43 protein-coding genes, 1 tRNA gene, 20 pseudogenes and 1 riboswitch (1 of these 65 running past the window's edge) are annotated in these 57,671 nt (G+C 39.4%); of the genes and pseudogenes, 30 read left to right on the top strand and 34 right to left on the bottom strand.

The window, feature by feature from the left end; translation table 11 throughout:
* Both BTN49_RS00875 and BTN49_RS00870 read left to right on the top strand, forming a co-directional pair.
* Nucleotides 1–318, top strand: partial view of a peptidoglycan binding protein CsiV gene (locus BTN49_RS00875; RefSeq protein WP_097355638.1) — the end only. 489 nt of this gene lie to the left of the window's left edge; only the last 318 of its 807 coding nucleotides appear in the window; its start codon lies beyond the left edge, outside the window; it ends in the stop codon at nt 316–318.
* Between the two features lie 82 nt (nt 319–400).
* Nucleotides 401–946: a GNAT family N-acetyltransferase gene (locus BTN49_RS00870; protein WP_097355637.1), complete on the top strand. Its 546-nt coding sequence runs from the start codon at nt 401–403 to the stop codon at nt 944–946.
* A gap of 142 nt (nt 947–1,088) precedes the next feature.
* Here BTN49_RS00870 and BTN49_RS21575 read toward each other — a convergent pair.
* A pseudogene (locus tag BTN49_RS21575) lies at nt 1,089–1,184 on the bottom strand (IS5/IS1182 family transposase); the annotation flags it as partial.
* 91 nt (nt 1,185–1,275) lie between these two features.
* On the opposite strand from BTN49_RS21575, the pseudogene BTN49_RS00865 reads away from it, so the two are divergent.
* Nucleotides 1,276–2,074, top strand: a pseudogene (locus tag BTN49_RS00865) (IS982 family transposase).
* A 5-nt stretch (nt 2,075–2,079) separates the two neighbouring features.
* Here the strand turns inward: BTN49_RS00865 and BTN49_RS16895 are convergent.
* A pseudogene (locus BTN49_RS16895) lies at nt 2,080–2,878 on the bottom strand (IS5 family transposase); the annotation flags it as partial.
* 827 nt (nt 2,879–3,705) lie between these two features.
* Between BTN49_RS16895 and BTN49_RS19815 the strand changes: the two are divergent.
* Nucleotides 3,706–3,822, top strand: a complete 117-nt coding sequence (locus BTN49_RS19815) for a transposase (protein ID WP_146678969.1) — start codon at nt 3,706–3,708, stop codon at nt 3,820–3,822.
* Between the two features lie 115 nt (nt 3,823–3,937).
* On the opposite strand, the gene BTN49_RS00850 is transcribed toward BTN49_RS19815, so the two are convergent.
* Entirely contained in the window at nt 3,938–5,230 is a 1,293-nt protein-coding gene (locus BTN49_RS00850; protein WP_097355634.1) for an NAD(P)/FAD-dependent oxidoreductase, read from the bottom strand.
* A 1,135-nt stretch (nt 5,231–6,365) separates the two neighbouring features.
* Nucleotides 6,366–6,491, bottom strand: a complete 126-nt coding sequence (locus BTN49_RS18760) for a hypothetical protein (RefSeq protein ID WP_263364215.1) — start codon at nt 6,489–6,491, stop codon at nt 6,366–6,368.
* 52 nt (nt 6,492–6,543) lie between these two features.
* Between BTN49_RS18760 and BTN49_RS12535 the strand changes: the two are divergent.
* Both BTN49_RS12535 and BTN49_RS16705 read left to right on the top strand, forming a co-directional pair.
* Nucleotides 6,544–6,828 (top strand): annotated as a pseudogene (locus BTN49_RS12535) (hypothetical protein); the annotation flags it as partial.
* Between the two features lie 91 nt (nt 6,829–6,919).
* Nucleotides 6,920–7,057, top strand: a complete 138-nt coding sequence (locus BTN49_RS16705; RefSeq protein WP_190319262.1) for a hypothetical protein — start codon at nt 6,920–6,922, stop codon at nt 7,055–7,057.
* A gap of 480 nt (nt 7,058–7,537) precedes the next feature.
* On the opposite strand, the gene BTN49_RS18755 is transcribed toward BTN49_RS16705, so the two are convergent.
* A complete protein-coding gene (locus BTN49_RS18755) occupies nt 7,538–7,663 on the bottom strand; it encodes a hypothetical protein (RefSeq protein ID WP_263363591.1) in 126 nt (41 codons plus the stop codon).
* Between the two features lie 364 nt (nt 7,664–8,027).
* Here BTN49_RS18755 and BTN49_RS14440 point away from each other — a divergent pair, with 364 nt between their 5' ends.
* From BTN49_RS14440 to BTN49_RS19810, 3 genes and pseudogenes are all read left to right on the top strand, one after another.
* The gene (locus BTN49_RS14440) at nt 8,028–8,204 is read left to right on the top strand and encodes a hypothetical protein (RefSeq protein WP_190319263.1); all 177 of its coding nucleotides are present in this window, start codon (nt 8,028–8,030) and stop codon (nt 8,202–8,204) included.
* Nucleotides 8,205–8,739: 535 nt separating this feature from the next.
* Nucleotides 8,740–8,974, top strand: a pseudogene (locus tag BTN49_RS12530) (IS982 family transposase); the annotation flags it as partial.
* A gap of 15 nt (nt 8,975–8,989) precedes the next feature.
* Nucleotides 8,990–9,342 (top strand): annotated as a pseudogene (locus BTN49_RS19810) (IS5/IS1182 family transposase); the annotation flags it as partial.
* Nucleotides 9,343–9,389: 47 nt separating this feature from the next.
* On the opposite strand, the gene BTN49_RS00845 reads toward BTN49_RS19810, so the two are convergent.
* Nucleotides 9,390–9,824 (bottom strand): transposase, encoded by a 435-nt coding sequence (locus tag BTN49_RS00845; RefSeq protein WP_223823858.1) that lies wholly within the window; start codon nt 9,822–9,824, stop codon nt 9,390–9,392.
* 722 nt (nt 9,825–10,546) lie between these two features.
* Here BTN49_RS00845 and BTN49_RS19805 point away from each other — a divergent pair.
* Nucleotides 10,547–10,723, top strand: a complete 177-nt coding sequence (locus tag BTN49_RS19805; RefSeq protein ID WP_097355632.1) for a transposase — start codon at nt 10,547–10,549, stop codon at nt 10,721–10,723.
* A gap of 347 nt (nt 10,724–11,070) precedes the next feature.
* On the opposite strand, the gene fabV is transcribed toward BTN49_RS19805, so the two are convergent.
* The gene (gene fabV, locus BTN49_RS00835; RefSeq protein ID WP_097355631.1) at nt 11,071–12,273 is read right to left on the bottom strand and encodes an enoyl-ACP reductase FabV; all 1,203 of its coding nucleotides are present in this window, start codon (nt 12,271–12,273) and stop codon (nt 11,071–11,073) included.
* A gap of 1,206 nt (nt 12,274–13,479) precedes the next feature.
* On the opposite strand from fabV, the gene BTN49_RS00830 reads away from it, so the two are divergent.
* Nucleotides 13,480–13,567 (top strand) — tRNA-Ser (locus BTN49_RS00830).
* Between the two features lie 497 nt (nt 13,568–14,064).
* On the opposite strand, the pseudogene BTN49_RS21570 reads toward BTN49_RS00830, so the two are convergent.
* The 3 genes and pseudogenes from BTN49_RS21570 to BTN49_RS21565 form a co-directional block, all read right to left on the bottom strand.
* A pseudogene (locus BTN49_RS21570) lies at nt 14,065–14,938 on the bottom strand (IS982 family transposase).
* 554 nt (nt 14,939–15,492) lie between these two features.
* A complete protein-coding gene (msrB, locus tag BTN49_RS00820; protein ID WP_097355630.1) occupies nt 15,493–15,879 on the bottom strand; it encodes a peptide-methionine (R)-S-oxide reductase MsrB in 387 nt (128 codons plus the stop codon).
* Nucleotides 15,880–16,391: 512 nt separating this feature from the next.
* A pseudogene (locus BTN49_RS21565) lies at nt 16,392–17,273 on the bottom strand (IS982 family transposase).
* Between the two features lie 779 nt (nt 17,274–18,052).
* On the opposite strand from BTN49_RS21565, the gene BTN49_RS00810 reads away from it, so the two are divergent.
* A complete protein-coding gene (locus BTN49_RS00810) occupies nt 18,053–18,724 on the top strand; it encodes a Bax inhibitor-1/YccA family protein (RefSeq protein WP_097355629.1) in 672 nt (223 codons plus the stop codon).
* Between the two features lie 123 nt (nt 18,725–18,847).
* The gene (locus tag BTN49_RS00805) at nt 18,848–19,177 is read left to right on the top strand and encodes a TusE/DsrC/DsvC family sulfur relay protein (RefSeq protein WP_097355628.1); all 330 of its coding nucleotides are present in this window, start codon (nt 18,848–18,850) and stop codon (nt 19,175–19,177) included.
* A gap of 306 nt (nt 19,178–19,483) precedes the next feature.
* Here BTN49_RS00805 and BTN49_RS16885 read toward each other — a convergent pair.
* Nucleotides 19,484–19,861, bottom strand: a pseudogene (locus BTN49_RS16885) (hypothetical protein); the annotation flags it as partial.
* Nucleotides 19,862–20,258: 397 nt separating this feature from the next.
* Here BTN49_RS16885 and BTN49_RS00795 point away from each other — a divergent pair.
* Entirely contained in the window at nt 20,259–20,645 is a 387-nt protein-coding gene (locus tag BTN49_RS00795; protein ID WP_097355626.1) for a transposase, read from the top strand.
* A gap of 71 nt (nt 20,646–20,716) precedes the next feature.
* Nucleotides 20,717–21,601, top strand: a pseudogene (locus BTN49_RS00790) (IS982 family transposase).
* A 348-nt stretch (nt 21,602–21,949) separates the two neighbouring features.
* Here the strand turns inward: BTN49_RS00790 and BTN49_RS00785 are convergent.
* The 3 genes from BTN49_RS00785 to BTN49_RS12525 all read right to left on the bottom strand — a co-directional run bounded on the left by BTN49_RS00785 (nt 21,950) and on the right by BTN49_RS12525 (nt 23,283).
* Nucleotides 21,950–22,234: a 2Fe-2S iron-sulfur cluster-binding protein gene (locus tag BTN49_RS00785; RefSeq protein WP_097355625.1), complete on the bottom strand. Its 285-nt coding sequence runs from the start codon at nt 22,232–22,234 to the stop codon at nt 21,950–21,952.
* A 417-nt stretch (nt 22,235–22,651) separates the two neighbouring features.
* Nucleotides 22,652–22,825, bottom strand: coding sequence for a hypothetical protein (locus BTN49_RS13655; protein ID WP_158523543.1), 174 nt, complete (start codon nt 22,823–22,825; stop codon nt 22,652–22,654).
* A 197-nt stretch (nt 22,826–23,022) separates the two neighbouring features.
* Nucleotides 23,023–23,283, bottom strand: coding sequence for a hypothetical protein (locus tag BTN49_RS12525; RefSeq protein ID WP_146678959.1), 261 nt, complete (start codon nt 23,281–23,283; stop codon nt 23,023–23,025).
* A gap of 558 nt (nt 23,284–23,841) precedes the next feature.
* On the opposite strand from BTN49_RS12525, the pseudogene BTN49_RS21560 reads away from it, so the two are divergent.
* The 7 genes and pseudogenes from BTN49_RS21560 to BTN49_RS00750 all read left to right on the top strand — a co-directional run.
* Nucleotides 23,842–24,593, top strand: a pseudogene (locus BTN49_RS21560) (IS982 family transposase); the annotation flags it as partial.
* A gap of 618 nt (nt 24,594–25,211) precedes the next feature.
* Nucleotides 25,212–25,349 carry a transposase gene (locus BTN49_RS19790; RefSeq protein ID WP_199399238.1) on the top strand — a complete coding sequence of 46 codons (138 nt, stop codon included), beginning with the start codon at nt 25,212–25,214 and terminating at the stop codon, nt 25,347–25,349.
* Between the two features lie 353 nt (nt 25,350–25,702).
* Nucleotides 25,703–27,322 (top strand): ABC transporter substrate-binding protein SapA, encoded by a 1,620-nt coding sequence (sapA, locus tag BTN49_RS00770; RefSeq protein WP_097355623.1) that lies wholly within the window; start codon nt 25,703–25,705, stop codon nt 27,320–27,322.
* Nucleotides 27,323–27,325: 3 nt separating this feature from the next.
* Entirely contained in the window at nt 27,326–28,288 is a 963-nt protein-coding gene (locus BTN49_RS00765; RefSeq protein ID WP_097355622.1) for an ABC transporter permease, read from the top strand.
* On the top strand, nt 28,275–29,162 hold the full coding sequence (gene sapC / locus BTN49_RS00760) for a putrescine export ABC transporter permease SapC (RefSeq protein WP_097355621.1): 888 nt from the start codon (nt 28,275–28,277) through the stop codon (nt 29,160–29,162). The genes BTN49_RS00765 and sapC overlap by 14 nt, the downstream gene beginning before the upstream one ends.
* A complete protein-coding gene (locus BTN49_RS00755; protein ID WP_097355620.1) occupies nt 29,162–30,172 on the top strand; it encodes a peptide ABC transporter ATP-binding protein in 1,011 nt (336 codons plus the stop codon). The genes sapC and BTN49_RS00755 overlap by 1 nt, the downstream gene beginning before the upstream one ends.
* Entirely contained in the window at nt 30,156–30,962 is an 807-nt protein-coding gene (locus BTN49_RS00750) for a peptide ABC transporter ATP-binding protein (RefSeq protein ID WP_097355619.1), read from the top strand. The genes BTN49_RS00755 and BTN49_RS00750 overlap by 17 nt, the downstream gene beginning before the upstream one ends.
* 285 nt (nt 30,963–31,247) lie before the next feature.
* Here the strand turns inward: BTN49_RS00750 and BTN49_RS19785 are convergent, their stop codons facing one another.
* From BTN49_RS19785 to BTN49_RS00710, 10 genes are all read right to left on the bottom strand, one after another.
* The gene (locus tag BTN49_RS19785) at nt 31,248–31,325 is read right to left on the bottom strand and encodes a hypothetical protein (protein ID WP_423248257.1); all 78 of its coding nucleotides are present in this window, start codon (nt 31,323–31,325) and stop codon (nt 31,248–31,250) included.
* Between the two features lie 126 nt (nt 31,326–31,451).
* Nucleotides 31,452–31,550, bottom strand: a complete 99-nt coding sequence (locus tag BTN49_RS19780; RefSeq protein WP_394336619.1) for a transposase — start codon at nt 31,548–31,550, stop codon at nt 31,452–31,454.
* Nucleotides 31,520–31,705 (bottom strand): hypothetical protein, encoded by a 186-nt coding sequence (locus tag BTN49_RS13645; RefSeq protein ID WP_158523541.1) that lies wholly within the window; start codon nt 31,703–31,705, stop codon nt 31,520–31,522. Before BTN49_RS13645 ends, BTN49_RS19780 begins: the two co-directional genes overlap by 31 nt.
* Nucleotides 31,706–31,931: 226 nt before the next feature.
* The gene (gene lapB, locus BTN49_RS00740; protein WP_097355617.1) at nt 31,932–33,101 is read right to left on the bottom strand and encodes a lipopolysaccharide assembly protein LapB; all 1,170 of its coding nucleotides are present in this window, start codon (nt 33,099–33,101) and stop codon (nt 31,932–31,934) included.
* Nucleotides 33,102–33,107: 6 nt separating this feature from the next.
* A complete protein-coding gene (locus tag BTN49_RS00735) occupies nt 33,108–33,392 on the bottom strand; it encodes a LapA family protein (protein WP_097355616.1) in 285 nt (94 codons plus the stop codon).
* 171 nt (nt 33,393–33,563) lie between these two features.
* Nucleotides 33,564–33,845 carry an integration host factor subunit beta gene (gene ihfB / locus BTN49_RS00730; protein WP_097355615.1) on the bottom strand — a complete coding sequence of 94 codons (282 nt, stop codon included), beginning with the start codon at nt 33,843–33,845 and terminating at the stop codon, nt 33,564–33,566.
* Between the two features lie 72 nt (nt 33,846–33,917).
* Complete coding sequence (rpsA, locus tag BTN49_RS00725) at nt 33,918–35,594, bottom strand: 30S ribosomal protein S1 (RefSeq protein WP_097355614.1); 1,677 nt, start codon at nt 35,592–35,594, stop codon at nt 33,918–33,920.
* Between the two features lie 100 nt (nt 35,595–35,694).
* Entirely contained in the window at nt 35,695–36,381 is a 687-nt protein-coding gene (gene cmk, locus BTN49_RS00720) for a (d)CMP kinase (protein ID WP_097355649.1), read from the bottom strand.
* Nucleotides 36,382–36,546: 165 nt separating this feature from the next.
* The gene (gene aroA, locus BTN49_RS00715) at nt 36,547–37,830 is read right to left on the bottom strand and encodes a 3-phosphoshikimate 1-carboxyvinyltransferase (protein ID WP_097355613.1); all 1,284 of its coding nucleotides are present in this window, start codon (nt 37,828–37,830) and stop codon (nt 36,547–36,549) included.
* 522 nt (nt 37,831–38,352) lie between these two features.
* Nucleotides 38,353–39,447 (bottom strand): ion channel, encoded by a 1,095-nt coding sequence (locus BTN49_RS00710; protein WP_097355648.1) that lies wholly within the window; start codon nt 39,445–39,447, stop codon nt 38,353–38,355.
* Between the two features lie 649 nt (nt 39,448–40,096).
* On the opposite strand from BTN49_RS00710, the pseudogene BTN49_RS16870 reads away from it, so the two are divergent.
* Nucleotides 40,097–40,624, top strand: a pseudogene (locus BTN49_RS16870) (transposase); the annotation flags it as partial.
* Nucleotides 40,625–40,931: 307 nt separating this feature from the next.
* A riboswitch (Lysine riboswitch) is annotated at nt 40,932–41,113 on the top strand.
* A gap of 87 nt (nt 41,114–41,200) precedes the next feature.
* The gene (locus BTN49_RS00695) at nt 41,201–42,781 is read left to right on the top strand and encodes a Na+/H+ antiporter NhaC family protein (protein WP_097355610.1); all 1,581 of its coding nucleotides are present in this window, start codon (nt 41,201–41,203) and stop codon (nt 42,779–42,781) included.
* Nucleotides 42,782–43,119: 338 nt separating this feature from the next.
* Here the strand turns inward: BTN49_RS00695 and BTN49_RS13640 are convergent.
* Nucleotides 43,120–43,317 (bottom strand): annotated as a pseudogene (locus tag BTN49_RS13640) (IS5/IS1182 family transposase); the annotation flags it as partial.
* Between the two features lie 381 nt (nt 43,318–43,698).
* Between BTN49_RS13640 and BTN49_RS00690 the strand changes: the two are divergent.
* Both BTN49_RS00690 and BTN49_RS12510 read left to right on the top strand, forming a co-directional pair.
* Complete coding sequence (locus BTN49_RS00690) at nt 43,699–43,863, top strand: hypothetical protein (RefSeq protein ID WP_097355609.1); 165 nt, start codon at nt 43,699–43,701, stop codon at nt 43,861–43,863.
* A complete protein-coding gene (locus BTN49_RS12510) occupies nt 43,864–43,992 on the top strand; it encodes a transposase (RefSeq protein WP_146678956.1) in 129 nt (42 codons plus the stop codon).
* A gap of 305 nt (nt 43,993–44,297) precedes the next feature.
* Here the strand turns inward: BTN49_RS12510 and BTN49_RS16865 are convergent.
* The 4 genes and pseudogenes from BTN49_RS16865 to BTN49_RS00665 all read right to left on the bottom strand — a co-directional run.
* Nucleotides 44,298–44,669, bottom strand: a pseudogene (locus tag BTN49_RS16865) (transposase); the annotation flags it as partial.
* Between the two features lie 52 nt (nt 44,670–44,721).
* Entirely contained in the window at nt 44,722–44,907 is a 186-nt protein-coding gene (locus BTN49_RS19775) for a transposase (RefSeq protein WP_146678954.1), read from the bottom strand.
* A 13-nt stretch (nt 44,908–44,920) separates the two neighbouring features.
* A pseudogene (locus tag BTN49_RS19770) lies at nt 44,921–45,067 on the bottom strand (transposase); the annotation flags it as partial.
* Nucleotides 45,068–45,247: 180 nt separating this feature from the next.
* Nucleotides 45,248–45,553, bottom strand: coding sequence for a ParB N-terminal domain-containing protein (locus tag BTN49_RS00665; RefSeq protein WP_097355645.1), 306 nt, complete (start codon nt 45,551–45,553; stop codon nt 45,248–45,250).
* A gap of 552 nt (nt 45,554–46,105) precedes the next feature.
* On the opposite strand from BTN49_RS00665, the pseudogene BTN49_RS16855 reads away from it, so the two are divergent.
* Nucleotides 46,106–47,121, top strand: a pseudogene (locus BTN49_RS16855) (IS256 family transposase); the annotation flags it as partial.
* Between the two features lie 183 nt (nt 47,122–47,304).
* On the opposite strand, the gene BTN49_RS00655 reads toward BTN49_RS16855, so the two are convergent.
* Nucleotides 47,305–49,326, bottom strand: a complete 2,022-nt coding sequence (locus BTN49_RS00655) for an ATP-binding protein (RefSeq protein WP_158523535.1) — start codon at nt 49,324–49,326, stop codon at nt 47,305–47,307.
* A 1,181-nt stretch (nt 49,327–50,507) separates the two neighbouring features.
* Here BTN49_RS00655 and BTN49_RS00650 point away from each other — a divergent pair.
* Nucleotides 50,508–51,390: pseudogene (locus BTN49_RS00650) on the top strand (IS982 family transposase).
* On the opposite strand, the pseudogene BTN49_RS12495 reads toward BTN49_RS00650, so the two are convergent.
* A pseudogene (locus tag BTN49_RS12495) lies at nt 51,388–51,629 on the bottom strand (IS982 family transposase); the annotation flags it as partial. The pseudogenes BTN49_RS00650 and BTN49_RS12495 overlap by 3 nt on opposite strands.
* Before the next feature lie 11 nt (nt 51,630–51,640).
* Here BTN49_RS12495 and BTN49_RS13625 point away from each other — a divergent pair.
* The gene (locus BTN49_RS13625) at nt 51,641–51,814 is read left to right on the top strand and encodes a hypothetical protein (protein WP_158523534.1); all 174 of its coding nucleotides are present in this window, start codon (nt 51,641–51,643) and stop codon (nt 51,812–51,814) included.
* A gap of 57 nt (nt 51,815–51,871) precedes the next feature.
* Here BTN49_RS13625 and serC read toward each other — a convergent pair whose 3' ends face one another.
* Both serC and gyrA read right to left on the bottom strand, forming a co-directional pair.
* Complete coding sequence (gene serC / locus BTN49_RS00645) at nt 51,872–52,954, bottom strand: 3-phosphoserine/phosphohydroxythreonine transaminase (RefSeq protein ID WP_097355604.1); 1,083 nt, start codon at nt 52,952–52,954, stop codon at nt 51,872–51,874.
* A 456-nt stretch (nt 52,955–53,410) separates the two neighbouring features.
* Nucleotides 53,411–56,032: a DNA topoisomerase (ATP-hydrolyzing) subunit A gene (gene gyrA, locus BTN49_RS00640; RefSeq protein ID WP_097355603.1), complete on the bottom strand. Its 2,622-nt coding sequence runs from the start codon at nt 56,030–56,032 to the stop codon at nt 53,411–53,413.
* A gap of 604 nt (nt 56,033–56,636) precedes the next feature.
* Here gyrA and BTN49_RS16850 point away from each other — a divergent pair.
* A pseudogene (locus tag BTN49_RS16850) lies at nt 56,637–57,089 on the top strand (transposase); the annotation flags it as partial.
* A 176-nt stretch (nt 57,090–57,265) separates the two neighbouring features.
* Here BTN49_RS16850 and BTN49_RS00630 read toward each other — a convergent pair.
* Nucleotides 57,266–57,671: pseudogene (locus BTN49_RS00630) on the bottom strand (transposase); the annotation flags it as partial.

The following is a 57,671-nucleotide window of genomic DNA, read 5'->3' as shown; positions in this document are numbered from 1 at the left end:
GTATATGTCCAACACTACCTGTTTGTTGAAATTAACCTTATACTACAGGAAGCTGGTGAGTATAAAATGCCTGAAAACGCGAGTATAATACTCCCACCGATGCTGGATAAGCAGGACACTATCATTCAACACATAGTTCCTAGAAATAAACAATACGAGACATTGGCAAAGTTTCAGGAATCAAAGCGTAGCTACTCGACTGAAAAACATATGCATTCCTATTCCTTTGATCAAAAACGCCACATGCGGAGTGGAGAAATTCATTACCTAGACCACCCTCTCATTGGCCTGATTATTCAAGTCACAAAAGTCGAATGACTTATAATACCACCTCTATTCTTTGGGGCATACTTTTGTGTAATACAGAGACTTACTTCCTAGAGAATTTACGCAAGTAAACATAGAGTTTAGAACTGATAGACTACTTCTTCGCACGTTAAAAAACAGCGATATCATCCCTCTGAAGCACGCGATAAGTCAATCAGTTGATACTGTTATCCCTTGGCTTGACTGGTGTTATGAAAGCTTCGACAATATGGATTCAGAATCATGGATAAACCACAGTCGACAAGGATGGTTGACAAGCAGCAGTTATGAATTAGCCGCATTTGAACGCATCACTGAAGAATTGGTGGGATGTGTCTATGTATCGAGCATTGATAATGTCGCTAACATGGCGAATATTGGTTATTGGATTACCTCAAAATATCAAGGTAGGGGATATGCGGCTGAGGCGACTGAAGTAGCAGAAAACCTTGAATTTAACCATTTGCTGTTAATTCGACTTGAGTTAGTGATGGACCCCCAAAACGTTGCCAGTATCCGTACTGCAGAAAAACTACATGCCACGTTTGAGTGTAAGGCAAGAAACCGCTACATGTATAACGGTGAAGCCAAAGAAGGGCTAGTCTACAGCATTATCCCATTTGATTTAGGTTATCGCTGATACTGTAAGAATTATTGCAAATATACTGTGTCTTTTTTATCAAAATTTTAAGCCAAAAATAACCACTCTTTGGAAGCTATTTTTCTGGCATTGTTGATTAAATCAGGCCTATAACGTACTGATTTCAATCTTTCTTACAGTCTTAATTTATCTGCTGGCGAACAGGCATGCCGAGTCTTATGACTTTGTTAATCGCATCCAAATTTGCCAGCGCTTCACTAACTTGAGTATTGTAATTAACCTGAGTTTCGCATAAGAAATGAATTAAGTGTTCAAGTCACGATCTGATTCGTTTGAAATAAACTATTGACGTGCACAAGGACTTTGGCATGAAGAAGTTAGACGCTGTTTTCGTCGATGTCGATGACTTCTGCTAGACTTTCCTTCTTGCATGGGGAAACATACCTAATTTCTTCAGGTATCAAACAAAGAAACAAGCCTTTTTACCTCTCAGTTAGCGAAGTTATGACGATAGTGATAGCTTTCCATCAATCTGTGGATCGAGATTTAAAAACCTATTACATCCACTTTGTTTGTAGCTACCTCACCGTCAAGCAAGGCCGACAGGGATTGCCTTAGTTGATTCGTCCAAGCTACAGGTTTGTTACAACCTACGCATTCTCAGATATCAGTTTTTAAAGGTACCGCAAAGCGAGGAAAAGGAATACTGGCGTGGTTCTAAGGTTTCAAATTATACCTCATTATCAATGACCAAGGTGGCATTTTATCTCAGTCAAAGTGACGACGACTAACGTGGATGATAGAAAGTCTGTGTCGGAAATGGCTGACGAGTTTTGAGGGTGTTTATACAGATACAAAGGTTATATTTCTGGTTCATTGGAGCGGAAACTTGCAAACAAGGGAGTGATACTGATAACGGGTATGAAAAAGAATATAAAACCTAACGTAATGAAATCTTGGGACCGCCTGATGCTCCGGAAACGATTTATTATTGAAACTGTTTTTGACCAACTAAAAAATATCTCCCAAATAAAGCATTTTCGGCACCGTCGTTGTATCAGCTTTATGGGCAACTTGCTGGTGGGGCTCATCGCGTATTCATTTCAATCAAAGAAGCCTAGTATCAAAATGACTCGGTTTGATAAGCAGGTGCTTATGCAGATTTGATGTTAATCACGAAGAGTAAGTTTAGGGTTTAGCAACTCTTTATAGCGAAACATTGCTGTTTTTGCTAATGAACGTTTGTGATAATCCCTGTCCTTTTTCCACTCCGCCAGTTTGTCCTCTTTTAAAGCCTTTACAGCTTCATTTCGAGGATACACTTCCGCACAGTACCACGGGTTGCTTCAAGGTGGAATACTGGGCGTTATTCCTTGGTTCTTCAGTACGTAGTGACATGCTCTTGTGTCATAGGTTCCATCAGCACTGACTTGCTGTATCTTTCGTCGGAATGGGTTACGCAAGATAGGTAAAACTTCATTGTCACCCACATAAACTAGGCTAACTTCTGCAGCAATAACCGCATGAGTAGACACATCAACGGCAAGATGAAGTTTGCGCCAGATATGCAGCTTTTCCTTATAGTGTTTACGTGTTTTCCATTTACTTTCATCGTATATTTTTAGGTCTGTGACATCCATAACGACGTGTGCGACAGTTCCTCGATTCGGTAAACGGTACTTAACTTATACGGTCTTCGAACGCGTTATGTATGCAGGAGTCTGTAGAGTATTTCAGCGGGATATTTATCAATGTAAAAAAAGAATTGAGAAAACTTTTTAATCTACAAAGTGGGAGTTTAAAAATATCTTTCACCATCAGTGCTGTTTCAATCTCGGTATCCGAAAATATAAACCCACGGTAACGAGGACTCTGATGTATTAAACAATTCCATGCCTTAATGGCAGCGACGTCTATCCAAAAAGTCACTGAGATATGGTTTACTAATGCTTGATTATATTGTTTCAAGATCGCTGATCTTGTTCTTGGCCGTTCTCATCATAACCTCCCGCTTAACTCCATGATTATCTGATCGTAGGAATTGCGATTAGTTAAGATATTTGGGAAACAGCGCCTGTTTTTCTTTAATTTAACTTGAGCTTTGCTCAAGAACTTTAGAATAAATAATTCAGACGCTATTTTCACCGATATCCACGACTTTTATTAGGTTTTCCTTCCTGTTTAGTAAAAAATACCGGAGTTTAGGTTCCAAAACAAGAAATAAACCTTTTCGCCTTTCCATCATTGAAGTCGTGACGATTATTGTATCTTCTTATCACTCTCACTATCGTGACTTTAAAACGTATTACACGCAATTTGTTTTCCGTCACCTAACAGGTCAATTTTCTAATTTTATTAGCTATACGTGGATGCTTAAGTTGATGCAAAGTGCTCTGTTTTCCCTTTGATCTTATCTAACTTACCACCAAGAAAAATCTAACTGCCATCGAGTTCGTTGATTCAACCCTGTTACAGGTCTGTTACAATTTACGTATTCCACGGCATCTCATGTTTTAGGGGGGTGACTAAACGAAATAAGGAGACGATGGTGGGGATTTATGGCTTTAAACTTCACCTTATCATCAATAATTAAGTCGGTACTATTTTGATAAAGACAACAACAGCCAATGTTGATGACAAAAGATCCATGTTTAATCTGGTTGATAATTTCTGAGATATCTCTATGGAGATAAGGGGTATATATTTAGCCACATTGAAAGAACAGTTGCCAAGAAAGGGATCACTATCATCTCTAATATACGGAATAACAGGATACTAAAGGTGATGAATCTTTAGGTTTGCTGCTAAGAAGGCAATTTATCATCGAAAGAGTCCCTAACCAACTAAAGAATTTATCCCAAATCAAGCATTCTCAGCACCTAGGTGGGGCACTTTATGGTCAAGCAGATTGCTAGATTCATTACTTATACGTTCCAACGAAAAAAGCTTAACTTGAAAATCACTCGTCTTTAAAAACACGCGCTTACACAGATCTTAGATGAACTTATTCAAGGCTTCAAGGGTTTTCTGTTAGTGAAGCTTAAGTGATGGACGAAGCACACGATTGATACGGTTGACCAACATAATCAACCCTGTTTTCAAAAAGCCATGCAAAGCGACTTGATGCATACGGTACAACGAAAGATATACCACCCGTGCTATGCGACCTTCAACCATCATCGAACCATGAATCAGGTTACCCATAAGACTACCTACAGTTGAAAAACGACTTAAAGAAACCAAAGAGCCATGGTCTTTATATACATATGCTTTCAATTCACGGTCATTCAGTTTAGCAATAATATTTGAGCAACAATGGCTTGCCATCTGATGCGCAGCTTGCGCACGTGGTGGAATAAAACTGCCATCTTCTTGCTTGTATGACGCACAATCACCGATGACAAAAATAGTGTCACTGCGCGTCGTTTGTAATGTTGATTTTACCACTAGCTGATTGATGAGATTAGTTTCAAGACCCGCGATATCTTTCATGAAATCTGGCGCCTTGATACCCGCGGCCCACACCATTATTTGTGCTGGTATCTTATCGCCGTCTTTAGTTATCAACCCATTAGTTTCTGCTTTAACAACCTTAGTCGCAGTACGAACGTATACACCCAGCTTAGTTAACTCTTGTTCTGCTGCTCCCGAAATACGAAGTGGGAGCGCGGGCAAAATACGATCACCCGCCTCAATCAATGTCACATTCAGTTTAGAGCTATCCAAATCCTGAAAGCCATAGTGTTGCAATTCGTTAACTGCGTTGTGAAGTTCAGCGGACAATTCAACACCCGTCGCGCCACCACCAACAATCGCGATATCAACTGTACCTAAGCCTGATTTGGCATTTAGTTTCAAGAACTCATTATGCATTTCATTACGAAAACGGCGGGCTTGCTCAGGGCTGTCTAAGAAAATACAGTTTTCACAAACACCTTCAGTGTTGAAATCGTTCGAGGTTGAACCAATTGCCATCACTAAGATATCATAGCTCAGTCTACGTTCCGGCATCAAAAGTTCACCATCTCCTTCATCATGCCAAGCAGATAGTTTTATAGTCTTGTTTTTACGGTCGATGCCAGCAATACTTCCAAGTTGAAAATCGAAGAAATGATTCTTTGCATGTGCACGATAACTGATTGCATCCACACCTTCATCTAAAGAACCAGTTGCCACTTCATGTAACAAGGGTTTCCACAGGTGGCTTGTTTTACGATCGACAAGAGTAACATGAGCACGCTCTTTACGCCCAAGTATACGACCCAGCTTGGTCACCAATTCCAAGCCACCAGCACCGCCACCTACTACAATAATTTTGGTCACGATTATATTCTCACCAAGAATTAAATATTAATAAAGTTATACATCGTTCCGCATATTTACCGCGATAAAAGAGGAAAAGTGTTTAAACGTGAGGTTACATTCGATCTAAAAACGTGTTCTATCCTGCACTGAGGATGATCATATATTCAATTAAGTAGATTTTTGTACAAAATTCCTAATTTTCCATATTGATTAAGCACTGTTAAAAGGCATTTTATCTCTAATGAGAGTCATGCCGACGAGCCTTATAATTTATTGGATAGATGACCCTGAAGGTTGTTATTTCGTTTTGATCTGAGCATTGCTTATTATTTAATGATTCATAATCAGTTTAATTTCATCCAAACAACTCTATTATACAATTTGCTTGATATCAATCAATCTTCTATAGGAGATAAACTCAAAAAACATGGAAATGCTCGATTTCAGGGCTTATCAGTTCGCGAAAAATTCTCATAGGCGTAATCAGTCTATTTCCTGTGGATGTAACGACGAATGGACGCACAGAAGCCTCTTCTGCAGGGAGAGGCTTCTGATACCATTCTCGGTATTATTACTTTTTGAGAAAACTCACAACACCTACACAGGGATACCTTGATCATGACATCACCCTACGTCATCTAAAATACACAGGTGTTCTTTATGCCTAAAACTTTCCTCCTAGAAACTATATGTGGTGGGGCTTAAGGTATGTCCCTTTCTGGGATAAATTTAGCATGAATGAATTTCAAAGGTATCAAATCAAAACTGCTTCGCTTTAAACGTATTTTCACTACGAATTGGCCCATATTCGTATCCAGTCATCCCCGCTATAACACCGATTATTATCATTCAGAAATCGCTAAGATGCTAAAGTGTGGAAGATTAGAAAATGGCTTTACCACTTACCCATGCTTTGGTTGCGGCCAAGGGCAACATAAAGTTAACTTTATGTTGTAAGGGGAAAGCTTGTCCGCAATGTAAAAAACGTTATGCACGGGAGAGTATGGTCAAAATAAGCGTCTGTCTGTTTCCTAGAGTGAACTATCGGCAAGTTGTCTGAATATTTCCTAAACAATTTCGTATTCATTTCCATAATCACTCCAATAAGAAACGTTTGTACTCTGGGTTTATGCTCTTGGCGGAAGCCTGCTTATTAGAGTTTATTCAGGCGCACTTTAAGATAGATGCGTGTGAAATCACCGGCATTGTTTTCATCCAGATCCATAGTCGTAATGGCAACTATACTCGCATTTACATGTGATACTAGCTGAAGGTGCATTTTTCCTTCAAACTAGTATTGGAAAGGGTTTCAATATTTATCGTTATCTCAGCTACGATTACTTTGGCAAAAACACTTACTGAAGTTAATGGAGATGGAGTTTTCGGCGCGTCAATATGTGATTAGAATCTTATGGGCTAATTATCCTGATAGTTTTTATGCCCATCTTGACAATGGTCGTAAAAATAAAGTCCCACGCAAAAGCTACCGAGGATTAATACGATACCTAACCAACTATTTGTCATCCCCGCTGATAGGCTTATCTAAAATAGTTTGGTATGACCGTCATCAAGTCAGCTATTACTATCAATCACATAAAACGAAGTTGAAAACGTAATAAGAGAGTAGATGCTCAGGTATTTATTGGCAGGTTGGTTCGGTACATTTTTCCTAAAGGATTTCAATGAGTAAGATATTATGGCTTTCAAGTGCCAGCGAGCTTTAATAAGTGGTATGAAGTGATAGCGATGGCAGCAGGAGACTTTGTGGATGGAATGATTAGCGGGACCAAACGTATTAGCTATGTAGAGCTTTTCGAAGAGGTAGCAGCTCGTAATCCCCCTTAAAATGTGTATTTTGTGGGAGAGGGATGGCATTGGTTCGGTTCTCCCATGCAAAGCATGGTGTATTCTTCGATTTATTTGCTTCCGATAGGGGTTAACTGATATGTTTTTTATTCTCATTAGCGCTCCGCTTTTTGCAGAATCTGACTGTTCTAGGGTTTTAGAAAAACACTATTGGTGAGGACTTAATTTTTAATATAAATTAGGCCAGATAGATGATGTTTGCGCGCGATATTAATGTGATGCACATCGGCATTGATACCACGGGTGTTGGCTTAAGCATTTGGTATACTAGAATCCCCCTTGGGAAGCTATCGCAATTCACTATAGCAATAAAACGAAGGAACGACTCGTATTAAAAATACCTGACGTGATAGACGCCAATCGGCCATATTTCGATGTGGAATATAAAGACGTCATCTGAGCATTCATGGCTATAAAACGCGTGGTCACCAGAAGTGAAAATATATTTAATGTTATATCTCAAACCTTTGGAACTTTGACGGTAATGTCACCAAAAACAGTTTGTAGATACCGCGTAGGCAAATGATTATTTCGAACCACTCCCTGCTTTCCGTTAGCTTGGAGTGATGTAAAATTATCGAGCAAGGATTGAACTTCGGCTTCATATAGCTTAAGCCAACAACTGCTGTGCCCCTTGTTTTAAAGATATAAATTCGAAGTTTTTCGAGTCACTTTAATCTCCTTAAAGGCACACGTGAACAGAACCCCATGAACTATAGCTTACGATGTGATTGAGATGATTCGGTCTTCCATAGAAGACACTGTGAGAACACTTTCATTCCAAATAATAACGGATATATCTTACTATCACAGTCAGATAGAACTAGATTTTAACGAAGTCAAGTTGTGTTTTGTTGTAAGACAGAATAGTGTGTATAAGAATGATATGTGTTCGTTCTCTGTTTGCTGTTGCATATCAAATACGATGCTGTTTCTAAGGAGAAATACCATGGCTGACAAACAAAATTATCTGGTAGCAATCGATATCTTTTGCTGTCATTTAGGCATGAGCGTTGATGAAGCTTATGCAGAGTTGGGTCTCATAGATAATGAGAACGAAAAACAGCAACAATTTGCTGATATGCAGCAGTCTTTGATGAGGTTATTACCAGAAAGAAGAAAATAGTGAAAGTTGTAAAAACAAAGAAACCAGCAAGAACCGAGGATATTCCTAGATGAAGGAACAAGTTTATGCTTATTTTAGAAGAGCGATAGTGAAACTAAGTTTAACTTAAGACACATCTGATAAAGTTATTTGCAGGCTAAGGTTGGATCTTGAACGTTTATTTGATATTAGGGGAAGTCTCGTTAGAGACTATATAATTCTGTGTAACTACCAATCGTTATGCTAGTTCTTGTAGTTAACCCTTAACTGTGATCGTAAAGAAATTCATGGTTAAGGAAGCCACGTGCGGATTTCTTCTCTAAAAATATAGAGTTCACCATGCAGTTCTTTTGGTTTATCAGAACGTTTATTTTGTCGACTCTGGTTTTAACATCTTTAAGCTGAGCTGCGCATAAGAAATTAACTAAATTCCCAACTCGAGATCTGCTCGTTTAAAAAAACTATCAACTGTTTCTTAACGATAAGCTATAATCCATGAAAGAATTCATTATCTAGATAGAAATCAATTTATTGAACACACGGCTAGAACTTGAGAATGAATAACATAGATTATGTTTTCATCGATGTTGACGACTTTTGCCAGACTTTCTTTCTGCATGGGAAAAACACCTAATTTCTTCCAGTGTCAAACAAAGAAATAAGCTTTCTCGCCTTTCAGTTAGCGAAGTGATGACGATAATGATAGCTTTCCATCAATCTGGTCTCTGGACCTTAAAACCTATGAGATCCACTTTGTTTGCCGCTACTTCACCAACGAATTTCCTAAATTAGGTAACCTATTATGACGAAAAATACAGCAAGTTAATGCTGATGAAGCCTATGACACAAAAGCATGTCACTACGTACTAAAAAAAGGAATAATGCCCAGTATTCCACCTCTAAGCAACGCGAGTACTTGGAGGAAAGTCATCCTAGAAATTAAGCGGTAAAGGTATTGAAAGAGGACAAACTGGCGGAGTGAAAAAAGTACAGGGATTATCGCAAATGCGCATTAGCAGAGACAGCAATATTTCGCTATAAACAGTTGCTCAGCCATAAACTTACTCTTCGTGATTACAATGCTCAAATTGGTAAAACGCTGGTAAATCTGAAGGCGATGAATAAAGTTTTAAGACTCGGTATGCCTGTTCGCCAGTAGACAAATTAAGACTGTAAAAAACATCGGAAATCAGTATATTATAGGTCTTATTTAATTAACAACGCCAAAATAAAACGATCCTCAAACTTCATTACCTTTGATTTCATGTTCTTCCGTGTATTCGTGATGAAACTAACCCCTTTATCTGCGAGTATTTTTTCAAGGGAGCCTGATCTGTACCTCTTATCTCCATAGAGTGATCCCAAGAGATTATCAGCCATATTAGGCACGTATTTTCTATTATCCACATTGTGTTTTATTACATTTACCGAAATCATACCGACTTGGTCATTGATGATAAGATGAAGTTTAAAGCTATAGAACCTTCCCATCGTTCCCTTACATGATTTAACCATCTCCTCATATAGACGATATCGTGGAATACGTGAATTATGATAAGCTTGTAGCTTGGTTAGATAAACGCAGGCGATGCCAGTAGTTTTTCCGACTAGACGGCAGATAAAAGGCGCAAGTTTCCTCATCATAAGAAAAAAACTTTGGATGCAAAAATTTACTTTGCCCACCCTGATTCTTAGTGAAAATGAGGGAAAAATAAGAATGCTAATGGACTTTAAGACAGTACGGAAAGAAAGGGACAAACTTAAGAATGGTCCCAGATGAAGAAGTTAACTTCGCTCAAGCAAAGATCAATAATCGGTCTAAGAAACGGTTATGGTTTAATCAGCCCAGCATTATTTTTAAATAAATTGCATGAGCAGTTTGATTGAAAAGTATCTAACTTCAGACCTGAATTCAGGTCTGTTTAACTGGTTGTTCCCCTATTTTCCTCATAAGGAAACACATCAAAATCGCATCTTTTACGCCCTACACACCTCCTAGGTGAAAGATTAACTTCAACCCAACCTGTCTGTCACCCGCAGGATGATTTTCAGGGAAACTGATTTGTGGATACCGTGATTTTTAAAAATAGAAAATACAGAAGCTTGTTGGTGCAATGCCATTATTACCCTTCCGCGGAGACACTATATTGAGCTGGATCTGACGGCAGCTCCTTATGCTAATATTCTAGATAAACTGGAATGGATTAATTACCTAACTAACTTATCAGTACTAGCAGCACTGAAAAGCCCTTTGCTAAAAACACCAACAATATTCGCTAGGATCCCAACTATCTGAGCCATTACCTGTAATACCAACAAGTCTTAGTATACTACCTTCATGACTATCGCAAAGGTGGCATGCTGTGACGTTTTATTACCTCAACTACTATACCGAACAAATGAAAACGATGACCGTGCCTCCGGCAGAACTGATTGAAAGTCAGGTCATACATATCTCGGATAAACACTTCACGATGCTCTGTTATTACAGTTTTTTGTCGACACCCGACTACGTGGATTTACTGCCTAGGCTCTACTAGGCCGAGTATGTTGGTAAAGGAAAAGACGGTGCCACAAGTTATACAGCGATGCTGAAAGCATATATGAAGATAGAGCCGTATGGATACATGCTGTACATAGCAACCGACTGGTTTTTGCGAGTTACTGTGCCACTTAGACGGTGATATCGTGGACGGTAAGTAATGTAACTTTGGTCGGTATTATACCCTAGGATAGGACAGATACGTCTGAAGAGGTCAAAACAGTCGATGATTGGCTATTATTTATCCTCCATCGTATCTTCAAGTCATCAAAAACCACTGAACCTTTTGATAAGATACGCTGAGCCTAGCATTATTCACATAGTTCTTACTAAACATAGTGGAATTTAGATAACTTTAACGTCAAAATCCACTGCAATATCTACATCAGCATCATAATCTACACCTTCGATACCAAAACCGAATACTTTCAGAAACTCTTTTTTATACTCAACGTAATCTGTCAGCTCTTTCAAGTTTGTTGAGGTAATTTGAGGCCACAGTTCACGACAGTACTGTTGAATATCGTCACGTAGTTCCAAATCATCCAACCGTAGGCGATTCACATCATCAACTTCAGGTGTTGTGTCATCATCTTTATAGAGACGTTCTCTGAATAGGCGATATATATGTTCCATACACCCTTCATGTACGCCTTCTTGACGCATCTTCTTAAACACTATTGCGATATAAAGTGGCATTACAGGAATTGCCGAACTTGCTTGTGTCACAACACTCTTCAGTACTGCTACATGTGCAGTACCACCCATCCCTGACAGTTTTTCATTAAGTGCTATTGCTGCTCGATCCAAATCCATTTTTGCACGACCCAGTGTGCCATTCCAATAGATGGGCCAAGTTAGTTTTGTACCGATATAACTATATGCTAAGGTTTTACAACCTTCTGCCAACACACCTGCATCAAACAATGCTTGAAGCCATAATTCCCAATCTTCTCCGCCCATGACAGTGACAGTATCTTTTATTTCCTGTTCAGTCGCAGGTGCAACATGCGCTTCGATTATTTCATCTCTACTTGTATCAACAGCGATAGAAGTGTAAATTTCTCCAATTGGTTTCAGGGAAGATCGGATTATTTCCCCAGTTTTTGGTAACCTACGAATAGGTGACGCCAATGAATAAATGATCATATCGACCTGATTCATATCTTCTTTTATCAGCTCAATGACTTTTCGTTTTGCTTCATCAGAGAATGCATCTCCATTCAAGCTCTTGCTATAAAGGCCTTCCGCTTTGGCTAATTTGTCGAATGCAACTGTGTTGTACCAACCAGCTGTGCCGGTTTTCCTTTCGGTACCTGGCTTTTCGGAGAAAACACCGATAGTCGCAGCACCGTTGCCAAAAGCCGCAGCAATACGTGATGACATACCATAACCGCTTGATGATCCGATCACTACTACGCGTTTAGGAGAATTCGCAATAAAACCCTGAGCTTTAACATATTCTATTTGTTCTTTAACGTTAGCTTCGCAGCCTATCGGATGCGAAGTTGTACAGATAAATCCGCGAATTTTAGGTTCGATGATCATATAACAAGCTCCTTTCTAAGTTGGGCTTAGAATAAATACTTCTTCTGGTGTTGGTACTCACATTTATCGTTAAAGGATATAATTGAGTGGTAGCTAGGTGGTATTAATCGGTAAAAATATCTTAGGTTTCATGTTAAAATACGTTATTTTTTACCTTTTTCGATACTAGTACGCAGAGGAGTCAAACAAACACTGGAAAAGTTATCCCAAACATCACCAAACTCGCCTTAAAAATTAATCCGTGATAATCTTCTCTCTAGTTAAACTAAAACCCGAGAAACTCATGCATTTATCCATGAATGGCACAATAAGTTCCATGAGTACAAATAAGGGTTTTCTGCCAGTTATCGTAACACATAACTTACTCCTGCAGCGAGAGGATCGAGAGAAAAATCTCAACACCTTCTTAGCTAAAATTTAGGTATGTGTTTAACCTCCCCATGTAAGGGGCATAAAAACTTACTGAGTAATCTCAAATAAAGGACACTATTGTGTCTTCCCAGTTCGACACCGCTGAGAAGGGGTTCCCGACACGTACCCAGTCTCTTATCACTAGGTCTTTTGTTTTCCACAGATACTGGAGATATCACTGAATATCAGTTATTCCAAGTATTCCAAGCTTGATGCCAACACTGTGATCCTTCCATAACAGACAAACATGCCGAAGGATGAACCGCCGAGTCAACTTGCTACTTGATTGTTCAGCCACATCGTAACTCTAATCTGGCCTATATCCCTTAGTAACAGAGAAATACAGCGTCATCCTATTTATGAACCAATACTGGACCTACTTTGCTACTAGACCAGACATATTATGGAGAGTTAACTTTTGATGAGTGTTTTTTGAATATCTGTTACTAAAAGTGAATAGTTACAAGCCATACGAAGTTTGATTAAACGTGTATTGTCATAAAAATAAAACCACAAATTTTACGTCATGGAAGAACCATCTACCAGTAAAAATTAATGCTAATCAAGAAACAAGCAAAGCAATTGAAATGACGTATGTTAAAAAATTAACATTAAGCAATTTAAGATTGAGTTAAAACAACATTAACTTATATATATTTTGTCTGAGTGATGACATCATTTGCTTTATACTAGAATGTTGGATATGCAGACTGTCCATATATATTAAGTCATTGACGATGTAAGAGTAAGTTATTATAGTGACAACCGTTGAAAAGAAGTGTTCAGAAATAGAACGGTGAGTTGTCCGAGTGGCTGAAGGAGCACGCTTGGAAAGCGTGTATATGGTAACGTATCGAGAGTTCGAATCTCTCACTCACCGCCATATTCAAAACCTCAACAGAAACGCTGATTAACTTATAGGTGACACATAAGAAATTATAGGTGACACATAAGAAATGAATTAATTATCACCTCGTACTCTAATTATCTGAACGCAGTAATCATTGATATCGGTCAAAACAACTTCTAAATTGTACAGGGTAACGTCCTGATTAAACTGGTAATTTAATTTAAACGATCGGATCTCAAGGATCCACAATCCACTTTAATAGGTGTTGTGAGTTCTAGCAAAAAGGAATAACAGCGAACCAGTCGTTTGTAAATCACTACTCTTCAAGAGTAGTGGAGTGCTAATTCCATCGTTAAATTTTCTTGAAATAGACTGATTATCCCTATGATAATTTTCCTAAAACTGAATGCTTTGATAACCCATAGAATCGAGCAACTTCTAGTTGATTTAGTATAGTGGAAATTCAGTTCTAACATCGTTATGGATACAATCTCTGTCGTATTCCCAAATATCTTGCTTTGTAGGTAACCTCAGATCTGCATAAACGTTTGCTTATCAAGCTAGAGTCATTTTGATACTCGGCTTCTTTTGGTTGAAATGAATACGCGCTTAGCCCTGCCATAAAGCTGATACAACTACGGTGCCGAGAATGCTTGATTTGGGATATATTTTTTAGTTTGTCAAAAACGATTTCAATAATAAATGGTTTTCGGAGTATCAGGCTGTCCCAAAGTTTCATTACTTTGGGTTTCATATTCTTTATCACACCCGTTATTATGATCACTCCCTTGTCTGCAAGATCCCGCTCCAATAGACCAGAGATATAACCTTTATCTCCGGATAAACAGCTCCAAAGCTCGTCAGACATTTCCTATACAGGCTTTCTATCATCCATGTTAGCCGTCATCACTTTGACTGCGATAATGCCACCTTGGTCATTGATAATGAGGTGTAGTTTGAAGCTGTAGAACCACCCCATCGTTCCTTTTTCTCGCTTTGCGGTACCTTTAAAAACCTAATGTCTGAGAATTCGTAGGTTGTGACAAACCTGTAGCTTGGACGAATCAACGAAGGCAATCCCTGTCGGTTTCACCTGATGGTGAGTGAGATAATAGTAAAGCAGAATAAAAATACCTTGCATGTACTTGAGCATTTGCGTGTAGCTGACTAATGCAGGCAATTCGTTGGTGAGGTAGCAGCAAACAAAGTGGATGTAATAGGTTTTAAAATCTCGATACCTAGATTGATGGAAAGTGATCACTATCGTCATCACTTTGCTAACTGAGAGGCGAAAAGGCTTGTTTCTTTATTTGAAATCGGAAGAAGTTAGGTGTTCTTCCATGCAGGGAAGAAAGTCTAGCAAAAGTCGTCGATATCGATGAAAAAAGCGTCTACTTTATTCATGCTCAAGTCCTTATTCAGTTACCAGTTTTTTTTCAAACAAGCGATCGCGACTTGGGTATTTAGTTCATTTTTTATACGCAGCTCAGGTTACTCACTTCGCTTGCGATTATTTATCGATAGATCTTGAGTAATTCTTTGGGTTATGTATTCAATACGTTGAATAGCTCGTTAGTATGACTTGCAACCAAGTTGTCTACTACTGCAGATATCATGTGCCCTAACTGGCTTTGTAATCCATGAGACAATCACTTTCTCGATGAAAATAAAATTACTGAACAGACTTCTCAATCATTAAGTCACTAAACAATGTCCTTCGTGAGGCAATCAAGTTAGAGGAGGCCGTTTCCCTAAGAGGATGCAGATAGAAAGGTGGTTGATCCCGCCTCCATTGATACATCGAAGAAATGAATAATACCGATTCATAACTTGCATACCACGAAAAACTAAGTCATGATTTTTTAAAAGGGTGATTGTCAATTAACTACGGTAGATATACAGGATTATATACAAGATCCTGCTTTGATCAAGAATAAGTAATCATGAATAGTTGGCCTTCAAACTTTGTCACGGAACGTCATGGACACTGAATTTACACAATAGCGCCGATTAGTCTCAGTGGAACTATCATCAAAAACATGACCTAAATGACTATCACATTTCATACAACGAATTTCAATGCGTATTATACCATGATTTTTCTCTTCCAAATATCTAACCGAACCATCGATCGTCATATTAAAACTTGGCCAGCCAGAGCCTGAATCAAATTTAGTGTTCGAATCAAATAGCAACTGGTCACAGCAAATACAGTTGTAAAAACCTGATTTATGGTTATGCAATAGTATGCCACTGAAGGGTGGCTCCGTTTGTCCTAATTTACATACGTTAAAAGCCAACTCAGAGAGATCATTTTTCCACTTATTGTTAATATTTACTGTCATACTTTCCTCACATACCACATGAGCATTACTCCATGTCTTAGTTTAACTTCACCCTATGGTAGGACAGCTTTAAGTAATAATTATAACACGTCTTCTAGTAATGACTTTTCCTACTCTAGATGTTTTCATTGGCTCTTGGTTGCTAACCTTTGTAAGGTTTCAAAAGGTATGTGTCTGACTCCTATTATTTTTGATACTCGCCCATGGGTTATCTATACAATACACCTAAATAAAATGAGCTTCGCATAAAAAATGGACCATGTATTCAATAAGTTGATTTCCGTTTAGAAAATAGATTTTTCCATAGTTACCAATCCTGTTATAAAACATGATATTGGCAGCAATAGACAATTAGTTTACAAGTCATACTGAACGAACAATTCAACTTATTGAAGAGTTATGGTCAAATCTGGTGTACAGCTTCCAGAGAAGAGTCCTGATGATTGACGTGTGTTTCACGAATGGCATCTCTAAATTTTACGCCTTGGATGATATCCGCGAGTAATTTAACCTCAGATCTGCATAAGCGTTTGCTTATCAAGCCGAGTCATCTTGATACTCGGCTTCTTTGGTTGAAATGAATACGCGATGAGCCCCGCCAGCAAATTGACCATAAAGCTGATATAATTACGGTGCTAAAAATGCTCGATTTGGGATATGTTTTTAGTTGGTCAAAAACAGTTTTAATAATAAATTGTTTCCGGAGTATCAGGCGCTCCTCAATTTTCATCACTTTGGATTTCATGTTTTTTCACATCCGTTATCAGTGTCACTCCCTTATCTGCAAGTTCCCGCTTCAATGGATCTGAAATATAACCTTTATCTCCGTATAAACACCCCTAAAGCTCGTTAGCCATTTCTGATACAGGCTTTCTATCATCCATGTTAGCCGTCATCACTTTGACTGAGATAATGCCACCTTGGTCATTGATAATAAGGTGTAGTTTGAAGCTGTAGAACTACCCCATCGTTCCTTTTCCTCGTTTCTCGGTACCTTTAAAAATCTGATGTCTGAGAATGCGTAGGTTGTGATTAGCTTGTAGCTTGGACGACTCAACTAAGGCACTTTCTGTCGGCTTTGCCTAACGGTAAATGAGGTAAGAGCAAAGCGGAACCAGAACACATTGCATGAACTTGAGCATCCTCGTGTAGCTAACTAATTCAGGAAATTCATTGGTGAGGTAGCAACAAACAAAGTGGATGTAATAGGTTTTGAAATCTCAATTCCCTGATTAATGGAAAGCTATCACTATCGTTATAACTCCGCTAACTGAGAGACGAGAAGGCTTATTTCTTTGTTTGATACCGGAAGAAATTAGGTAGCCTTCCCATGCAGGAAGGAAAGTCTGGCAGAAGTCGTCGACATCGCCGAAAACAGCGTCCAAGTTATTCATGCTCAAGTCCTTGTGCAGTAAATGGTTTATTTCAAATGATCAGATCTCGACTTGGGTACTTAGTTCATTTCTTATGAGCAGCTCAGGTTAATTACAATGTTCAAGTTGGTGAAGTACTGGCAAATATGAAAGCGATGAACAAAGTTAATAAGACTCGGTATTACTATAGTTCCTAGTAGCGGTTACTCGGTAGACAAGCAATGTTCGCTTGTTATTCAATGCACCTTTTTTTTGTAATTGGTTTGCTCATTTTTCATATTCCTTTTCCTTTTCATTGCTTGATATTGATGTCACTCACTTCGCTATTGGGTAGTGGCGTATTGCGCCGATCAACTTAGTTGATATCTGCCTATTATTCATATAAACTTACACAAATATAAATTACATCTACATTTATTACACATATAATGTGTAGATATAATCCGTTGCAATTTGTGTGCGCCATTAGTCATTAGATCCTGAAATACCATAAGAAATATTAAATGGAATGGTTTAATTTACTTAAGAAGATATGAGAATGATCCAAGTCCAAGCTTTCCTGAGCTACAATATCAATTATTAAAGGCAGACTAGGTATGTACGGTGCAAATAAAACAAAGCATTAACATTTGTTAACATGTTTAAACAGGATTGATTGTAAGAATAGATTAGCGTTACTTAACGGACAAGCTGTTCTGTTGAGCAATTCTATAATAAGCATGACTCGAGACGTTGTACCTAAGACATAATAAATGTCTTAGTTTATGGATTAAATACTGATACCCACTTGGGAGAACATTATGAATGACCGTTTCGTTACCAGTAACCACGCTCAGGAAAGCGTATTAGCCACCAATAAAGTGTTGCGTAATACTTATGCGCTATTGTCAATGACCCTTATTACTAGTGCCATCACTGCATTCATCGCACTGGTGGTGGGAATCACACCGATGATATCTCTGGTAATGACATTGGCTGCGTTGGGTATTGTATTTTTTATACTGCCAAAGGCAGTTAACTCATCTTCAGGCATAATGTGGACATTTGTTTTCACAGGTTTGATGGGGGCGTCTTTAGGTCCAACATTAGCATACTATTTAAGTATGCCTGCAGGTTCTTCTATAATTATGCAGGCGCTAGGCACTACGGGTCTGGTTTTTCTTGGGATGTCTGCCTATGCGATTAGCAGCAAAAAAGATTTTTCTTTTATGAACGGATTCCTAGTCGCTGGTGTTATCGCTTTGTTAGTTGCTATGATTGCCAATATTTTCCTTGGAATTCCAGCGCTAAGCCTAGCAATCAGCTCTATCGCAGTACTAATTTTTTCTGCCTTTATACTCTATAACACCAGCAATATTATCAACGGGGGTGAAAGTAATTATATTCGTGCAACCATTTCTTTGTATCTGGATATCTTCAATATATTCATTCATTTACTTAACCTTCTTGGCATTATGAGCAGCGATGACTAATCTTAGAATCCTGTAGATAGAAATCAGAAAGCACCAGAAGGTGCTTTCTGATTTCCTATCGCTGTACTAAATACCGTTCCAATAAGTCATTATTATTGCTTGAACATTGATTGAGGATGAAAATTGTTGGAATTAAATGGTAAACATACTGATACCGATGCTCAAGGCTATTTAAAGAATTTTTCAGATTGGTGTGAACAGTTAGTGCCCATACTTGCAAAACAAGAAAATATAACTCTGACAAAGGCTCATTGGAAAGTGATCTACTTTGTGCAAGCATTTTATAAAGAGTTTAAAACATCACCTAATACTCGTATGCTCGTGATGGCGATGAAAAATAAGTACGGCTCAGGAAAAAGTAGTAGTCGCTATTTATTTCAGCTATTCCCAAAAGGTCCAGCGAAGCAAGCCACCAAATTAGCAGGGTTACCAAAACCCGTAAAATGCCTTTGAGAATACTATTTCTATAGTGAAGGAAATAATACGTGTGAATTTATTTCATTAGAGCATTGAAGCTTACATGGCTTATCGTAATTTTAAGAGATCAATGAATTGCACGAATGATCCTAAGGCTGTGTCGACAGGGTCTAATAATATTGATTATGTAGACCATCATTTAGAAGGTTCGTCAGTATGACCTATCAAGGAGGTAGCGTTGATATCTATTATTACAGATATCATGCTTTTTAATAGTGCTTATCACCCTGATAAAAGTAGGCCTTTTACATAAAAACACTTATTAAATATATAACCATAATATTAGTTTAACCTCAGATCTGCGTTATTGATTAAATCTGGTCGATAACGCACTTGATCCCAATATTTTTTACAGTCTGAGTTTTTCTGCTGGCGAACAGGCATACCGAATCTCATAACTTTGTTCATCTCTTTCACATTTTCCAGCGCTTCACTAACTTGTGTATTGTAATTACGAAGAGTAAATTTAGGGCTGAGTAACTGTTTATAGCGAAACATCGCTGTTTCTGCTAATGAGCGCTTGTGATAACCACTGTCCTTTTGCCACTCTGCCAGTTTATCTCCTTTTGAAGCCGTTACAGCTTCATTTTTAGGATGCCCTTCTTCCCGGTACCTCGTGTTGTTTCGAGGTGGAATACTGGGTATTAGTCCTTTGTTCTTTCACCTAAAAATTTCCTACCAGAAACTATATGTGGTTGGGCTTAAGGTCTGTCCCTTTCTGTGATATATTTAGCAGGATTTACCAGATAAAAGACATGAATGAATTTCAAAGGTATCAAATCGAAGCTGCTTCGCTTTAAACGTATTTTCACTACGAATTAAGCCATATTCGTATCCAGTAATCCCCGCTATGACACCGATTATTATCATTCAGAAATAGCTAAGATACTGAAGTATGGAAGCTCATAAAAAGGCTTTGTCACTTACCAATGCTTGGGTTTCGGTCACGGGCAACATAAAGTTAGCTTTATGTTGTAAGGGGAAAGCTTGTCCGCAATGTGGAAAGTGTTATGCACGGTAGAGTTTAATCAAAATAGGCGGCAGCCTGTTCCATAGAGTGGGCTATCGGCAAGTTGTTTTAACATTGCCTGAGCAACTTTGTATTCTTTTCCATAATCACTCCAATCAGAAGCCTTTGTATTCTGGGTTTGTGATCTTGGCAAAAGCCTGCTTATCAAAGTTAATTCAGGCACACTTTAAGAGCGATGCGTGTGAAATCGCCGCCATTATTTTCATCCATACTCATAGTTGTAATGGCAACTACAATCCACATTTACATGTGATACTGGCTGAAGGTGCATTCTTTCCTTCAAACCAAGATTGGAAATGGTTTCAGTATTTATCGTTATCTCAGCTACGCTTATTTTGGCAAAAACACTTACTGAAGTTAATGGAGATTGAGTTTCCGGCGCGTCAATATGTGATTAACCTGAGCTGCGCATAAGAAATGAACTAAATGCCAAAGTCGCGATATGATCGTTTGAAATAAATTATTGACTGCACAGGGACTTGGGTATGAATAACCTAGACGCTATTTTCGTCGATGTTGACGACTTCTGCCAGACTTTCCTCCCTGCATGGGAAAAATACCTAATTTCTTCTTGGGTCAAACAAAGACACAAGACTTTTTGCCTCTCCGTTAGCGAAGTAATGACGATAGTGATAGCTTTCCATTAATCGGAATATCGAAAATTCAGAATTTATTACATCCACTTTGTTTGCGTTACCCCACCAACGAATTTCCTGAGTTAGTTAGCTACACTAGAACGCTCAAGCTTATGCAAGGTGTTTTAGTTCCGCTTTGCTCTTACCTCATTCACGTCAGGCAAGGCTGTCTGGGATTGCCTTTGTTGATTCGTCCAAGCTACAGGTTTGTCACAACCTACGCATTCTCAGACATCAGATCTTTAAAGGTACCTAGATAGAGAGGTAAAGAAACGATGGGGTGGTTCTACGGTTTCAAATTACACCTTATTATCAATGACCAAGGTGGTATTATCTCAGTCAAAGTGACGACGGCTAACGTGGATGATAGAAAGCCTCTATCGGAAATGGTGGATGAGCGTTGTGGATGTTTATACGGAGATAAGGGTTATATCTCTGGTCTATTGGAGTGGGAACTTGCAGACAAGGGAGTGACACTGATAACGGGTGTGAAAAAAACATGAAATCATAGGTGATGAAACTTTGGAACCGCCTGATACTCCAGAAATGATTTATTATTGAAACCGTTTTTGATCAACTAAAAAAACATATCCCAAATCGAGCATTCTCGGCACCGTAGTTGTATCAGCTTTATGGTTAACTTGCTGGCTGAGGCTTATCGCGTATTCATTTCAATCAAAGAAGCCGAGCATCACGATGATTCAGTTTGATAAGCAAGCACTTTTGCAGATCTGAGGTTAGCTAACTCTCCGATAGATTGCGCATTTCATCTGACGGTGGACGCGGATTTTTAACCGTTTTTATGTGCTGGCAAAACGATATTTAATGACAACGATAGTTATAAGGGTAACCATGAAAAGGTAGGTATGTTACAGGAAGAAAAAGTTATTGATACATGACTAAGATGGAAACACATATTGAAATGGTAAATAGAAGATATATTCGATCATCTGTATAGAAAAAAGAGTGAGAATTTAACACTGCACTCCAGAGAAGCTCATGGATTAGATAAAAATACAATGCAAATAATTAGATGTCACTCAAGGAGAGTATAGGTCATGTGATCTCGATTTATTATTCAAGTTACTTGAGGGGTTCGATTGTCACATCACCATGAATCACACATTGGCAGCCAAGACGTCTTTTATCGCCATTTATGTCTAAGTCGTTAAGTAGATCGTGCTCAGCTTCGTTTTTTTGACTGATATTTTGTGTGCCATAGATTACATCAATCACGCAAGTAGCGCACGCTGCTACATGGCATCCAAAGGGCAATTCATTGCTCTCAAAATATTCCAGTTCGATAAATGAACTGTTATTGGGGATATCAAAGGAATTTCCTGATTTGTAGAAAGTAACTTTTGCCATAACATTGCTCCATGCATGAAAGCCACAATATAGACGTTACCAATGCGCTTTGGTGATAGCGATTGTCTTACTAGAGAATAGTAAGAGTTTGTAGAAATTTCCTGCTCAAATAAGTCAATATAAATAAGAGGTAAAGCATTTCAAATTTGTGCTAGTACTGGAAGATTTTTTCGGATTTTTCTAAAAACCATCTAGAAGTCCTAATAATTTAAGAGCTATAATGAATTCTGGTATATAGCGAAAAATGGAAGTTGCCGTGTAATTTATTGAAAGTCATCTGCCTAGAACCATTATCAGAAAGATACACTACGATGACTCCTCATACTGTGGATCCACTTAATACTTGAGAAGATATATTAATCCTGAATTCATATAATAACTACAACACTTATACTCTAACATAGAAGAACAAGCTAACTACCGAAAGTGGAACGTTCTTCTCGCAAAAAAACAAGCAATACTACCCTGAATTATCAGTTGCAAAGTAAGGGAGGAAGATACCAAAGAAGAAATTAGGTATTTTTTCCATGCAGGGAGGAAGGTCTGGCAGAAGTCGTCAACATCGACGAAAATAGCGTCTAAGTTATTCATACCCAAGTCCCTGTGCAGTCAATACTTTATTTCAAACGATCATATCGCGACTTTGGCATTTAGTTCATTTCTTATGAGCAGCTCAGGTTAATCACATATTGACGCGTCGGAAACTCAATCTCCATTAACTTCAGTAAGTGTTTTTGCCAAAATAATCGTAGCTGAGATAACGATAAATGCTGAAACTATTTCCAATCTTAGTTTGAAAGAAAGAATGCACCTTCAGCTAGTATCACCTGTAAATGTGGATTGTAGTTGCCATTACAACTATGAGTATGGATGAAAATAATGGCGGCGATTTCACACGCATCGCTCTTAAAGTGTGCCTGAATTAACTTTGATAAGCAGGCTTTTGCCAAGATCACAAACCCAGAATATAAAGGCTTCTGATTGGAGTGATTATGGAAAAGAATACAAAGTTGCTCAGGTAATGTTAAAACAACTTGCCGATAGCCCACTTCAGGGAACAGGCTGACGCCTATTTTGATTAAACTCTACCGTGCATAACACTTTCCCCTTACAACTAAAGCTAATTTTATGTTGCCCGTGACCGCAACCCGAGCATTGGTAAGTGGCAAAGCCTTTTTATGAGCTTTCATACTTCAGTATCTTAGCTATTTCTGAATGATAATAATCGGTGTCATAGCGGGGGATTACTGGATACGAATATGGCTTAATTTGTAGTAAAAATACGTTTAAAGCGAAGCAGCTTCGATTTGATACCTTTGAAATTCATTCATGTCTTTTATCTGGTAAATCCTGCTAAATATATCACAGAAAGGGACATGCCTTAAGCCCAACCACATATAGTTTCTGGTAGGAAATTTCTAGGTGAAAGAACAAAGGAAAACTAAAGCAGTTTGCATCAACTTAAACATCCGTGTATAGCTCTCCTAATCAGGGGATACTATTGTTAGGTGACGGAAAATAAACTACGTGGAATACGTTTTAAAATCACGAAACCACCAATGATGAAAAGATACAATAATCATTGTTATTTCACTGATTGAAAGGAGATGACGATAGTGATAGCTTTCCATCAATTTGGGTATCTAGACTTCAAAACCTATTATATTCACTTTGTTTGTTGCTACCCCACCAACGAATTTCCTGAATTAATTAGCTACACGAGGATGCTCAAGCTCATGCAAAGTGTTCTGGTTCCGCTTTGCTCTTACCTCACGCTCCGTCTCAGGCAAGGCCGACAGGAATTGCCTTCGTTGATTCATCCAATCTACAGGTTTGCCACAACCTAGGCATTCTCAGACATCAGATTTTTAAAGGTACCTAGATAGAGAGGTAAAGAAACGATGGGGTGGTTCTACGGTTTTAAATTACACCTTATTATCAATGACCAAGGTAGCATTATCTTAGTCAAAGTGACGACGGCTAACGTGGATGATAGAAAGCCTGTGTTGGAAATGGCTAACGAACTTTAGGGGTGTTTATACGGAGAGCAAGGTTGTATCTCTAGTCCATTGGAGTGGGAACTTGCAGACAAGGGAGTGACACTGATAACGGGTGTGAAAAAAACATGAAATCAAAGGTGATGAAACTTTGGAACCGCCTGATACTCCAGAAATGATTTATTATTGAAACCGTTTTTGACCAAATAAAAAACATATCCCAAATCGAGTATTCTCAGCACCGTAGTTGTATCAGCTTTATGGGCAATTTGCTGGCGGGGCTTATCGCGTATTCATTTCAACCAAAGAAGCCGAGCATCAAGATGACGAAGATTGATAAGCAAGCACTTATGCAGATCTGAGGTTAATTAATGTTTGAACAGACAAATGTTCATTTTTATGTTGGAATGCGGACCTTATTTCGTTGAGTTAATAAGATATAGCTTTGTATTATCAGAAATAAATCCGCTATAAAAATTGATGAGAATATTTTACTTAAGGATGTAGATAAGTTTCCTGATGATTACCAGTGAGAACGAACACAACCCCTTAATGTCGCTCAACCTGCGATTAACTATGCATTAAAACACCTCAATATGCTTTAAAAAACTCTGTTTTATCTTAATAGCGTGTAAACAAAAACGTCAAGATTTCGGCGAAGAATAGAGAAACATCAAGAAGAAGGTAGATTCATCATCTACTTTACTTAGATGAAAGTTGGTTTGCCTAGAGTATGCCTATAATGCATGGTTACTCTGAAAAAGGAAGTCTATATTATGGAGTTCCTGATTAGCACTAAAAAGGAAGAATTAATGCCATCGGTGCTATTATCAATCATACGTTTTTAACGTTTAGCTTAGTAATTGGAACGTCAATGCAGAGGTATTTCACACATGGTTCGAATAAGATTCACTTCCGAAAGTTCCAGAGCAGGCTGTGATTGTTATGGATAATGCGAGTTTTCATAAGCGTGTGGCGACATGCTGGAAGCAATCGAAGCTCGTGGTTGTACTTTAGAGTGGCTTCCTCCTTACAGTCTAGATCTTAACCCAATAGAACATAAATGGGCAGATGTAAAGTCTATAAGAAGGAAAGAGTGCTGTTTTATCCGCATGTGAATTATGCCAATTAATTTTTGTCTAGCTATATACTAATTTCACACAATTTACAGCACGATGAGAAATATCTCAAATGTTGTATTCACATGCTTTAATCTGCGATTAGATTTTCATCAATGGCAACAGGTATAGGAAAAAACCATTTTATATTTGCGATCAAGAAGGTGAAATCCAACTAAAGACTAGTCACGGAATCTATTCCGTTAAACTACCATCAATTAAGATGGTTGCTAGAAATATTTTTTGAGTGATGGAAACACCGATTTTCACCATATATTCGTGTCGCGACTTGGTAGCGCAGTCGCTTGAGTGGTAGATTGTAAAACTTGATTTTATTACATAATCATTGGCTTATGAGAACTCTATATTGCTTGCTCTTCGCAAGTTTATTCCCCCTCATTTTGGTAGGATGCGAGGATCCGTTCTCAGACAACTCTATTCGCAACCGAGGGTTTATTTACTGTGGGGGTGGTCAACCCAACACATTCAATCCTCAGTTATCGGATGGTGGACTAACCACTTATACCCTTTCAAGTCAGATTTTCGACCGTCTACTGCAGTTTGATCCAGTGACATACCAACCTATACCCATGCTCGCTCAAAGTTGGATTATCAATCCTAATGGTACTCAGTACACCTTCTTCCTACGACACAATGCTACTTTTCAAGTGACCGATTGGTTTATTCCTCATCAGGGCGTAACAGCGAAAGACGTGGTGTTTAGCTTTAAACGTTTGATTAGCCAAGAACATCCGTTTCACCACGTTTCTGGTGGTAAATATCCATGGTTTGATAGCATGGACTTTGCAGGACTGGTCGATAATGTTGAAGCCCTTGATGATTATACTGTGCTCTTTACTCTATCCAGACCTGATGTGTCATTTCTTTCCACATTAGCCACCACCTATGCCGTTATCCATTCCTCTGAGTATGCAAAAGCACTGCAGCAAGAGGGTAAATTATCACGGATAGATACCCACCCAGTGGGTTCCGGTGCATTCTATTTAGATGAATACCAACCACATCAAATCATACGTTTGAAACGCCATTGGGGATACTGGAAAGGAGCCGCCCCAATGGAACAAATCGTGTACGATATAAGCATTCACGGCACAGGGACACTAGCAAAATTGGTTACACGAGAGTGTGATGTTTTGTCTTCTCCCATTGCCAGCCAGCCTTCCGTCATAGAAAAAGATCCCGACTTCGTCTTATCCTATCAGACAGGAATGAACGTGGCATTTCTTGCTCTAAACACTAAACATCCAGCCCTTTCATCGTTAGACGTCCGTCAGGCTATCAACTTGGCTGTAAATAGAGATGACATTATACAGTCCGTATATTACGGTATAGGTACGCCAGCTACAGGCATGTTACCACCGATGTCTTGGGCATACGCCGAGCATGCCAAATTTACCTTTTCCCCACGACTTGCCATAAGCCTAATGACCAAGGCAGGTTATCGCCATGGTTTCTCTGTGGATTTATTGGTTCCTCTGACCCCGAAACGATTTAACCCAAACCCAAGAAAAACCGCAGAGCTAATTCAATCAAATCTCGCAGCGATCGGCATCACGGTGAATATCCTCACTCAAGAAGATATCAACCGTAAGAAGCTTCGAGATAATTTAGATAACCTAGATATGGTGCTAACAGGATGGATTGCCGACAACGGAGACCCCGATAATTTTCTGCGGCCGTTACTTTCATGCAAAGCTCAATCTACTAGTTGGAACTTATCGAACTGGTGCAACCGTTCTTTCGACCGTTTTCTTGATGCTGCTATCATAACCGAAGACCGTAAAAAACGACGGGAACTTTATTTGCAAGCACAAACTATTTTACGTGACCGTATGCCTATCATTCCTATTGCCCATGGTGTCCATTATCAAGCAAGAAACTTGACGTTACGGGGTATGACACTTAGCCCTTTTGGAGATAAATCATTTGCAAACGTGTCTAGGAACCGATGATCTATGCTTAACTATGTACTTCGACGGCTTAATTTGTTCATTATTACTTTGTTGATCCTTACATTGATCGGCTACAATATAGTGAGACTGGATCCTTTATCTATTTATAACAAATTCGAGTTGTGGGAAGGCTGGATTCAATACCTAAGACAACTGAAGCAATATGACTTGGGAATTGCTGCAAATGGCACACCTATAACAGAATCTCTGGAGAGAGTCATCCCCGCCACCTTGGAGTTATGTTTCTTTGCTTTCCTTATCGCCCTCGTCATCGGTATTCCATTTGGCATATTAGCGGGCATTCGACGTGGTTCTGTCGCTGATGTATTTATTTCTTCTGGCACGCTATTGACCTTCTCAATGCCTATCTTTTGGATGGCGCTTTTAATGATCATGGTATTCTCTCTGTATCTAGGCTGGCTACCCGTATCAGGAAGGTACAACTTACTGTTCGAGATCCCACAAGTAACAGGATTTGCATTGGTGGACATAATCTACTCCAACCATCCACAACGTTCTCAGGCCATTGAAGACATTATCCGCCATTTAATCATGCCTACATTGGTACTTGCCGTCGCTCCAACGACAGAAATTATTACATTGCTTCGAGATTCTGTATCCGATGTAATGCACCAAAATTACATCAAAGTTGCAGCAACTAAAGGTTTGTCGAAATCTGAGATTGTAATGCGACATGTACTGAAAAACGCATTACCACCAATTATCCCTAAATTTGGTACTCAGATATCGACCATGATGACATTTGCAATCATCACTGAATCCATCTTCAACTGGCCAGGTATAGGTACTTGGCTTCTTGATGCATTGAGTTTCCAAGATTTCATTGCCGTTCAAGCAGGCGTCCTGACTGTAGGAAGTGTTGTTTTATTAGCTAACATTTTCTCTGATTTAGTCGGAGCAGCAATAAGCCCTCTTACTAGGAAGAAATGGTATGCCCTCAAATAGTATTTATCCAGAGCAACGCATACCAACACAAATACAGCGAACTTGGAATTCTTTCCGTGAGAATACGTTGGCAATGTTCGCTTTATGGTGCCTAGTCATCATAATATTTATAACTATTTTTTCACCTTGGATTTCACCTTACGGATCACAATTTAAAACAGGTCAATTCCTCCTTCCCCCCTCGTGGGATACCAGAGGTTCAGTCGATTATTTTCTTGGAACAGATGACCTGACTCGAGACATGCTTTCACGATTAATTGTAGGTTCACGATTAACATTTGGCTACGCTATCTCTGTCACACTTTCCGCCAGCGGAATTGGTATTTTTATTGGCATACTAGCAGGTATGACTTCTGGACTTAAATCCAGTTTCCTGAATCATATTCTGGATACGGTTTTATCTATCCCTTCGTTGTTACTAGCTATCATCTTTGTTGCGTTTTATGGAACAGGAGAATTTAGTATTCTTTTGGCAGTATGGTTGGCACTGATCCCAAGATTCATTCGCTCGGTCTATACTGCCGTACATTCTGAGATGGGAAAAGAGTACGTTCTGTCATCCCGATTAGACGGGGAAAACAGTTTTTACCTGCTTTACCATTCAGTGCTGCCAAACATTCTGACCATTTTAAATACTGAGGTGACTAGAGCCCTTTCTGTTGCCACTCTAGACATAGCGGCACTAGGCTTTCTAGAATTAGGTACATCAGCCCCCTCTCCAGAATGGGGAACTATGCTAGGTACCTCCATTGATCTGATTTTTACAGCACCGTGGACGGTAACTCTCCCTGGGTTAGCCATTATGATAAGTGTGTTGGTTGTAAATATTGTTGGCGATGGACTGACACGAGCGATTAATTCAGGTACAGAATAATGACGTTATTAGATATTCGACATCTTACAATCGAAATCGATACCCCACAGGGTCTCGTTAAAGCCGTTGATCGAATGAGTTTAACCATCAATGAGGGTGAAATCCGTGGATTAGTTGGAGAATCAGGGTCAGGTAAAAGCCTCGTTGCAAAAGCAATTTGTGGTGTAACCAAAGATACTTTTCGAGTAACTGCAGACAGATTACGATTAGGTAATATTGATTTGTTATCACTCCCGACACGTGAACGACGCCATGTAGTAAGCAAAGACATCGCGATGATATTTCAGGAACCAGCGACTTGCTTAGACCCATCTGAAAGTGTGGGATATCAGTTGGAAGAAGCGATTCCATCTAGTTCATTTAGTGGAAGTTGGTGGCAAAGGCTTTCTTGGCGAAAACAGCAGTCAATTGCTTTGCTCCACAAAGTCGGTATTAAGGATCACAAAAGAGTAATGAGCAGTTATCCTTATGAACTCACGGACGGTGAATGCCAAAAGGTAATGATTGCGATGGCCATTGCCAATCGTCCATGCCTTTTGATCGCCGACGAACCAACTGCAGATTTGGATCCAATAACTCAAGCCCAGATTTTTAGGTTGTTGAGTCGTACTAACCAGATATCAAATATGACAATTTTATTGATTAGCCATGATTTAACCACTGTTACTCAGTGGGCAGACCGTATCACCGTCATGTACTGTGGTCAATCGGTCGAATCTGCGGGACGCCAGCAAATATTAGAAACTCCACATCACCCATATACAGATGCACTGCTACGCGCAATGCCAGACTTTAATACAAATATTCCTCACAAGAGTAAACTTGAGACGTTGCCGGGGGCTATACCCCCGTTGCAGCACTTACCTATCGGATGTCGGTTAGGTCCTCGCTGCCACTACGCACAACGAAAATGCGTTGAAATGCCGAGAACAAGAAAAATCAAGAATCATAAGTTTGCCTGTCACTTTCCTCTTAATATGGAAGTAAAGAACTATGACCGCCCTACTTGAAGTCAATCAGTTACATAAGAATTATCACTACCGTACGGGTCTATTTACTAGAAACTTCATCGAAGCGGTTAACCCTGTTTCTTTTTCACTAGACGCCGGAGAGACATTGGCGATCATTGGGGAAAACGGATCAGGAAAATCTACGCTTGCAAGAATGCTGGCGGGTGTAGTCGAGCCTTCAGGAGGAGAAATACGTGTTAACGGTGAAATCATGCGTACCCATGATTATAAAACGCGCTGTAAGCTAATTAGAATGATTTTCCAAGATCCAAATACTTCACTCAACCCCCGCAAACAAATTGGGCAGATATTAGAAAGTCCACTCAAACGAAACACAAATATGACACCTCAAGAACGTGAACGTCGTGTCGAGGATACGCTCCGACAAGTAGGACTATTACCTGAACACGCATACTTCTATCCTCAGATGTTAGCAACAGGCCAAAAACAGCGCGTATCTCTAGCGAGAGCACTTATACTTCAGCCCTGTATCATCGTTGCCGATGAAGCATTGAATGGTCTTGACATATCAATACGCTCTCAGATCCTCAACCTTCTATTAGAATTGCAGGAACTAATGTGCTTATCTTACGTTTATGTATCCCAGCATATGGGTATTGTGAAACACATGGCCGATAAAGTGATGGTAATGCAAAAAGGCAAAGTGGTTGAATCAGGGTCAACCGCAACTGTCTTTTCTACACCTAAACATGTTTTGACACAGCGACTGATTGAAAGCTACTTCAAAGCACCCTTTATCGACAAGCGGTCACGAAACCATACAGTGTAACATCTACTCCCAAAATAAACTCACTAACTAATCTCAGATCTGCATAAGCGCTTGCTTATCAAGCCGAGTCATCTTGATATTCGGCTTCTTATAGCTTGAGCCAACCACTGATGTGCGCCTTATTTCAATAGTTCATTAAGCGGGTTTGCTAGTTTATAAAGCTCGTTAACGTTATGATTATTGTCCATGCGGAGTATTCCTTGTTGATCTGGCTAGATTAATCAACAGGTTACATCGCATCATTTCCTACCCCTACACTAGAAATCACTATAGTTCTAGGCAGTTCTAAAGTTTCATCACTTTGGCTTTCATATTCTTTTTCACACCAGTTATAAATGTCACTCCCTTGTCTGTGAGATCCATCGAAGATGGATCAGAGATATAACCTTTTTCTTCGTATAAACAGCCTCAAAGCTTGTTAGCCATTTCCGCTACAGGATTTCTATCATCCACGTTAGCCGTCGTCACTTTGACTGAGATAATGCAACTTTACTCATTGATAATAAACTGTAATTTGAATCCGTATAACCACCATATCGTTCCTTCTCCTCGCTTCGCTATACCTTTATAAATTTGATGTTTGAGAATGTGTAGGTTGTGATAAACTTGTCGTTCGGACAAATCAACGAAGGCAATCCATATAGGCTTTGCTTGATACTCAGTGAGGTAGCGGCAAAAAAGTGGATATAATAGGTTTTGAAGTCTCGATACCCAGATTGATGGAAAGCTATCACTATCGTCATCACTTATCTAACTGAGAGATGAAAATGCTTTCTTCTTTGTTTGACAACGTAAGAAATTAGGTGTTTTTTCCATGCAGGGAGGAAGGTCTAGCAGAAGTCGTTAACATCAACGAAAATAGTATCTCAGTTATTCATACCCAAGTCCTTATGCAGTCAATAGTTTTTTTAAACGATCAGATCGCGACTTGGGCATTTAGTTCATTTCTTGAGCGCAGCTCAGATTAATTTATTCTCCGTCTAGACCTCTGATAGGTTTTATTAAACCCCATCCTTTACAAGAAGGGCAGTGCCAGTACAATGAGTGTGTAGCAAAACCACATTTTCGGCAGCGATAGTGCGGTTTTATCTTTAATTGTTCTTCTACAAGGCACTTTAATGTATTAAGACTTGCCTTTGAGCGACCTTCTTCAGCTTGATCAACATGAAGCTCCATGAGCTTATGAAATCCTTTTAATGTAGGATTCCGAGTCAACTGTCGTGTAAGGAAGCTTTGTGCCATCACTGAGTTCTCATTAGAATTGATAATATCCGACATCATCAATTCCGCGGATACACCTGTGTTATGCTCAATACAGTGCTTAAGAAAACGTACTAATGCCGTCTCCTTATTCATCGTTTGATAGCAAATTTCAAGCATGGGTAGTGTTTCACTGACAAAATCCAGATCTTGGTCTAAAACTGACTCAAGCAACTTTGCTGCACATTTATATTCTGATTTATCAATGGCTAATCGAGCAAGTATCAATGAAGACCGAACACAGGACTTATCAAGGGATAATGCTTTTCGCAGAAGTGGTCGCGCACTATTATCATCACCATCTGCTATCGACAACATGGCTAGCTCACAATAAAAATGAGATATATCACGCTTAAGTTTAATTTTCCCAGCTTTAACCAAATGACTGGCAATATCAATCGCTTTTTCCCATTCCCTAGTTTGTTGGAAGATAGTGAGCAGTTGTTGTAAAGCAAATTCTCGATAATTTGGTTCATCGACCAACTGGTTAAATATTTTCTCCGCACGATCGAAAAAACCAGCAACCATATAATCTTTTGCCAATTGTTGAAGTGAGAGATTACGTTGATCAAGAGTGAGATTAGGACGCGCAATTAGGTTTTGGTGAATACGGATTGCACGATTAACTTCTCCTCGTGAACGGAAAAGATTTCCGAGTGCTAGGTGCGTATCAATCATCTCGCTATCAACTTGTAGCAGTTCAATAAATAAGTCTGCCGCTTTATCAGACTGGTCGGATAGAAGTAGATTAAGACCTGCTACATATTGACGCGATAAATGGTGAGATTGATCCTGACGGTAATGACGAGCATTTCTATTTCCCATATACCAACCGTAACCAGCAGCAATTGGTAGCAATAGAAACAACAGCTCAAGCATTGTTAATTATTCCTTTACTGGATCCGTACGCAGTTTATTTAACTCTTGGAGTTGCTTGCTTACTTGCTTCTTCAGTACCGATACAGATATCCGCTTTTTAATGTAAAGCATACCGAAAATCAACCAACCTAATCCAAAACCAATACCAAGTACAATACCCAGAAGCAAAGATAATCTAAACTCCTGCTTAGCAACTAAATAGTTAAAATTAACTATTTCTTGGTTTTGAGCGCCAAGAGCTAGAGTGATTAGAAAACAGAGGACAAATATTACGGTACTAATAATCTTCACAGCTACTCCCTCTCTAAAGATCCAGATAGCGACGATTACACGGATCAGACATTACATATTCGTCGGGAAATTCATGTGTGATTATGCAGTAATTTAGATTGTCAGACCATCTCAAACCAGAATAAAAAAACGGCATACAGAGAGTATGCCGTTCTTTTATTCAAATGCGAGTCAAGCAATATTGACACGATCACGGAGTTCCTTACCAGGTTTGAAGTGAGGAACGTATTTACCTTCCAGCTTAACTTTTTCTCCGGTTTTTGGATTGCGACCCATACGAGGAGCACGATAATGCAAAGAGAAACTACCAAAGCCACGAACTTCGATTCGCTGTCCTTCCTCAAGTGTGGTGACCATGTGTTCAAGAATTTCTTTGATACAATCTTCTACCTGTTTTACAGAGAGATGGGTTTGCTGACTGCACAGTCTTTCGATCAACTCAGACTTAGTCATGAACACTCCAATTTAGTATGTTTATCAGTAGGATAACTGTAAGGTGGAAATATTTTTCTTCTCCTCAACTAATTATTCATTTTTCGCAGCCTTGAAAGCGTCAGCCATCGCAGTTCCAAACGAAGAATCATCTACTTTTACTTTTTTCAGAGTTGCCATTGCTTCTTGTTCTTCTGCTTCGTCTTTCGCGCGAACAGATAAGTTAATTATACGGTTTTTACGGTCAACTCCGATAAATTTCGCTTCAACTTCATCGCCAACGGTCAGAACTAAAGTCGCATCTTCACCGCGTTCACGTGATGCTTCAGAACTTCGTAGATAACCTTCAACACCTTCTAACAGCTCAACAGTTGCACCTTTTACGTCAACAGTAGTAACTATCCCCTTAACGATGGTACCTTTCTTGAAATCAGTCAAGTAGTTGTTAAAGGGGTCTTCTTCCATTTGCTTTATGCCTAGTGAGATACGCTCACGCTCGGCATCAACCTGAAGAACGACTGCTGATATTTCGTCGCCTTTCTTGAAATTGCGAACAGCTTCTTCACCTGCAACATTCCAAGAAATATCAGATAGGTGAACCAAACCATCAATTCCACCATCTAGACCGATGAATACACCGAAGTCAGTTATTGACTTAATCCTACCAGTGACACGATCTCCTTTAGCTTGCATTTCAGAGAATAACTGCCATGGGTTAGCTTTACATTGTTTGAGACCTAGGCTGATACGACGACGTTCTTCATCGATGTCCAAAACTATAATTTCAACAGCATCTCCTACGTTCACAACTTTAGATGGGTGTATATTTTTATTGGTCCAGTCCATTTCAGAGACGTGTACTAAGCCTTCTACACCTTCTTCAATTTCAACGAAGCAACCGTAATCAGTTAAGTTAGTAACACGCCCAGTCAGTTTATGACCTTCTGGATAACGGTTAGCAATTGCTACCCATGGATCTTCACCCAGTTGCTTCAGACCTAGAGACACCCTAGTACGCTCTCGATCAAACTTCAAAATTTTAACATTGATTTCGTCACCAACATTAACAATTTCTGATGGGTGCTTAACACGCTTCCAAGCCATGTCAGTTATGTGCAGAAGACCATCGACACCTCCAAGATCTACGAAAGCACCATAATCAGTCAGGTTTTTAACGATACCTTTTACATTCATGCCTTCTTGCAAAGAAGCAAGAAGTTCATCACGCTCAACACTATTTTCAGATTCAATCACAGCGCGACGTGAAACAACAACATTATTGCGTTTCTGATCTAGCTTAATAACTTTGAATTCTAGTTCTTTGCCTTCCAAGTGACCAGTGTCACGAACTGGACGAACATCGACCAGAGAACCTGGTAGGAATGCCCGTATACCGTTCAGTTCAACTGTAAAACCACCTTTAACTTTACCGTTTATAATACCAATAACAGTTTCAGCTTCTTCGTAAGCTTTTTCTAGTTTGATCCAAGCTTCATGACGTTTTGCTTTTTCACGGGACAGTTGAGTTTCACCGAAACCGTCTTCGATCGCTTCCAGAGCTACATCTACTTCAGTGCCAACTTCGATTTCCAGGGCGCCCGCAGCGTCTTTAAACTGCTCAATTGGAATAGAAGATTCAGATTTTAGACCTGCATCAATCAGAACATAACCGTTCACGATAGCAATAACAGTGCCTTTTACGATGGCACCAGGCCGTGTTTCGAGCTCTTTTAGAGACTCTTCAAAGAGTGAGGCAAAAGATTCAGTCATTAATTTATCTTCAATATTTAAACGTCCACGGGTATCCTACCTCGTGGGGTTGATCTTAACGTCAATCATCATCCCTACGATCAACGACCCTACCACTGTTTCATGGTACAGTGATAAATTTACATTCAAAATAGCACAATGCTTGCTCAAGCACCTGCTCAATGTTGAGCGAGGTAGAATCTAGCACAAATGCATCTTCAGCAGGACGCAATGGTGCAATAGTTCGGTTGAAATCTCGATCATCACGCTCCCTAATTTCGCTTAAAATGCGATCAAACTTAACATCTAACCCATTTAGTTGCAACTGGTTCATCCTACGAGTAGCACGTTCTTCCATGCTAGCCTCTAGGAAAATTTTAACTTCTGCCTTGGGGAAAACCACTGTACCCATATCACGGCCATCCGCCACTAATCCAGGCACTTCAGCAAATTTTCGTTGACGACACAACAACGCTTCACGTATCCGTGGCAAAGTAGCCACCTTAGATGCCACCATGCCTATCTCTTCTTTCCGCAGCTCACTTGAGACATCTTCACCCTCTAGGATCACCTGAGCAAGCTCACCTTCAGCTTTAAATTGCACATCAAGGTGGGTGGCAAGTGGAGACAAGGCATCTTCAGATTCAAGGTCAACACCACGGTGAATTGCAATCAGAGCTAAAACACGATAGATTGCTCCAGAATCCAGTAAATGCCAGCCTAATCTTTCCGCCAATAGGATGCAAAGGGTTCCTTTTCCTGCACCACTTGGACCATCAACCGTACATATAGGCACTTGGGTATACAAACTTTTCTCCAAATCATTGACTATCAGACCTACCTTTATTGCTAGGTATTCAATACTACACACTTAACCAGAAAACACCTCCTAAGAATTGGAGATAAATTATAGGGGAGTCGAAGCAAAAAAAACAGGTTAATAGCACACTGCACTGTTACATCATATATAGATCTATCTTTCCGCCAAGCTCTCTAACTTTTCAAAATAGTCTGGAAATGTTTTTGACGTGCAGTTTGGATCGTTGATTGTAACTGGTATATCACCCAACGCCACCAATGAAAAACACATTGCCATTCGGTGATCATCATAGGTATTAATTGAAGCATGCTGAAGATTTGGTTTTGACGTAATGGTGATATAGTCTATACCCTCCTCTACGATCGCACCCACCTTTCGTAATTCAGTAGCCATCGCCGATAAGCGATCGGTTTCCTTTACACGCCAATTACGAATGTTACGAATAGTTGTTGTTCCCTTTGCGAAAAGGGCGGTGATAGCAATGGTCATTGCAGCATCAGGCATGTGGTTAAAATCTAAATCAACAGCATAAAGGTTACTGCGACGAGTAATGATATAGTTATCACCCCACTCAATTTTTGCCCCCATTCTTCCCAGCACATTTGCAAATGACGCATCACCCTGAATGCTATGTCTACCAATCCCCGTGACTTTAACTTCACCGCCTTTTATTGCAGCAGCAGCCAGAAAATAGGAGGCCGAAGAAGCATCCCCTTCGATCAAAAATTTTCCTGGCGACTGATAGCTTTGTTTACCTTGTACATGAAACATTTGATAATTGCCATTAACAACATTCACACCAAATTGCGCCATGATATGCAAGGTTATATCAATATAAGGCTTAGATACCAAATCTCCCCTAATACGAATGTTACTGTCGCCACTAAATAGCGGCGCCGTCATCAAGAACGCCGTCAGAAATTGACTTGAGATAGAACCGTCAATCTCTACGTCACCCCCAGAAATATCTGTGCTGATTATTTTCAACGGTGGGTAGTTCTCGTTTTCTAAGTAGGAAATATTCGCACCAACAGCCTTTAATGCTTCGACAAGATGACCGATTGGTCGCTCCTTCATTCTAGGTTCACCCGTTAGTACATACTCTCCACGGCCAATACATAGGGCAGCTGTAAGTGGACGCATAGCCGTCCCCGCATTGCCAAGGAAGAGCTCCATCGATTCAGACGTTGTGAATGCCCTTCCCAGCCCCTGAATCTCACAAACTGTTTTATCCTTGGAAAGGTGATAATTCACACGTAATTTTGTCAATGCCATTAACATGTGCTGAATATCATCACTATCCAGCATATTGATAAGGTGGGTCGTCCCTTTTGATAATACAGATAAAAGCAGCGCACGGTTTGATACACTTTTAGAACCCGGCAGATTAACTGTACCATTAATTTTAGAAATGGGTTGTAATGTCAATTTATCCATCTAAACTCCTACGATCCCTAATGTTTCATACTCTAAGAATAACTAGAAGTCAGTATGGTGGCTACGATCTATTACTGGTTTTGATATAAAATTTTAATTTATTGTTCGGTTATAGGTAATTAATCTAAGATCTGTATAAGCGCAACTTTTTCAAACTGAGTAATTTTAAGGCTCAGCTTTTCTGGTTGAAATTTATACACAATGAATCTCATAATCAAGTTGATCATAAATCTCACAGCACTTAGGTGCTAAGAAAATCCTATTTGGATACGTTTTTCAGTCACGAGACCAAAATTGATAAAAAGATACAATAAGCGTTATGACATCACTGATGGATAGGACTTTGTTGATTAAATCAGGCCTATAACGCACTGATCTCAATATTTGTTATAGCCTTAATTTGTCTGTTGGCGAACAGGTATACCGAGTCTTAGAACTTTGTTCATCGTTTTCATCTTTGCCAGCACTCACCAACGTGAGCATTGTAATTAACCTGAGCTGCGCATAAAAAATGAAGGTTAGTTAACGCGTCATTTTTTTAACAAAGACTACAACGAACAGTGCTATGGTAAAACTACCAGTAAAAGCTTCTATCGCTGCGACCAATCTTGACATTCCTATCGGTATATAGTCCCCATATCCCAGTGTAGTAAAGGTCACGATGCTATAATAAAGACATTCCGAAAATGCTTGAAAATTATCTGACACCGATTGGTCGGCTGAATAGCCTACACCTTCCCCAAAAAACTCAATTCCCGTTATAAAATACATTACAGCAGACAAGACAATGAGAACCAGAGAAAAACACACAACACGGGCAGGGCTTTCGCCATAGCCACTGAACATCTCAACCATTTTCGACATGGCACGTTCTGCTGAAAACATCGGCATTTGATAACGACGCATAGTCAGTTCTTTTTGTAGAAAACACCCCGACATCGTGTAAAGACCCTGCGCTTCTGACGCTTTACGTAAATCTCGGTATATCTCTTCCGATTGTTCGAAGAGGTCAAGTGCTTTTTCCTTGTTTCTCCTACGTTCAGCAATTCTCCCTGCGGCTTCTTGTTGTAGCATCGTACCAATTTTAATATTGTCTATTTTGGTATTGGTGAGTTTTATGCCCAATAAATTGCAATTTGTAAGACTCGTGCAGTGAATATTTGCATCGTGAAGATCCACTTTCATTAAGCTACCATTATCAAATTTCGCATTAAACAAGTGTGCGTTTGTCATGTCTGAGCGATAGAAGTTGGCATTTGATAAATCATAGCCATCACCAGCGCCACCTTTAACAAGGTTGATGTCTCGTAGGTGGGCACGTTTAACAATGATACCTCGTAATTGTCCACCACTTTGAGCAAACTCTTCTAGTTTTTTCTTTATATCATCACTTTGATCTTTTGCCTCACTTTCATCATGCCAAAAACATAAACCAGATTCTCCAGCTGCTGCAAGACACACGTATTCTTTCCCAAATGGATCCATATACTGGCAGGTAACTACCGTTTGTTCTGTATCATCAAATGACATATTAGTAGAGAAATTTATATCTGTATTAATTGAATTGTCTTGAGTATTTATAGGTGATAAATCGGAAACAGATTCAACTACTTTCATATGAGCACACTCATAGCAGTTTGACATAAACACACCTCCACCTCCTCATTATAGGAACACGAAATTGACAATGAGAGGCTGAATTCTACTACTGGTTTAAAATAGTACAGGATAGCGAATCTTAAACTAAGATTTAGTAAAAAATTAGTAATTTCACATGACGTTAAACTGATTTTTATTTGGCAACATTTGCCACATAAAGCTGAGTCGAACATAAGAAAGAAAGCATATGTTCCTGTCCAGATTTGAGCGTTTGGATACGATCATAAAACACATAAAACTCTATGCATTAATAAGTTAGACGTCTTCTTTAGGTATATCGTCGGTTTCTATTATTTTTTCTTGATTGGGGAAAACACTGGCTTTCATGTGCAAAAACAAGAAATAAACCTGTTCGTTCTTCAATTAGTGAAGTCATAATGGTTATTACCTATTTTCATTAATCGTCTTTCGTTACTTTAAACCGTGTTATAGATAATTTATCTACCTGTAAATTGACAGGTAGATTTTATGATTTGTTCAGCTATACGTGGATACTTTAGTTGATGAAAAGTGCTTTAATTCCTCTTGAATTTAGATAATAACTGGGATACCTATCGTCTAGTGTAGGAGAGGAAGCCAACTACTGAAAGGGGTACGCTCTTCTTTCCAAAGAAACAAGCCTTCTCGCCTCTCAGTTAGCGAAGTGATGACGATAGTGATAGCTTGCCATTAATCGGGATATCGAGACTTTAAAACCTATTACATCCACTTTGTTTGCCGCTACCGCTCCAACAAATTTCCTGAATTAGTTAGTTATATGAGGATGCTCAAATTCATGCAAGGTGTCCTAGTTCCGCTTTGCTCTTATCTCACTCACCATCAGGCAAGGCCGACAGGGAATGCCTTCGTTAATTCATCTAAGTTACAGGTTTATCACAACCTACGTATTCTCAGTCATCAGGTTTTAAAAGGTACCTCGAAGCGAAGAAAAGGAACGATGGGCTGGTTTTATAGCTTCAAATTACACCTTATTATCAATGACTAAAGTGGCATTATCTCAGTCAAAGTGACGACGGTTAACTTGGATGATAGAAAGCCTGTGTCGGAAATGGCTGATGAACTTTTGGGATGTTTATACGGAGATAAAGGTTATATCTCTGCTCCATTGGAGCGGGAACTTGCAGACAAGGGAGTGGGGGAGCATCAACAATAACAGGAGAAAACGTATACCTTAAAGATCCCTACACACGTTAGCAGAGAAAAACCAATGAAACAGCGATGATAACAGAGAGTGTTGCTGGATAAAATAATTAAACATGGCTCCTTTTACAGGGAAGGTGATGGATGATAAGATCTTCCTGTTAACCTCACCTTTGATGATAGTATTAAATGGGCTAATACTATTTGAAGTCTTTACTGGTAAGCGTAAATCTAACTTATCTGTGAAACCAATTTAGTTGCTTATTGCAAAGTTCTGAAGCTCACATACAATGCAGAGGTTTTATGAACGTAGAGGTGCGCGGTTTATGAGTAGCGGGTCTTAGGGTGATACCAATGAGGACTTGTAAAAGGAAATAGCGCCGAAGTGGAAATTTGCCAATCAGGCTCTTTTGCTGGGGTTGTGCTCGAACAGACACAACACTGCCATAGTATTGGGATTTAACTATGGAGTGCTACAGTAGATTCAAACAATGTGTATAACCGTATCTTGAAATACTTGGTTTGCCATTTCTGCAGTAGATCTTCAATCTTATAGGTTAGTACATAGCTCATGAATTTAGTCGATTTTTCCTCCTCTTCACAGTCGGTATTGCCTGCCATCTTACCGTTGATTGTAGCCATTATCACTCGCCGAGTGATACTTTCTCTTGGTTTAGGTATTGTGTATGGTTCGTTGCTCCTAAACGATTTCTCACTTTCTGAAACATTCTCATATCTATCTTCAATCTTCTTAAGACTGATTGTCGAAAATGACCACATTAACTTTGGTACAATGAATATTGTTGCATTCCTTATTTTAGTTGGAATGATCACCGCACTCATGACCTTATCGGGAGGCTCCAGAGCTTTTTCTGAGTGGGCTGGAACTCGTATTAAAAGCAAACGTGGTGCAAGACTTTTGGCTGTTTTCTTGGGTGTTTTTATTTTTATTGATGACTACTTCAATAGCTTGGCTGTAGGTGCAATTAGCCGTCCTGTAACTGACCGTTTTCACGTATCTCGTGCAAAACTTGCTTATATACTGGACTCAACAGCGGCACCTGTATGTGTGATCATGCCCGCATCAAGTTGGGGAGCGTACATCATAACTGTAATTGGTGGCATCTTAGTGACCCACGGTGTGGATGATTACACTGCTCTGAGTGCTTTTGTCCATATGATTCCAATGAACTTTTACGCAATTTTTGCACTGCTGATGGTCTATGCAGTAGCATGGTTTCAATTAGATGTAGGTTTAATGCAACGTCTTGAATATCAAGCATCTACAGGTAACCGACTGAGAGGCGAAGAAAACTACAGTAATCTTTTTGGAGATGAACTAGGGATCAATGAAAACAGCAGAGGTCGTGTTTCTAATCTAACTATACCGATCTTTATCTTGATTATCACCACGATCTTTTGGATTGTTTTCTCGGGTTCGGAAGCACTCGAACTCAAAGGTAAGACATTTTCGATTCTTGGCGCATTTGAGAATACAAATGTTAGTAAATCTCTGGTGTATGGTAGTGGATTGAGTCTGATTTCTGCTTTGATCCCTGTGTTTAAACAAAGACTGCCAGTATCAGATGTTAGCCGTACAATGTGGATTGGTGCTAGGTCAATGTTCAGTGCCATTTCAATTTTATTTTTTTCATGGTTAATCGGCCACGTGATTGGAGATATGGAGACCGGTAGATTTTTGTCTATGCTGATTCAAGGCAATTTACCAAAGCAACTGCTACCAGTAATTCTTTTCCTATTGTCAGCTGTAATGGCTTTCTCTACAGGGACATCTTGGGGTACATTTGGTATTATGCTGCCAATTGCAGGTGACTTATCTTCCTCGACTGACCTTAGTTTGATGCTTCCGATGCTGGCTGCAGTACTCTCTGGTGCAGTATTTGGTGACCACTGCTCACCAATTTCGGATACCACGATTCTGTCTGCAACTGGTGCCCATTGTGGTCATATGGATCACGTATCTAGCCAATTACCGTACGCAGTCGCCAATGCAGGTCTGGCTGTTGTTGGATACTTAGTATTGGGTTATACCGAGTCATTGTCTATCTCGCTACTAATAGGCATGTGCCTATTTATTCTTGTTTGCTTAGGATTAACTTGGATCTCTCGTTTCCTAGGTAAGCTCACGTAATGGTCATTTATCAAATAAGTTAGAAAGCGCGTCATCCTGACTTGTAAAGTGGTAGCGTTGATATCCATCATGAACCTGAGCTGCGTATAAGAAATGAACTAAATATCCAAGTCGAAATTCGATCGTTTGAATCAAATCATTAGTAGCATTAAGGATGTTAACATGAATAAATTAGACGTTGTTTTCACCGAATCTCTGATTCCTGTCAGGTTTTCCCTCCTACCTTGAGTAAAATACCAGACTTCCGACCATATATTCAATAAGTTGATTATGATTTAAAGAGGTATTATTGATTAAATCAGGCCTATAACGCACTGATCCCAATCTTCTTTACAGTTTTAATTTATCTGCTGTCGAACAGGCATACTGAGTCTTATAACTTTGTTCATCTCTTTCATATTTGATAGCGCTTCGCTAACTTGAGCATTGTAATTACGAAGAGTAAGTTTAAGATTTAGCAATTGTTGATAGCGTAACATTGCTGTTTCTGCTAATGAGAGTTTGTGATAACTGCTGTCCTTTTTCCACTCCGCCAGTTTGTCCTCTTTTATTTCACCTAGGATCTTACTCCCAAAAACTATATGTGGTGGGGTTTAAGGCATGTCCCTTTCTATGATACATTTAGCAGGATTAAATAGATAAAAGGCATGAATGAATTTCAAAGGTATCAAATCGAAGCTGCTTCGCTTCAAACGTATTTTCACTATGAATTGGATCATATTCGTATCCAGTAATCCCCGCTATGACACTGATTATTATCATTCAGAAATCACTAAGATACTGAAGTGTGGAAGCTCAGAAAATGGCTTTTCCACTTACCAATGCTTGGGTTGCGGTCAAGGGCAACATAAAAGTTAACTTTATGTTGTAAGGGGAAAGCTTGTCCGCAATGTGGAAAGCGTTATGCACGGGAGAATATGGTCAAAATAGGCATCCGCCTGTTTCCTAGAGTGAGCGAGCGAAAAGTTGTTTTAACATTGCCTGAGCAACTTCGTATTCTTTTCCATAATCACTCCAATCAGAAGTGTTTGTATTCTAGGTTTATGGTCTTTGCGGAAGCCTGCTTATCAAAGTTGATTTAGGTGCACTTTAAGACCGATGCGTGTGAAATTGCCGTCATTATTTTCATCCATACCCATAGTCGTAATGGCAACTACAATCTGCATTTACATGTGATACTGACTGAAGGTGTATTCTTTTCTTCAAACTAGGATTGGAAAAGATTTCAGCATTTATCATTATATCAGCTATGATTACTTTGGCAAAAACACTTACTGAAGTTAATGGAGATTGAGTTTCCGGCGCGTCAATATGTGATAAGAACCTTATGGGTTAATTAACCTCAGATCTGCATAAGCGCTTGCTTATCAAACCTAGTCATCTTGATACTCGGCTTTTTTAGTTGAAATGAATACGAGATGAGCCCCGCTAGCAAGTTGACCCTAAATCTGATATAACGACGGTGTCGAGAATGCTCGATTTGGGATATGTTTTTTAGTTGGTCAAAAACAGTTTCAATAATAAATCATTTCTGAATCATCAAGAGGTTCCAAAGTTTCATCACTTTGGGTTTCATGTTTTTTAACACCCGTTATCAGTGTCATTCCCTTGTGTGCAAGTTCCGCTCTAATGGACCAGAGATATAACCTTTATCTTCGTATAAACACCCAAAAAACTCGTTAACCATTTCCGATATAGGCTTTCTATTATCCATGTTAGTTGTCGTCACTTTGACTGAGATAATGCCACCGTGGTCATTGATAATAAGGTGTAATTTAAAACCTTAGAACCACCCCATTATTCCTTTTTCTTGCTTCGCGGTACCTTTAAAAACCTGATGTCTGAAAATGCGTAGGTTGTGACAAACCTGTAGCTTAGATGAATCAATAAAGGCAATCCCTGTGGGTCTTGCATGAGTTTGAGCATCCTCGTGTAACTAACTAATGAGTAGATACATCAACGGTAAGATGAAGTTTGCGCCAGATACGCCGCTTCGCCTTGCCGTGTTTACACGTTTTCCATTTACCTTCGTCGTATACTGTTAGGCCTGTAGCATAAATAACGACGTGAGCGACAGCTTCTAGACTCGGCAAATGGTACTTAACTTTTACGGTATTTGAACGCATTACTAATACAGGTCTATGTAGGAGATTTCAGAGGGAGATTCATCAACGTAAAAACCGAATTGAGAAAGCCTTTTAATTTACGAAGTGGGAGTCTAAAAATACCTTTCACCATCAGTGCCGTTTCAATCTCGGTATCCGAGAATATAAACCAACGGCCATGATGACTCTGATGCTTTAGACTCTAGCATGCCTTATTAGCCACGACGTCTCTCCAAAAAGTTACTGAGCTATGGTTTACCAATGCTTGATTATATTGTTGCTAGTTGCTGATCTTGTATTTGGCCTTTCCCATCATCACTTCTCGCTTAATTCCATGATGATCTGAGCATAGAAATTACAATTAGTTTAGATACTTAGGAAATAACACCTCCTCTGTTAAAGAGGTTTTATCTTCTACGATAAGAGCGAGAGAAGTTTCTTTTCTTTCCTTTTTAGATGTTTGCCAGCGTCGTTCCCCTGTAATAATCATGTATGTTGGCTGCCCTTGGCCAGTTTGTGGGTTATGGCGAACTCTTATAGGTTGAATAATACCGACAGCAGCAATTATACCAGCTAGTTCTTCTGTTTTTTTTGGATCAAAATCTTTACGGAGTTGGTTCGGATCAGGTGTCAAATCAACAAGCCTTATATGCTCTAATTTTTCCATTATTATTTTCCTCTTAAGTTTTAGATTTCGCTTTTGAAAGTATGAGTTTGTTATCAGAACATTGTAGGTTTTAGGTTTATCCGTGTTAGATTTGGAATGACTTGCCTTTGAAAACGAGTCTATTTTATCCCTCATTATATCTATAAAGTCTCCTTTTTAAAATAAGTAGATATATCTCTTAATAAGCTTTCATAAATATAAAACAAAAGCCCTCAACTGAGGGATTTTCTACCTATTGGCAAGGTAAAGCAACCACACTAACTTGGTTTAACCTATTAAAACCATATTTCTCAGAGTGAATTCAACTTGTTGATATTTAATCAATTAAATTATACATAGAAAATATGGTTTTTTCTTCGTAAATTCATCTAGGTCTTTAACAATCAGCATTACAGAGATATCCTCGACGCTTCACTGTCGTACAGGCAGCTTAGAAAAGCTTGACGATGGTAGCGTCTTGTTCGTGTTCAATCGTGCTAAATATATCAGAGAAAGGGACGTGCTCAAGCTCCACTACATATAGTTTTTGGGAGGAAATTCCTAGGTAAAATAACAGGGAGCGGGATCAAGTTCAACAGCACACTGGTTTCGCCCTATCTCAAGCGAACCAAAAACTATAGAAGAGTTTATCCCTTGGCTCTATCTGCGAGGGGGATCTCCACGGGTGATATGCAGCCAGCCCTAGAATCGCTCTTAGGTAAGCAAGCCAAGAGATTGTCAGCAAATAGTGTTTCTCGACGCAAGCAGCCGTGGGAAGCAAAATACGATCAGTGGCGTAAGCTCAATCTAAGTAAACGGCGGTATGTCTACATTTTAGTCAATGGTATTTACTGCAAAGTTCGGATGATGACAAGCTTTGTCTGCTTGTTGTCATCGGCGTTGATGATGCTGACCGTAAGGAAGTGTTAGCCGTTGTCGATGGGTATAGGGAGTCAGAGGATAAGTGGGCTTGAAGTTCTATCACAGTTAACGTCCCAAGATATCACTATCTCTCCTGAACGCGCCATTGGTTATGGCGAGTTCGGTTTTTGGAATGCAGTAACAAAGCATTGCCCAACGACTCGTCATCAGTGCTGATGGGTACATAAAACGATCAATATATTAAACAAAGTCCCAAAATATGTTCAACCAAGAATGAAAAAATTCTTCAAGATATATGGATGGCGGAGACACAACAAGAGGCACATAAAGCCTTCGGACAGTTCGAAATACGATATGGAGCTAAATATCCCAAAGCAGTGGTGTGCCTGATCAAAGGCAAAATGGAAAAGCTGTCATTTTACGATTTCTCCACCGAGCACTGGACACATATTCGAACGACAAACTCCATTGAATCAATGTTTGCAACGGTGAGTCTAAGACCGAACGAAACCAATAATTGTGGAAGCCGAAAAACGACATTGGCAATGGCCTGCAAACTGATGAGAACCGCTAAGGTTAACTTGTGTAGCCTGCGAGGTTTTAAATTACTCGCGGATATCATCAATGGCGTGAAATTCAGAGATGGCATTCGTGAAACAAAAGTCAATCATCAGGATACTGATCTGGAAGTTGTAAACCAGATTTAACCATAGCTTTTTTAGGGCTTAGTAACTGTTTATAGAGAAACATTGATGTCTCTACTAATCAGCCTTTATGATAACCCCTATCCTTTTTCCACTCCGCCAATTGATCTTTTTCTAACGCCCTTAGCAACGACAAGCTCTAAGCTTTATCTATTATGTTTTCTAAATTCAGGACGAATGTGAGCTTTACATTACAGGCAGAATAAAGAAAAAGGTACAACCTGACCCAACAACAGAATGAAAACCAATCTCCCCATGATGGCTATCTATGATGGCTTTGGTAATGTTTAGCCCGAGTCCCGTACCCCCAACCCTGAGGGTGTCTGAATTATTAGCCTGTGCAAAACGTTGGAAGATACGATCATGGAATTCCGGTGGAATTCCAGGGCCACAGTCTGTAATCTCAACTCTGTAGTATTGCCTGTCCATGTTCAGATTAATAGTGACACAGCTACCTTTAGGAGAATACTTAATTGCATTCGATAGCAAGTTTGCCATCACTTGCTGCAGGCGATTGTAATCAGCTATTATCTCTGCGTCATGAACAAAAGATCGTAAAATTAATTTGACGTCATGCATACATGCAAATCCCTCATTATCTTCTACGGATTTAGACACCAACGTGTTGAGATTTGATAACTTGAAGTCGTATGATAGCTTACCTGATTCGAATTTATCCATATCGAGAATATCGTTGATCAACAGTGTCAGTCGATCACAGTTTCTAAGTGCCATATTGAGAATCTGCTGACACTTTGGTGATAACTCATCGTTGAATCTTCCCATCACTAGGCCTAGCGCACCACGTATCGATGTCAGTGGTGTTCTTAGCTCGTGGCTGATCAATGAAATGAATTCGATTTTTAGTTTCTCGTTTCTTTTTCGTTGAGGGATCTCGCGAAGGACACCCGTAAATATTCTGTTTCCCAGTATATTTATTTCGCTAACAGACAAGTAAACCGGAAACTCTGAGCCGTCTTTACGTCTACCGATAACTTCCCTATCCACACCAATCACTTTGGATTTATTACATGGAATATAATTTTTGAGGTAGGAATTGTGATCTTTTGCGTAAGATACAGGCATCAACATGGTGACGTTATTACCGACCACATCGTATGCGTGATAACCAAAGATATTTTCTGCAGCCAAATTAAATGTCTCAATGGTTCCATGCTTGTCAATGGTAATAATCCCATCCCTCACGATATCAATAATTGAATGTAACTGGTTTTGTCCAGAACGATACTCAGATAGTATTAATTCTTTGTTGGCTTCATGTAACCGGTCAGTGGCATCATCAAAAGCTTTCGCAAGCACTTCAAGTTCATCTCCTGTATTAAACGGAGTAATAGGATATGATCTTGTATTGACTTTTTTTATTAGTGATTCAATAGGATGAACAAGAGATTTTCCTATCTTCCGTGCTGGCGTTATCATCAACAATAAACTGAACAGGCCAAACAAACTGATTCTAATTAACCAAGGCGATATCCGATCAATATACTCCATACTACTTTGACTGCTGCTTAATCTTGTATCAAAATGAGAAAGGAGGAGAGTCTTTTTCGGTACAACAAACGCGTGAACATCTTGGGTAACCTGACCGGCTTCTTTAGGAAACAACCATTTTTGATCTATCGACAAAGTGTAAAACCCCTCAATATTTTTTAGGGCTTGATTGACCAGATATTTAATATTGATCCGAGCAATTATACCCCCCTGATTGATATTGATGTACCTGATGGGTTCCAGAATGAAGAAATAACCGGCCGAAAAGATGATCATCCCATGACCATCTTCTAGCATATCCTCCACTAAAGACGAAGTGTACCAACTAGGTTTTAAGTTGTTGTGGCTAGAAATAAATCGTCCTAAATAGTCAAAAGCAACCACTTGATCAATTGAGGAATCTTGTGATAAATTAACCAATTCGTTTTGAACATAGGAGGGGTGGTTATTAAAATTGATACAACTGGTGAGTGACAGTATATTGATTGCAGTATGTGATACAGCACTTTGCTGTAATGCCAGCGTTAGGTCAATTAAGCCAAGTGCATAATTTGCCTTTTGTTTCAGTTCTCTCCGTATATCTCGGTCAATATGGAACAACTCCAGTACCGTGGCAATACCCACCACAGCAATAAAAAAGAACCCAAGTAGCAACATAATAGTACTGCATAAACGGCGGGCTATGGAGTGAGACATATGCATGATTATGGCTTTCCAATGGGAATAAAAGAACCATCTTTATAGTGGGAAGATATGAAAATTTCGTATGCTAATTTATCTTGATATTCGTTAGGAAAAAGTGTTCTGTAATATCTAATTACCCCTGTATTTTTACAGATCATAGTATTTGATCCCTGATCAATTCCATATTTACTTCACGTATGTCTGTAGTCGTTATGGCAAGAATATGCATTAAATAGTAGCTGTTGATAATGTTTGTTGATGCAACAATTTCCTGATCGCTACTGGCGAGTAACGTTTGTGGTCTAAATCATCCAGTTTTGTACGTCGTGATTATCCGAATTCATGGTTATGTATTCAATGGATTGTTTTGTGTGAAAAATTTACTTCATTGGTTATCATTATAGCTAGCGTTGACGTGAAATGTTGTTTTGCCAACACACAAAAACTAGCAAAAAGTAGGGTACCTACGCTATCATTTTTAGGCATTTTCACGAATCTTCCAAATTGGATATACATATACGGCTTGTCAGTTGGAAATAAAAAAGTACATTGTTAAATGTATACCTTTGGTGTAATAAAATTCCCTCTTGATATATAACCAGTGGTGCTTATCTGCGAAGTCGATGAACAATACGGATAACAAAAATAGTCCGCATCAACTTTGGTATGCTTGGAAACCTCTATTGAAAAAATAAGTACTTCTGAACTTAAGTCTGAAGTGCAACACTTTCCAAGTAAACTGCTAATACTATTATTTTAAATAATGGTAAGAATGTTTAAACCCTAAACGTTTCATAAACCTATGATTGATCCTTGCTTATAGCTAAGGTAGTATCTTCATCCGTAACCCTTCTTAAAGTTTATCCATTCTTTAACATACCATCTCAAAATTCCATTAGCCTTTTCATTTACCATGGATCCTATGAAGAGTAAGTGAGAGTAAAGTGAATTCTAAAATCTAAAGCTTTTGATCTCTTTTCATGATGAGCAGACTTTAGACCATTATTTTCCGTAATCGTATGGACATACTTTTTCTATAGAATTAGTAAATTAATTGTTGCTTGGATGACATTCGCTATCAATTTCGATGCCACTGCTTTAATTAACCTGAGCTGCGCATAAGAAATGAACTAAATACCAAAGTCGCGATCTGATCGTTTGAAGAAAAACTATTGACTGCATAAGGACTTGGCATGAATAACTTAGAGGCAGTTTGCGTTTATGTCGACGACTTCTGCTAAACTTTCCTTCCTGAATGGAAAAAACACCTAATTTTTCCGATGTCAAACAAAGAAACAAACCTTCTCGCCTCTCAGTTAGCGAAGTGATGACGCTAGTGATAACTTTTCATCGATCGGGGTACCGAGACTTTAAAACTTATTATATCCACTTTGTTTACTGCTCTCCCATCAATGAATTTCCTGAATTATGCAGCTACACGAGAATGCTCAAGCTCATGCAAGGTGTGTTTTGGTTCCGCTTTGCTTTTACTTCACTCACCGTAAGGCAAGGCCGACAGGGATTGCCTTCGTTGATTTGTCTAAGCTACAGGTTTATCACAACCTACGCATTCTCAGACATCAGGTTTTTAAAGGTACAGAGAAGCGAGGAAAAGGAACGATAGGGTGGTTCTACGGTTTAAAATTACACCTTATTATCAATGACCAAGGTGGTATTATCTCAGTTAAAGTGATGACTGCTAACGTGGATGATAGAAAGCCTGTGTCGGAAATGGTTGACGATCTTTGGGGTGTTTATACGGCGATAAAGGTTATATCTCTGGTCCATTAGAGCCGGAACTTGCAGATTAAGAGAGTGACACTGATAACGGGTGTAAAAAATATGAAATCCAAAGTGATGAAACTTTGGAACTGCCTGATGCTCCGAAAATAATTTATTATTTAAACCATTTTTAACCAACTAAAAAATATATCCCAAATTGAGCATTCTCGGTACCGTAGTTTTATCAGCTTTATGGTCAACTTACTGTCTGGGCTTATCGTGTATTCATTTCAACCAAAAAAGCCAAGTATCAAGATGACTAGGTTTGATAAGCAAGCGCTTATGCAGATCTGAGGTTAATTTAGGAAATTCGTTGGTAAGGTAGCGACAAACAAAGTGGATATAATAAGTTTTAAAGTCTCGGTACCCCGATCGATGAAAAGTTATCACTAGCGTCATCACTTCGCTAACTGAGAGGCGAGAAGGTTTGTTTCTTTGTTTGACATCGGAAAAATTAGGTGTTTTTTCCATTCAGGAAGGAAAGTTTAGCAGAAGTCGTCGACATAGACGCAAACTGCCTCTAAGTTATTCATGCCAAGTCCTTATGCAGTCAATAGTTTTTCTTCAAACGATCAGATCGCGACTTTGGTATTTAGTTCATTTCTTATGCGCAGCTCAGGTTAATTACCATGCTCAAGTTAGTGAAGCGCTGGCAAAGGTGAAAGCGGTGAACAAAGTTATAAGACTGGGTATTCCTGTTTGCCAGCAGACAAATTAAGACTGTAAAAAAGGTTGGGATCAGTGAATTATAGGCCGGATTTAATTAACAAAACCATTAAATATGCCTTAATTCAAATTCCTTCATAAACTCAACCAATAACTGTACACCAGCCAGTGGCATTGCATTGTAGATTGACGCACGCATACCCCCTACCTCACGGTGTCCCTTAAGCGCGACCATTCCTTGTGCCTCTGCTTCCGCTAAGAAAATATAATCTAATTTTTCGTTTGTTAACTGGAATGGTACATTCATTAGCGAACGATTTTCGGGATGAATTTTGTTAACATATAAATTCGATTTATCAATATGATTATAAATCAATGCTGCCTTTTCTTCATTTTTTATTTTCATCGTTTCAAGGCCACCTTCCGCTAAGAGCCATTTATAGACTTCACCTGCTAAGTACCAACTAAACGTCGGAGGCGTATTAAACATGGATTTTGTTTTAACCAAAGTATGATAATTCAAAACGTTAGGTAAAAATTCTTTCGCGATACCTAGCAAATCGTCCCGTACGATAACCAATGTTATGCCCGCTGGACCAATGTTTTTCTGAGCACTTGCATAAATAATTCCGTACTTAGAGACATCGATGGGACGTGATAGGATAGTGGAAGACATGTCCGCAACGATAGGCCTATTAGTTTCAGGTAAATCACGAATTTCAATCCCGTCAATGGTCTCATTTGGGCAAAAATGGACATATGCTATATCAGAACTTAATTTCCAGTCTTTTGTGGGAATCACTGCACGTTTGCCATCAATATCCATCAGCACATTGATCACATGAGGTGTACAGTATTTCCTAGCTTCGTTCACAGCACTATTTGCCCAGAAACCTGCATCTACATAATCTGGAATGGAATTACTACCCAAAAGGTTCATGGGCACTGCTGCAAACTGGGCTCTAGCACCCCCCTGACAATACAAAATATGGTAGTTCTCTGTGATAGAAAGCAATTCTCGGAGGTTTTTATCTGCCTCTTCTACGACCGCTACGAACGCGTCACTTCGATGTGAAATTTCCATGACGGAAGAGCCCGTATAATTCCAATTAATCAACTCTGATTGAGCGTTTACTAACACCACTTGTGGTAGCATCGCTGGACCAGCTGAGAAGTTATATACTTTTCCCATGATTGTTGAACGCTCCTGCGTTTAATCGTGAAGTTGTAGCGATTTCAGAGATTTTAAAACTATCTTTATATCAAGCTTGTGCACTTTCATGTAGAGATAAGAAACTTAGAGTGAAACCGTTTATTTTCCATCAGTTATCAACGTTATCGAAAAGTAAAAGATGCAGTCAATATTATATTCTGATACCCAAGAAACCTGAAGACACTTGATTTAATAGGTTATCAGTGCGTTCAGTTTGCGGTAAATTCTCATGGGCATAATTAATCTATTTCATGGGAATTTAATGACGAAATATGCGCACTGATAACCTCCTGTAGGGCAAGGTTAACGATTGGAGTTTCCCATTTTTAATCGGGGTAACTATCCCGATCAAAAGGATACTCTGGTCATGACATCGGTAAAGTTACCTGAAACCTGTCATTTCCAGTTCTTTGGATATATAAGATGTTATGGAAACTAGAAGAAATTATTCTTCAGTTGTTTTGAGACGCCACCTTCCTCAATATCAGTCAGTTCATATTCTTCTGGCTCTTCAATGCGTTGTAACCCTACAACTATTTCTTTTTTGGTTGTACGAATCAGCGTAACACCTTGTGTATTACGGCCGATTTGGCTTACTTCAACGGCACGTGTACGAACTAGAGTACCACCGTTTGTAATCATCATAAATTCATCACCATCTGCTACTTGAACTGCACCCACGACAGACCCATTTCGCGTAGACACCTTAATTGATACAACACCTTGTGTGGCACGACTCTTAGCTGGGTATTCAACAAGCTGTGTACGTTTACCGTAGCCATTTACTGTGACTGTAAGAATATCGCCATCAGTATGAGGTACTATCAATGAAACTACTTTATCGCTTTTAGCCAGTTTAATACCGCGTACACCCGCGGCAGTACGACCCATGCCACGTACGCCACCTTTCGTATTACCTTCTCCATCAAAAACAGGATTTTCGTAGAATCGAACTACCTTACCGAAAGAAGAAAATAGCATGATATCACGCGTGCCATCCGTGATATCAACACCAATCAACGAATCACCTTCACGCAGGTTAACAGCAATGACGCCCGCACTACGAGGACGACTAAAATCCGTCAGGGGAGTTTTTTTCACTGTACCATCGGCGGTTGCCATGAAGACAAACTTATCTTTTGCGTATTTTTTCACTGGTAGAATCGCAGTAATTCTCTCCCCTTTCTCAAGGGGCATCAGGTTTACAATAGGTTTACCACGAGCCGTACGAGATGCTAGTGGGAGTTGATATACTTTTATCCAGTACATACGCCCACGGCTGGAAAAACATAATATCGTATCGTGAGTATTAGCCACAAGCAGCCTCTCAATGAAGTCTTGTTCCTTCATGCGTGTTGCACTTTTACCTCTACCACCACGACGCTGCGCTTCGTAATCAGTCAGTGGTTGATATTTTACATAGCCTTCGTGTGAAAGTGTAACAACCACATCTTCCTGGTTAATTAAATCCTCGATATCTATATCTGCAGTTGCCGCAGTGATTCGGGTACGGCGTTGATCACCGTAGGTATCTCGAATTACTTCGAGCTCTTCACGGATCACTTTCATCAACTGATCTGGATCAGACAGGATAAAAACTAGTTCACCGATTAGCGACAGAAGTACTTTGTACTCTTCGACAATCCTTTCGTGCTCAAGTCCAGTAAGTCTGTGTAAACGTAAATCTAAAATGGCTTGTGCTTGTTGCTCAGTCAGATAGTACCTACCATTACGAACACCAAACTCTTTTCCCAACCACGCTAAACGCGAAGCATCCAAGTCTGTTCCAAGCATTGTGGCCAAAGAGTTAAAATCCCATCCACATCGTAATAGCTGTTCTCGAGCGATCGCTGGATTTTGTGCTGCACGCACTATTTCGATGACTGCATCTATGTTGATCAGCGCCATTGCCAAACTTTCCAAAATATGGGCACGTTCACGTGCTTTGCGTAGTTCGTAAATAGTACGGCGTGTTACGACTTCACGTCTGTGATTAATGAAGCAGCCCAGCATATCCTTAAGATTGAACAAGCGTGGTTCGTTGTTATCCAACGCAACCATGTTGATGCCAAAAGAGTTTTGCATTTGAGTTTGTGTGTAAAGGTTGTTGAGAATAATCTCACCTACTGCATCACGCTTACATTCGATAACGATACGCATGCCGTCTTTATCTGACTCATCACGCAACGCACTGATACCTTCTATCTTCTTATCTTTAACCAACTCCGCAATTTTTTCGATTAAACGGGCTTTATTAACCTGATAAGGAATTTCAGAAACAACGATTGTTTCTCTGCCGTTCTTGTCTGTTTCAATCTCTGCTTTAGAACGTAGATAGATCTTACCACGACCCGTAAGATATGCATCTTCGATGCCTTTATGGCCATTAATAGTAGCAGATGTCGGAAAATCTGGACCTGGAATGTGAATCATCAACTCTGCAATACTGATGTTTTCATTCTCGATATAGGCCAAACAACCACTGACTACTTCAGTTAAGTTGTGTGGAGGAATATTGGTTGCCATACCCACGGCGATACCTGCCGAACCATTGATTAGCAGGTTTGGTACACGGGTTGGCATCACCTCTGGGATTTGCTCTGTACCATCATAGTTTGGTGAAAAATTAACAGTTTCCTTATCCAGATCGGCCAGTAATTCGTGGGCAATTTTAGACATCCTAACTTCGGTATAACGCATTGCGGCTGCAGAATCACCATCAATTGAGCCAAAATTTCCTTGTCCATCAACCAGCATGTAACGCAGAGAGAAAGGCTGTGCCATACGGACAATGGTGTCATAGACAGCGCTGTCACCGTGTGGGTGGTATTTACCAATTACATCACCGACAACCCGTGCAGATTTTTTGTAGGCTTTGTTCCAGTCATTTCCCAATACATCCATCGCGAAAAGAACGCGACGGTGTACTGGTTTCAAACCGTCACGCACGTCCGGAAGTGCTCGACCCACGATGACTGACATCGCATAGTCTAAATATGAGTTTTTCAACTCATCTTCAATGTTAACGGGTGTGATCTCTTTGGCAAGATCGCTCATGAAGCCAATATTCCTCAGGTTAAGTACGTCAAAGACACTACGTAGAAAGACAGATTAGGTTACCATAAAAGTAGCTAAAGCGTCACAGTTTGAACCCTACATAAATCACTAAACACTCTCTATTTCGTTCGAACTCTAACACTTAGTTGACAGGAGAGCGGTCAAATTAAGGGTGGGGATTGATCCTGAATTTAGAGAATAACTGCAAGACTCATAGTCTGGGGCAATTAAGGAGGAAGCCAACTTCCGAAAAGGGTACGTCATTCCCGCTCAAGAAACAAGCCCGTACTACCATGAATTATCAGCAGTTGGCAGCGGGTAAAAGATACCACATTGTAACCGTCTTGGAACGAGAAATTCCAATCTCAGATATTACAAAGACAATCAAGCACCATCGTTCCTCAGTTTACCGAGAGCTAAAAAAGGATAGTAAAACAGTGCCCATTGCCCTGCAATTATTCAAGATTTATCAGCGAATACTCGCAAGAGTACAAGATACAAGACATATCAAACGATCTTTCATTCATCCATTGGTTTAAAACCATTGGAATCCTGAGTAGAGCTCGTACGGGCGTTGTTTCCCAAATATCTGAACTAATCGCATACTCATGAAGTTATTCTTTCAGAAGTTAGCCTAGTTTCTGTGGGTAATGAATGAGGTTTTACCTATATTGCTTAATCCATTACGACGAAAGATACAGCAAGTCAGTGCTAATGGATCCTATTGACACAAAAGCATGTTACCACGTACTGAAGAACAAAGGAATAACGCCCAGTATTCCACCTTGAAGCAATGCGGGGTACTGGGAGGAAGGGCATACTAGAAATGAAGCTGTAAAGGCTTTAAAAGAAGACAAACTGGCAGAGTGGAAATAAGGACATGGATTATCACAAACGCTCATTAGCAGAGACAGCAATGTTTCGCTATAAACAGTTGCTCAACCCTAAACTTACTTTTCATAATTACAATGCTAAAATTAGTGGGGTGCTGGCAAATATGAAAGCAATGAACAAGGTTATAAGACTCTCTATGCCTATTCGCCAGCAGATAAATTAAGACTGTAAAAAAGATTAAGATCAGTGCGTTATAGGCCTGATTTAATCAGGCCTTATAGTACGTACTAACTAAATATTATCTCTACTTCAGAAATGAACTAAATCCCCAAGTTACGATCTGAATCGTTTAAATCAAATCATCAGGCAAAGAAGGACTTCAGCATGAATAAATTAATCTCAGATCTGTATCAGTACTTGCTTATCAAGCCGAGTCATCTTGATACTCGGCTTCTTTGATTGGGATGCATACGCGAGGATCCCCCACCAGCAAATTGACCATAAAGCTGATACAATTACGGTGCCGAGAATGCTTGATGTAGATATGTTTTTTAGTTGGTCAAAAAGGGTTTCAATAATAAATCGTTTCCGGAGCATCAGGCGGCTCCAAAATTTCATTACTTTGGGTTTCATATTCTTTTTCACACCCGTTATTAGTGTCACTCCCTTGTCTGCGAGCTCCCGCTCCAATGGACTAGAAATATAACCTTTATCTCCGTATAAATCCCCTCAAAGCTCGTTAGCCATTTTGATACAGGATTTCTATCATCCATGTTAGTCGTCGTCACTTTGATTGAGATAATGC

Source organism: Candidatus Enterovibrio escicola (assembly GCF_002464935.1).
Classification (GTDB): domain Bacteria; phylum Pseudomonadota; class Gammaproteobacteria; order Enterobacterales; family Vibrionaceae; genus Enterovibrio; species Enterovibrio escicola.
The sequence above is the reverse complement of the archived record's forward strand: the minus strand, read 5'-3'. Positions and strand labels throughout refer to the sequence as shown.

Coding starts and splice junctions, on each gene's coding strand:
- BTN49_RS00710 (WP_097355648.1), bottom strand. CDS start 39,447: ATGAAAGTAGTTGAATCTGTTTCCGATTTATCACCTATAAATACTCAA.
- BTN49_RS00655 (WP_158523535.1), bottom strand. CDS start 49,326: ATGTCTCACTCCATAGCCCGCCGTTTATGCAGTACTATTATGTTGCTA.
- serC (WP_097355604.1), bottom strand. CDS start 52,954: ATGGGAAAAGTATATAACTTCTCAGCTGGTCCAGCGATGCTACCACAA.
- BTN49_RS00695 (WP_097355610.1), top strand. CDS start 41,201: ATGAATTTAGTCGATTTTTCCTCCTCTTCACAGTCGGTATTGCCTGCC.
- BTN49_RS00750 (WP_097355619.1), top strand. CDS start 30,156: ATGACCGCCCTACTTGAAGTCAATCAGTTACATAAGAATTATCACTAC.
- ihfB (WP_097355615.1), bottom strand. CDS start 33,845: ATGACTAAGTCTGAGTTGATCGAAAGACTGTGCAGTCAGCAAACCCAT.
- BTN49_RS00765 (WP_097355622.1), top strand. CDS start 27,326: ATGCTTAACTATGTACTTCGACGGCTTAATTTGTTCATTATTACTTTG.
- BTN49_RS19790 (WP_199399238.1), top strand. CDS start 25,212: ATGCTGGAAGCAATCGAAGCTCGTGGTTGTACTTTAGAGTGGCTTCCT.
- BTN49_RS13625 (WP_158523534.1), top strand. CDS start 51,641: ATGCAGTCAATAGTTTTTCTTCAAACGATCAGATCGCGACTTTGGTAT.
- sapA (WP_097355623.1), top strand. CDS start 25,703: ATGAGAACTCTATATTGCTTGCTCTTCGCAAGTTTATTCCCCCTCATT.
- BTN49_RS14440 (WP_190319263.1), top strand. CDS start 8,028: ATGGCTGACAAACAAAATTATCTGGTAGCAATCGATATCTTTTGCTGT.
- BTN49_RS13645 (WP_158523541.1), bottom strand. CDS start 31,705: ATGACGATAGTGATAGCTTTCCATCAATCTGGGTATCGAGACTTCAAA.
- BTN49_RS19785 (WP_423248257.1), bottom strand. CDS start 31,325: ATGGATCTCACAGACAAGGGAGTGACATTTATAACTGGTGTGAAAAAG.
- BTN49_RS00845 (WP_223823858.1), bottom strand. CDS start 9,824: ATGAGGAAACTTGCGCCTTTTATCTGCCGTCTAGTCGGAAAAACTACT.
- rpsA (WP_097355614.1), bottom strand. CDS start 35,594: ATGACTGAATCTTTTGCCTCACTCTTTGAAGAGTCTCTAAAAGAGCTC.
- BTN49_RS00785 (WP_097355625.1), bottom strand. CDS start 22,234: ATGGCAAAAGTTACTTTCTACAAATCAGGAAATTCCTTTGATATCCCC.
- BTN49_RS18760 (WP_263364215.1), bottom strand. CDS start 6,491: ATGCACCTTCAGCTAGTATCACATGTAAATGCGAGTATAGTTGCCATT.
- sapC (WP_097355621.1), top strand. CDS start 28,275: ATGCCCTCAAATAGTATTTATCCAGAGCAACGCATACCAACACAAATA.
- msrB (WP_097355630.1), bottom strand. CDS start 15,879: ATGACAGTAAATATTAACAATAAGTGGAAAAATGATCTCTCTGAGTTG.
- lapB (WP_097355617.1), bottom strand. CDS start 33,101: ATGCTTGAGCTGTTGTTTCTATTGCTACCAATTGCTGCTGGTTACGGT.
- aroA (WP_097355613.1), bottom strand. CDS start 37,830: ATGGATAAATTGACATTACAACCCATTTCTAAAATTAATGGTACAGTT.
- BTN49_RS13655 (WP_158523543.1), bottom strand. CDS start 22,825: ATGAATAACTTAGACGCTATTTTCGTCGATGTTGACGACTTCTGCCAG.
- BTN49_RS00755 (WP_097355620.1), top strand. CDS start 29,162: ATGACGTTATTAGATATTCGACATCTTACAATCGAAATCGATACCCCA.
- BTN49_RS00665 (WP_097355645.1), bottom strand. CDS start 45,553: ATGGAAAAATTAGAGCATATAAGGCTTGTTGATTTGACACCTGATCCG.
- gyrA (WP_097355603.1), bottom strand. CDS start 56,032: ATGAGCGATCTTGCCAAAGAGATCACACCCGTTAACATTGAAGATGAG.
- BTN49_RS00810 (WP_097355629.1), top strand. CDS start 18,053: ATGAATGACCGTTTCGTTACCAGTAACCACGCTCAGGAAAGCGTATTA.
- fabV (WP_097355631.1), bottom strand. CDS start 12,273: ATGATCATCGAACCTAAAATTCGCGGATTTATCTGTACAACTTCGCAT.
- BTN49_RS19775 (WP_146678954.1), bottom strand. CDS start 44,907: ATGCGTTCAAATACCGTAAAAGTTAAGTACCATTTGCCGAGTCTAGAA.
- BTN49_RS00690 (WP_097355609.1), top strand. CDS start 43,699: ATGGTCAAAATAGGCATCCGCCTGTTTCCTAGAGTGAGCGAGCGAAAA.